The sequence below is a fragment of the Shewanella chilikensis genome (assembly GCF_037953065.1).
GTDB lineage: Bacteria > Pseudomonadota > Gammaproteobacteria > Enterobacterales > Shewanellaceae > Shewanella > Shewanella chilikensis.
Map to the genome: position 1 here is coordinate 3,904,413 of NZ_CP149966.1, position 57,343 is coordinate 3,961,755.

Annotated in this window: 50 protein-coding genes, 1 tRNA gene and 4 pseudogenes (2 of these 55 only partly in view); 25 read left to right on the top strand and 30 right to left on the bottom strand. The window is 52.4% G+C overall.

What is annotated here, in order from left to right; genetic code table 11:
• A protein-coding gene (locus WKR14_RS17670) for a hypothetical protein (RefSeq protein WP_224868113.1) crosses the window boundary here: on the bottom strand, window positions 1-2,138 show its 5' portion. 22 nt of this gene lie to the left of the window's left edge; 2,138 of the gene's 2,160 nt are visible here — the first part of the coding sequence; its start codon is at window positions 2,136-2,138; its stop codon lies off the left edge, out of view.
• Window positions 2,139-2,432: 294 nt separating this feature from the next.
• On the opposite strand from WKR14_RS17670, the gene WKR14_RS17675 reads away from it, so the two are divergent.
• From WKR14_RS17675 to WKR14_RS17685, 3 genes are all read left to right on the top strand, one after another.
• On the top strand, window positions 2,433-2,690 hold the full coding sequence (locus WKR14_RS17675) for a DUF2999 family protein (protein ID WP_101056625.1): 258 nt from the start codon (window positions 2,433-2,435) through the stop codon (window positions 2,688-2,690).
• Window positions 2,691-3,624: 934 nt separating this feature from the next.
• Window positions 3,625-4,230, top strand: coding sequence for a hypothetical protein (locus WKR14_RS17680; protein ID WP_101056607.1), 606 nt, complete (start codon window positions 3,625-3,627; stop codon window positions 4,228-4,230).
• Window positions 4,230-6,755 carry a hypothetical protein gene (locus WKR14_RS17685; RefSeq protein WP_339087064.1) on the top strand — a complete coding sequence of 842 codons (2,526 nt, stop codon included), beginning with the start codon at window positions 4,230-4,232 and terminating at the stop codon, window positions 6,753-6,755. Before WKR14_RS17680 ends, WKR14_RS17685 begins: the two co-directional genes overlap by 1 nt.
• A gap of 252 nt (window positions 6,756-7,007) precedes the next feature.
• On the opposite strand, the gene WKR14_RS17690 is transcribed toward WKR14_RS17685, so the two are convergent.
• Window positions 7,008-7,094 (bottom strand) — tRNA-Leu (locus tag WKR14_RS17690).
• A 130-nt stretch (window positions 7,095-7,224) separates the two neighbouring features.
• Complete coding sequence (locus WKR14_RS17695) at window positions 7,225-8,814, bottom strand: bacteriohemerythrin (protein ID WP_101056609.1); 1,590 nt, start codon at window positions 8,812-8,814, stop codon at window positions 7,225-7,227.
• A gap of 270 nt (window positions 8,815-9,084) precedes the next feature.
• Here WKR14_RS17695 and WKR14_RS17700 point away from each other — a divergent pair, with 270 nt between their 5' ends.
• Window positions 9,085-9,213, top strand: coding sequence for a DUF3149 domain-containing protein (locus WKR14_RS17700; RefSeq protein ID WP_071237139.1), 129 nt, complete (start codon window positions 9,085-9,087; stop codon window positions 9,211-9,213).
• An 85-nt stretch (window positions 9,214-9,298) separates the two neighbouring features.
• On the opposite strand, the gene WKR14_RS17705 is transcribed toward WKR14_RS17700, so the two are convergent.
• Window positions 9,299-9,910 (bottom strand): superinfection exclusion B family protein, encoded by a 612-nt coding sequence (locus tag WKR14_RS17705; RefSeq protein ID WP_165565658.1) that lies wholly within the window; start codon window positions 9,908-9,910, stop codon window positions 9,299-9,301.
• Between the two features lie 167 nt (window positions 9,911-10,077).
• Here WKR14_RS17705 and WKR14_RS17710 point away from each other — a divergent pair, with 167 nt between their 5' ends.
• Window positions 10,078-11,709, top strand: a complete 1,632-nt coding sequence (locus tag WKR14_RS17710) for a sensor histidine kinase (protein ID WP_339087065.1) — start codon at window positions 10,078-10,080, stop codon at window positions 11,707-11,709.
• A gap of 1 nt (window position 11,710) precedes the next feature.
• On the opposite strand, the gene pepT is transcribed toward WKR14_RS17710, so the two are convergent.
• Window positions 11,711-12,940 carry a peptidase T gene (gene pepT, locus WKR14_RS17715; protein WP_339087066.1) on the bottom strand — a complete coding sequence of 410 codons (1,230 nt, stop codon included), beginning with the start codon at window positions 12,938-12,940 and terminating at the stop codon, window positions 11,711-11,713.
• An 86-nt stretch (window positions 12,941-13,026) separates the two neighbouring features.
• Window positions 13,027-13,872, bottom strand: coding sequence for a tRNA cyclic N6-threonylcarbamoyladenosine(37) synthase TcdA (gene tcdA, locus WKR14_RS17720; protein WP_101056611.1), 846 nt, complete (start codon window positions 13,870-13,872; stop codon window positions 13,027-13,029).
• A 568-nt stretch (window positions 13,873-14,440) separates the two neighbouring features.
• Here tcdA and WKR14_RS17725 point away from each other — a divergent pair.
• Complete coding sequence (locus WKR14_RS17725; protein ID WP_339087067.1) at window positions 14,441-15,523, top strand: porin; 1,083 nt, start codon at window positions 14,441-14,443, stop codon at window positions 15,521-15,523.
• 117 nt (window positions 15,524-15,640) lie between these two features.
• Here WKR14_RS17725 and WKR14_RS17730 read toward each other — a convergent pair whose 3' ends face one another.
• Window positions 15,641-16,297 carry a thiopurine S-methyltransferase gene (locus WKR14_RS17730; RefSeq protein WP_165565663.1) on the bottom strand — a complete coding sequence of 219 codons (657 nt, stop codon included), beginning with the start codon at window positions 16,295-16,297 and terminating at the stop codon, window positions 15,641-15,643.
• Window positions 16,298-16,731: 434 nt separating this feature from the next.
• Between WKR14_RS17730 and rarD the strand changes: the two genes are divergently transcribed.
• Window positions 16,732-17,625: an EamA family transporter RarD gene (gene rarD / locus WKR14_RS17735; protein ID WP_339087068.1), complete on the top strand. Its 894-nt coding sequence runs from the start codon at window positions 16,732-16,734 to the stop codon at window positions 17,623-17,625.
• On the opposite strand, the gene mnmD is transcribed toward rarD, so the two are convergent.
• The 5 genes from mnmD to WKR14_RS17760 form a co-directional block, all read right to left on the bottom strand.
• Window positions 17,611-18,321 (bottom strand): tRNA (5-methylaminomethyl-2-thiouridine)(34)-methyltransferase MnmD, encoded by a 711-nt coding sequence (mnmD, locus tag WKR14_RS17740; protein WP_226564970.1) that lies wholly within the window; start codon window positions 18,319-18,321, stop codon window positions 17,611-17,613. The two genes, rarD and mnmD, sit on opposite strands and share 15 nt — an antisense overlap.
• Before the next feature lie 92 nt (window positions 18,322-18,413).
• A complete protein-coding gene (locus WKR14_RS17745; protein ID WP_165565665.1) occupies window positions 18,414-19,151 on the bottom strand; it encodes a DsbA family protein in 738 nt (245 codons plus the stop codon).
• A gap of 11 nt (window positions 19,152-19,162) precedes the next feature.
• Window positions 19,163-19,690, bottom strand: coding sequence for a protein disulfide oxidoreductase (locus WKR14_RS17750; protein ID WP_339087069.1), 528 nt, complete (start codon window positions 19,688-19,690; stop codon window positions 19,163-19,165).
• On the bottom strand, window positions 19,687-21,732 hold the full coding sequence (locus WKR14_RS17755) for a protein-disulfide reductase DsbD family protein (RefSeq protein ID WP_339087070.1): 2,046 nt from the start codon (window positions 21,730-21,732) through the stop codon (window positions 19,687-19,689). The genes WKR14_RS17750 and WKR14_RS17755 overlap by 4 nt, the downstream gene beginning before the upstream one ends.
• A gap of 104 nt (window positions 21,733-21,836) precedes the next feature.
• Complete coding sequence (locus tag WKR14_RS17760; RefSeq protein WP_101056618.1) at window positions 21,837-22,241, bottom strand: hypothetical protein; 405 nt, start codon at window positions 22,239-22,241, stop codon at window positions 21,837-21,839.
• 156 nt (window positions 22,242-22,397) lie between these two features.
• Between WKR14_RS17760 and WKR14_RS17765 the strand changes: the two genes are divergently transcribed.
• Window positions 22,398-23,081, top strand: coding sequence for a Crp/Fnr family transcriptional regulator (locus WKR14_RS17765; RefSeq protein ID WP_101056619.1), 684 nt, complete (start codon window positions 22,398-22,400; stop codon window positions 23,079-23,081).
• Window positions 23,082-23,111: 30 nt separating this feature from the next.
• Here WKR14_RS17765 and tsgA read toward each other — a convergent pair whose 3' ends face one another.
• The 3 genes from tsgA to WKR14_RS17780 form a co-directional block, all read right to left on the bottom strand.
• Window positions 23,112-24,284 (bottom strand): MFS transporter TsgA, encoded by a 1,173-nt coding sequence (gene tsgA / locus WKR14_RS17770; protein ID WP_248952160.1) that lies wholly within the window; start codon window positions 24,282-24,284, stop codon window positions 23,112-23,114.
• Window positions 24,285-24,587: 303 nt separating this feature from the next.
• Complete coding sequence (gene deoD, locus WKR14_RS17775; RefSeq protein WP_101056621.1) at window positions 24,588-25,286, bottom strand: purine-nucleoside phosphorylase; 699 nt, start codon at window positions 25,284-25,286, stop codon at window positions 24,588-24,590.
• Window positions 25,287-25,444: 158 nt separating this feature from the next.
• On the bottom strand, window positions 25,445-26,617 hold the full coding sequence (locus WKR14_RS17780; protein ID WP_411911887.1) for a winged helix-turn-helix domain-containing protein: 1,173 nt from the start codon (window positions 26,615-26,617) through the stop codon (window positions 25,445-25,447).
• 237 nt (window positions 26,618-26,854) lie between these two features.
• Between WKR14_RS17780 and WKR14_RS17785 the strand changes: the two genes are divergently transcribed.
• The 3 genes from WKR14_RS17785 (at window position 26,855) to WKR14_RS17795 (ending at window position 32,004) form a co-directional block, all read left to right on the top strand.
• Entirely contained in the window at window positions 26,855-28,414 is a 1,560-nt protein-coding gene (locus tag WKR14_RS17785) for an oligopeptide:H+ symporter (protein WP_101056623.1), read from the top strand.
• A 1,831-nt stretch (window positions 28,415-30,245) separates the two neighbouring features.
• The gene (locus WKR14_RS17790) at window positions 30,246-31,349 is read left to right on the top strand and encodes a phosphoribosylaminoimidazolesuccinocarboxamide synthase (protein ID WP_219014411.1); all 1,104 of its coding nucleotides are present in this window, start codon (window positions 30,246-30,248) and stop codon (window positions 31,347-31,349) included.
• A gap of 196 nt (window positions 31,350-31,545) precedes the next feature.
• Complete coding sequence (locus WKR14_RS17795; RefSeq protein WP_144133927.1) at window positions 31,546-32,004, top strand: universal stress protein; 459 nt, start codon at window positions 31,546-31,548, stop codon at window positions 32,002-32,004.
• Between the two features lie 10 nt (window positions 32,005-32,014).
• Here WKR14_RS17795 and WKR14_RS17800 read toward each other — a convergent pair whose 3' ends face one another.
• The 9 genes from WKR14_RS17800 to WKR14_RS17840 all read right to left on the bottom strand — a co-directional run bounded on the left by WKR14_RS17800 (window position 32,015) and on the right by WKR14_RS17840 (window position 41,084).
• On the bottom strand, window positions 32,015-33,295 hold the full coding sequence (locus WKR14_RS17800; RefSeq protein WP_101057561.1) for a winged helix-turn-helix domain-containing protein: 1,281 nt from the start codon (window positions 33,293-33,295) through the stop codon (window positions 32,015-32,017).
• A gap of 172 nt (window positions 33,296-33,467) precedes the next feature.
• Entirely contained in the window at window positions 33,468-34,307 is an 840-nt protein-coding gene (locus tag WKR14_RS17805) for an ABC transporter permease subunit (protein WP_101057559.1), read from the bottom strand.
• Window positions 34,307-35,218 (bottom strand): ATP-binding cassette domain-containing protein, encoded by a 912-nt coding sequence (locus WKR14_RS17810; protein ID WP_101057557.1) that lies wholly within the window; start codon window positions 35,216-35,218, stop codon window positions 34,307-34,309. The genes WKR14_RS17805 and WKR14_RS17810 overlap by 1 nt, the downstream gene beginning before the upstream one ends.
• On the bottom strand, window positions 35,205-36,509 hold the full coding sequence (gene nosD, locus WKR14_RS17815; protein ID WP_248952202.1) for a nitrous oxide reductase family maturation protein NosD: 1,305 nt from the start codon (window positions 36,507-36,509) through the stop codon (window positions 35,205-35,207). Before nosD ends, WKR14_RS17810 begins: the two co-directional genes overlap by 14 nt.
• A gap of 5 nt (window positions 36,510-36,514) precedes the next feature.
• The gene (locus WKR14_RS17820) at window positions 36,515-37,015 is read right to left on the bottom strand and encodes a nitrous oxide reductase accessory protein NosL (RefSeq protein WP_101057553.1); all 501 of its coding nucleotides are present in this window, start codon (window positions 37,013-37,015) and stop codon (window positions 36,515-36,517) included.
• A gap of 77 nt (window positions 37,016-37,092) precedes the next feature.
• Window positions 37,093-37,746, bottom strand: a complete 654-nt coding sequence (locus tag WKR14_RS17825; protein ID WP_101057551.1) for a nitrite reductase — start codon at window positions 37,744-37,746, stop codon at window positions 37,093-37,095.
• A gap of 11 nt (window positions 37,747-37,757) precedes the next feature.
• Window positions 37,758-38,510 (bottom strand): FKBP-type peptidyl-prolyl cis-trans isomerase, encoded by a 753-nt coding sequence (locus WKR14_RS17830; protein WP_101057549.1) that lies wholly within the window; start codon window positions 38,508-38,510, stop codon window positions 37,758-37,760.
• Between the two features lie 38 nt (window positions 38,511-38,548).
• A complete protein-coding gene (locus WKR14_RS17835) occupies window positions 38,549-38,935 on the bottom strand; it encodes a rhodanese-like domain-containing protein (protein ID WP_224868116.1) in 387 nt (128 codons plus the stop codon).
• A gap of 112 nt (window positions 38,936-39,047) precedes the next feature.
• Window positions 39,048-41,084: a multiheme c-type cytochrome gene (locus tag WKR14_RS17840; protein ID WP_165565674.1), complete on the bottom strand. Its 2,037-nt coding sequence runs from the start codon at window positions 41,082-41,084 to the stop codon at window positions 39,048-39,050.
• Between the two features lie 389 nt (window positions 41,085-41,473).
• Between WKR14_RS17840 and WKR14_RS17845 the strand changes: the two genes are divergently transcribed.
• The 3 genes from WKR14_RS17845 to WKR14_RS17855 are packed head-to-tail and all read left to right on the top strand — an operon-like array spanning window position 41,474 to window position 44,389.
• Entirely contained in the window at window positions 41,474-43,402 is a 1,929-nt protein-coding gene (locus WKR14_RS17845) for a heme lyase CcmF/NrfE family subunit (RefSeq protein ID WP_101057543.1), read from the top strand.
• Window positions 43,395-43,793 carry a cytochrome c-type biogenesis protein gene (locus WKR14_RS17850; RefSeq protein WP_071475497.1) on the top strand — a complete coding sequence of 133 codons (399 nt, stop codon included), beginning with the start codon at window positions 43,395-43,397 and terminating at the stop codon, window positions 43,791-43,793. Before WKR14_RS17845 ends, WKR14_RS17850 begins: the two co-directional genes overlap by 8 nt.
• Entirely contained in the window at window positions 43,790-44,389 is a 600-nt protein-coding gene (locus tag WKR14_RS17855; RefSeq protein ID WP_226564961.1) for a TlpA family protein disulfide reductase, read from the top strand. Before WKR14_RS17850 ends, WKR14_RS17855 begins: the two co-directional genes overlap by 4 nt.
• Before the next feature lie 294 nt (window positions 44,390-44,683).
• Here WKR14_RS17855 and WKR14_RS17860 read toward each other — a convergent pair.
• Window positions 44,684-45,124: pseudogene (locus tag WKR14_RS17860) on the bottom strand (transposase); the annotation flags it as partial.
• 193 nt (window positions 45,125-45,317) lie between these two features.
• Between WKR14_RS17860 and WKR14_RS17865 the strand changes: the two are divergent.
• From WKR14_RS17865 to WKR14_RS17890, 7 genes and pseudogenes are all read left to right on the top strand, one after another.
• On the top strand, window positions 45,318-46,229 hold the full coding sequence (locus WKR14_RS17865) for an IS30 family transposase (RefSeq protein WP_286997746.1): 912 nt from the start codon (window positions 45,318-45,320) through the stop codon (window positions 46,227-46,229).
• A gap of 182 nt (window positions 46,230-46,411) precedes the next feature.
• A complete protein-coding gene (locus WKR14_RS17870) occupies window positions 46,412-46,576 on the top strand; it encodes a class IIb bacteriocin, lactobin A/cerein 7B family (RefSeq protein WP_165565680.1) in 165 nt (54 codons plus the stop codon).
• Between the two features lie 11 nt (window positions 46,577-46,587).
• Complete coding sequence (locus WKR14_RS17875; RefSeq protein ID WP_165565681.1) at window positions 46,588-46,731, top strand: class IIb bacteriocin, lactobin A/cerein 7B family; 144 nt, start codon at window positions 46,588-46,590, stop codon at window positions 46,729-46,731.
• A 13-nt stretch (window positions 46,732-46,744) separates the two neighbouring features.
• Complete coding sequence (locus tag WKR14_RS17880) at window positions 46,745-46,891, top strand: hypothetical protein (protein ID WP_157822693.1); 147 nt, start codon at window positions 46,745-46,747, stop codon at window positions 46,889-46,891.
• A gap of 43 nt (window positions 46,892-46,934) precedes the next feature.
• Window positions 46,935-47,186 carry a hypothetical protein gene (locus WKR14_RS17885; protein WP_165565682.1) on the top strand — a complete coding sequence of 84 codons (252 nt, stop codon included), beginning with the start codon at window positions 46,935-46,937 and terminating at the stop codon, window positions 47,184-47,186.
• A 141-nt stretch (window positions 47,187-47,327) separates the two neighbouring features.
• Window positions 47,328-47,663: a transposase gene (locus WKR14_RS21410; RefSeq protein WP_082014390.1), complete on the top strand. Its 336-nt coding sequence runs from the start codon at window positions 47,328-47,330 to the stop codon at window positions 47,661-47,663.
• 108 nt (window positions 47,664-47,771) lie between these two features.
• Window positions 47,772-48,532, top strand: a pseudogene (locus WKR14_RS17890) (IS630 family transposase); the annotation flags it as partial.
• 32 nt (window positions 48,533-48,564) lie between these two features.
• Here WKR14_RS17890 and WKR14_RS17895 read toward each other — a convergent pair.
• Window positions 48,565-49,770 (bottom strand): IS256 family transposase, encoded by a 1,206-nt coding sequence (locus tag WKR14_RS17895; protein WP_117199825.1) that lies wholly within the window; start codon window positions 49,768-49,770, stop codon window positions 48,565-48,567.
• A 56-nt stretch (window positions 49,771-49,826) separates the two neighbouring features.
• Between WKR14_RS17895 and WKR14_RS17900 the strand changes: the two are divergent.
• Window positions 49,827-50,111, top strand: a pseudogene (locus WKR14_RS17900) (transposase); the annotation flags it as partial.
• 27 nt (window positions 50,112-50,138) lie between these two features.
• On the opposite strand, the pseudogene WKR14_RS17905 reads toward WKR14_RS17900, so the two are convergent.
• The 4 genes and pseudogenes from WKR14_RS17905 to WKR14_RS17920 form a co-directional block, all read right to left on the bottom strand.
• Window positions 50,139-50,249 (bottom strand): annotated as a pseudogene (locus WKR14_RS17905) (IS5/IS1182 family transposase); the annotation flags it as partial.
• A 53-nt stretch (window positions 50,250-50,302) separates the two neighbouring features.
• The gene (locus tag WKR14_RS17910) at window positions 50,303-51,259 is read right to left on the bottom strand and encodes a pseudouridine synthase (RefSeq protein WP_234555247.1); all 957 of its coding nucleotides are present in this window, start codon (window positions 51,257-51,259) and stop codon (window positions 50,303-50,305) included.
• A gap of 82 nt (window positions 51,260-51,341) precedes the next feature.
• Window positions 51,342-51,929: an LON peptidase substrate-binding domain-containing protein gene (locus WKR14_RS17915; protein WP_025009287.1), complete on the bottom strand. Its 588-nt coding sequence runs from the start codon at window positions 51,927-51,929 to the stop codon at window positions 51,342-51,344.
• A 168-nt stretch (window positions 51,930-52,097) separates the two neighbouring features.
• On the bottom strand, window positions 52,098-53,153 hold the full coding sequence (locus WKR14_RS17920; protein ID WP_335922197.1) for an alpha/beta hydrolase: 1,056 nt from the start codon (window positions 53,151-53,153) through the stop codon (window positions 52,098-52,100).
• A 439-nt stretch (window positions 53,154-53,592) separates the two neighbouring features.
• On the opposite strand from WKR14_RS17920, the gene WKR14_RS17925 reads away from it, so the two are divergent.
• The 3 genes from WKR14_RS17925 to WKR14_RS17935 form a co-directional block, all read left to right on the top strand.
• On the top strand, window positions 53,593-55,986 hold the full coding sequence (locus tag WKR14_RS17925; protein ID WP_234555251.1) for a TonB-dependent receptor plug domain-containing protein: 2,394 nt from the start codon (window positions 53,593-53,595) through the stop codon (window positions 55,984-55,986).
• Window positions 55,987-56,199: 213 nt separating this feature from the next.
• The gene (locus WKR14_RS17930) at window positions 56,200-56,664 is read left to right on the top strand and encodes a YhcH/YjgK/YiaL family protein (protein WP_234555254.1); all 465 of its coding nucleotides are present in this window, start codon (window positions 56,200-56,202) and stop codon (window positions 56,662-56,664) included.
• Window positions 56,665-56,780: 116 nt separating this feature from the next.
• Window positions 56,781-57,343 carry the 5' portion of an IS4 family transposase gene (locus WKR14_RS17935; RefSeq protein ID WP_165564965.1) on the top strand. 775 nt of this gene lie beyond the right edge of the window, so 563 of the gene's 1,338 nt are visible here — the first part of the coding sequence; its start codon is at window positions 56,781-56,783; its stop codon lies off the right edge, out of view.

Sequence of the window (57,343 nt, forward strand, 5' to 3'; positions counted from 1 at the left end):
TTGACCCAGCGGATATCCAGGGGCTCGCCCTGGTACTCGAGTTTACCGATACGTTCCACACTATCGGCAACCCTTAGGTATTTGTCTTCCATGACGGCTTCGCTCAGCGGGATATCCTCTGAGCTCAGGTAGCGCGCCTGCTTGTCCAGCAACGGCAGTTGCACGTCATCGGCACTGTAGAGATGGTAACTCTGTAGGAATTGCTGCACAGATTGCTGCAGATCCAGCTCGCCAAACACTTCAAGGGGCACCAACCAGGCACGTTCACCCGGGGTATAGTCGACAGAGTGCCATACCGGGCGACCATCACAGTGCAGATGACTGGGTATTTCCAGACCATAGAAATAACGGCGAATGCCATCCTCGGTACTCAGTTGGTACTCGACTTGAGTCGTCATGCGCTCGTTAGGCTTTGCTTTCCAGACCAAAGCCGATGGCCCTTGTTTAAAATCGCCTTCAATTTGCAGCTGGCAGATACCGGCCCAGTCCCGCGGCAAAGTCAGCTTGGCACCCTGCGGCGTATCGGCCTGAGTCGCAAAGGTGGCCGGATCAAAATCGACCGCCTCTTCGCCGGTATCATTGTAATAAAGGTAATGCTTGCCCATGGGAGGCAGGGTGTAATCGGCGGCAAAGGCCTCACGGTTCACCCAGCGCACCTCGCGGCTGAAACCGGCTTGTTGCTGATCCAAGATGGCATGAAAGGTTACCTCTGCTGCTGGCTTGGTCAATTTCACCCGAAAGAGTTGTTGGCCGCTAAACAGCAAACTGCGATCCATGCTGTTGAGCCACTCGGGGCCACCTTGCGGTGTCTGATAGCGAAACTCGCCTTCAAGCCCATCGAAAAACGGCACCAGATAACCATCGGCGCCGCTGAAATGCAGCAGATACTCGTCCTCTTGCTGCGCTACCGGGGTAATAATGAGTGTGCCACCGGCCAACGCCAACTGCTGCTCCTGCCCCGACTGCCATTGGCTGGAAACCGATACCAACTCGAGTGGCCTATAGTCTGCCACGGCACTGAAGGAGGATATTTTTTCAAACTGGTTTCGCTGCTCCCATCCCAGGGGCACAATCGCGGTACTGGTGACTAACGCACCACTCTCCTGATAGGGGCCCAACTGGCTGAGTATGCTCCACTCCATTGCAATGGGTTTATCTTCGGCATCCAGCGCCTGCAGATCTCGGTAGCGGATTTCCCCCAACACTTCTCTATCGCCTTCAGTCAGCAAGAGCTCCAGTTGCAGATGTTCAGACTCGCCACGAAATGTGCCCTTACCATAGCGGAATAAGCTTTCGGCACTGAGCTCAAGCCCATCGGCAGGCTTGGGGGGCGATGCCATGATGGGGTTCCAGTTGTCCATATCATCGAAGGCGATTTGTTGCCTCAGATCGCCCACCTGATCGAGCAGATCTTTGCGCGACATCACTATCTGTATATGGTTGTTGCCTTGTTGGCCCATGGCGTCAATCTTGCTCTCAAGCACCAACACCATTTTCTGCAACCAGCCACTCTCACGCGCCAGGCGCATATGACCATACAGACGACTATCGCCGCTTTCGGCGGTCAACTCTGCGTCCACTATCTCAGGGGTCACCTTAGTGACCAATAGTTCCGTTTGCTGACCATTAAACCCCTCGAGTATCAGCTTACTGCCCTCTTTGGCGGGGATCTTTTGCAACACACCGGGAGTCTCCATCCCCTGAGTCAAATGCTCGATTAACTCAGGGCCCGAGCGTGCCAACATCTTTTGCCAGCTCTCTTCATCCTTGCCCTTAAATGCCAGTAATTTGCCGGAGTCTTTATCCAGGGTGATTTCAAAGCCGCGGGAAAACATCTGTTGCAACTCGGGCTCATCGTTTGCAGCGGTAAAACTACTGAAACTATTGCCGCCACCGGACATAGTCATAAACTTGGGCACCAGTTCCAGCTTGAGTGTCGGCGAGGTCTCAATCACCTTATAGTGCATCAAAGAGTTGCTGTGCTGAGTAAATACCCGTCCGCCAATATCTATGTTGGCTTTTGTCTGTACCCAGTAATCGACTCGATCGCCTTTTTTAGGGTCAAATTCAACATGGGAATTGGGGGTACACGCGGATAAGAGCCATAACAGGCCGAAGAGGGAAAGATACTGCTTCATTTCATTCCTTGAAGAAGAACGCTTAAAAATTAGCGCCACATTATGCCAAATCAGAAGTCACAATTCTCCTGCTATTCGACCATATACGCGGTATCGAACTGAACCCCAAGACTACGACTAAAAACAAAAAACAAGCCCCATGACTCTTGGCAGGTTTTCTCTCAGCCCAAGCTTGAATAGAGTCTTTAAAAATAACCCAAAACAGCTTAATTTTGCGATGCCCCAGTGAAGGTGCCAGGCGTTTCTTCTGTTAAAATCAACTCAATCTGAATGCTTGAAACCAATGAGGAACTTATGAACCCTATTATTGCCCTGCTGAAAGAGCACAATATCAGCGATGAACAAATAAGCAGCCTGTTCCAGAGCCTGACCGAAAATCCCCTGATGGCCATGGGTACTCTGGGGCAGTTGGGATTACCGCCGGAAAAGTTGCAGGGGTTGATGATGCAAGTGATGCAGAACCCGGCACTGATCAAAGAAGCCGTGGAAGAACTGGGACTGGATTTCTCCAAGGTTGAAGCCGCCAAAGCCCAAATGAACAAGTCTGTTTAATCCTGTGCGCCCTCAAGGCCTGACTCATTTGGCTTTGAGGGCCGATTTCATGTTCTGTCATGCATCCAGTATTAGGCTGATAAATTGGCTGTGCCATCAGCTCAGTTCACAGCAACGCTTAGGAAGGTGCGAATAGGTCCTCGTGGCACTCTGGCTTACACAGCAATTGGCGCTCAAGGCATCTGACTGAAGGCATGCCGGGGCATGTTGAAGTCGAATAACGCAGAGAGCCGGTTGCTGTGAAAGCCCCGAAGGGCGTGGCTTACAGATCTGTCTGCTGTGTTGTGCTTCTTGCAAAGGACTAGGGCCATTTGCTGCGAACCACGCCTTGCATCCAGGCCTGTAAGCCGACGCAGAGCACACATGGGACTTGTTCGCACCTTCCATTTTTGATAGTTCTCTGAAGCAATACCCGTATCAAGCGCCCGACAATTTCTGCAATAACTTTGATGCCCGTCCGGATTGGCCGCGGTCACACGTGCCGGCGTATTACCAAAATCAGCGGGATAGGGATGAAATATATGTTCCTCACCATGAGTCGCAGAACAGTTGGGACACGACTTAAACTTTCGGCCGCTTCCCGGCTCCTGCTTACGTAACATTCCGCTATTCAAACGCCCACCACAAAAGTTACAGCTCATCAGCTCTCTCCATGTTATTAACTGATATTCAGCATGGCAAACAGCTCACGCTGAACAAACAATAACCAAAGGCCTGTTGAAAGCCAATCTCTTATCTCTCCGTGATATTTTCCTAGCACAAGATTGAGACAAATCGTGTGCGTTTAACAAACACGCTACAAAACGCTACATCATTTGCCGTGCCACCCACTGAGTCGGCGTGCTTAAGTAGGTGCTCGGTCAATATTCGACCAAGGAAGTATGGGTCGATGATCGAAAGCTGAATTTATCCCAATCATACAGGAGGTATTCCAGTGACAAGATCCCAGTGGTTCAAGCGTCTGTCGGCGCTATGTCTCGTCTCAGCCAGTTTGCTGCTGACACCGGCAGCCGTGGCCCAAAAACATCTCAAACAAAATCTCAGTCAATTGACCAATCAAGCGTCCAGCATAGTCTCGGGCCAAGTGGTGTCTGTGACCGATGGCTTTGATGAGCGCAAACGCCCCTATACCCAGATAACCATTCGGGTAGGTATGGATGCCAAGAACAAACATAAAGCCGGCAGCGAATATACTTTCCGCCAGTTTGGTTTGCTCAAGCCCCGCTCCATGGGTAATGGCAAAGTCTACCTTGGCGTATCCCCCGAAGGGTTCGCCCGCTGGTCGGTTGGCGAGCAGGTAGTGGCCTTTATGAATCCGGATCTGGGTGCTGGCCTGACTTCTACCGTAGGGCTGGAACAAGGCAAATTCATTGTGCAAAACGGCAAAGTCAGCAATCAACTGGGCAACATAGGCCTGTTTGATGGCATGAACACCCAGTCGCTCAGCCCTGAAGAGCAGAGCCTTATCACCACGGCAGGTGCTGTGGATGCCGCCGCATTTATGTCTCTGGTTGGCAAACTGGTACAGGAGGCCAAATAATGAAGCTTTCAAGAATTGCCACGGCCTTACTGTTGGGCTCAGTCTCCTCTGCCGCGCTGGCCGGTGGCCCGCTGTATATTCACGAACCCACAATGCAGCCCTATAAGTGGGATACTTCCAAGGGGGCGATTCCCGTCTATACCGACGGTGGCCCTGTGATTAAAAACAAGGATGGGGTTGACGTACAAACCTTCACCATTCTGGAAAAGGGGCAGGTGTTCAATCTCGACATCACACTACCGGACGGCACTGTAATCCCGGCGGGTACTGTGCTGGACCGGGATTACACCTTCCTCAGCATAGCTCAAGCCAATGCCATTACCGCCAAGGCCGTGGGCGAATGGTCTGCGGTGGAAACCTCCACCTTTGAGATGTCGGTGCAGGGCACCATTGAACAGCAAACCGGCATCCAGGACGTCAATCAAACCAATGTCGATCAGATCTATTCCGCCGTAAACGGCTATGGTTTCTGGGTCAACTATGACACCGATGGCCAGATACTGGAACAGTATTTCGGCGTACCACGCAGCCAGGTGCTGGGGATAGCCTTCCCCGAGTGGGCCGATGAAGAAACCGGTGAAATCCTTGAGGCCACTGCCTTGATGAACGGCTGGTACGTGGGAATAGATGACACAGAAGGCGAAATGATTGCCGGGGTATTTACCCATGAATTCGGCCACGCCCTCAATATGTCGCACTCCCAGGCCAATGGCCATCTCAGCTATATGTCGGCCTCTTACAGCCCGCAATATGACGGGGTACCGGGTTGCGCCATCACCAATCAATACACCAGCGCCAGCCAGATAGCGCCGGACACTATTGAAACCATGTTCCCCTTCATCAATGTGTTGGGAATTCAGGGCGCCGAGCAATCAACGGTCAATGTGCGCGACGACATAGTCAACCTGTCAGATCTCTACCCTACAGCGGAATATCGTTCTGGCTACGGCTCGATTTCCGGTACCCTGTACACCAAGGAAGGAGTGGATTATTCGGGCATGAACATGGTGGCCCGCAACCTGGATAACCCACTGTACGATGTGGTCACTCAACAGTCCGGCAACCTGACTCAAGGGCTTATAGGCCCGGATGGCAAGTTCACCATCAATGGTCTGACACCCGGCGGCCGCTATGTGCTCTACATGGAGACCATCAAGGCCGGTGGTTATCCTACCCAACAAACCGCCCTCTTGTCAGAGGCCGAATACTGGAACAGCAATGAAAGTAGCAATCCGGCCAGCGATAGCGCCTGTGATTTCACTCCTATCATTGCCGAAGCCGGGGTGACCAAACAGGCCGATATCTATTTCAACGGCTACACAGATGGCATCCAATATACCCCGCTGGTAAGCGCCTTTGTGCTGGATCATGCCAAGAACGGCAAACGTGCCATGGGGATAACCGGCACTACGCCTTTCCTCTATGACAGCTCCAAGAAGGCCCTGTTCAAGCTGCACCCAGCCGGTAATGCCGTGGTTGCCGGACACGCCACCATGAACAAAAACGCTACCAAGGCCGGTGTCATGGCGGACTTCAGTGGCAACGGCATCAGCAATGCCGCCATCTGGGATCTGCGCAGCGACAAACTAACCTCGCTTGGGGATCTCAACGGTAACAGCTGCGGTGGCTCGGGGCAGTCAGGCACCAACTCCAGCTATGTCTGGGATATGGACGATAGCGGCGACACAGTTGTTGGCACAGCCTATCTGGATACTGACGGTAACGGTGCCTGCCAGAGTGCATTCAAGGACGAGATAGTGCCCTTTATCTGGACCAAGAAGGCCGGTATGCAGCAACTGCCTTACCAATTTGCCGAAAAGGTTCAATGGCTGCGTGCCGACAGGATAGCCGGCAACGGCAGTACCATTACCGGCACTTATGATGGCACCAGTCAGGTTGCCTGGGTCGATGGCCGCTTCCACGACACCTCGGCTGAGTTTGGCGCCCAGGACTCCTCGGTGATCTCCAACGACGGCAGCACGGTTGGCTTTGGCACTCGCACCGGAGTCACCCTGTGGCATACGGACTCGGGCCAACAGGAGAACATAGGTAGCCTGCGCTGGTGTGAGCAGGTACCTTTCAATCACTTCTTCCTGGGTAATCTGTGTGCCGAAGGTTGGGATCACGACAGCATCAGCGCCGAGTTTGGCGTACCGCGTATGCTGCTACTTGATGCCAGCGACGATCTGTCGATGATTACCGCTCGCTCCGGTAGCCTGTTTACCGGTTTCAGTGGTGGTATCTACCTGGAAGGTTTGGGCTGGATGAGCACCAGGGAGTTCTTCGCCAAGCAGGGCGTTACCGAAGCCAAGGCACTGACCATAGATAACCCATTTGCCATCAGTGCCAACGGCTCTGAAATGATGGGGGGTATTGCAGGCGCTGTCTTGTCTATCGATGTCGATCTGAACAAAGCCTTTGTCTGCCGGGATGGCCAGGATGTTCAGCTCAGCTTCCCTAAACAGGTTGTTGCTGCCGTTAAAGGCGGAGCCGAGTTTGGTCGCTGTGCCCACCTGAACGATTGATGCAAAGTTGAAGTAAACAACTGCCAACGGGAGCCTCAAGGCTCCCGTTTTTTCTATAAAACAAAAAAACCGACTCAATGTCGGTTTCTGTTCTCTCTAGGAGAGATGGTACCAGAGGTCGGAGCGACGGGGCTGGCCTTCCAGCCGACACGCGCGTGGCGCAATGACTTGCTCAGACCTGACTCGGAGCTGACTCGGAGCTGAAAACAAAAAAACCGACTCAATGTCGGTTTCTGTTCTCTCTAGGAGAGATGGTACCAGAGGTCGGACTCGAACCGACACGCTTTTAAGGGCGGGGGATTTTGAATCCCCTGTGTCTACCAATTTCACCACTCTGGCACATATAGATTGTTTCGCGACGAAGTCTCATCGGCGAGTGAACGGCATTATACCTGTGCTCACTTCAATGGCAAGCGCTTTACGAGCCTGTTTGCCAAAATCCTGTTCGGTTGGACAAAATTCGCTCTGACTACTGGGCTCCGCGGGCAATTAGGAAACCTGTGTACTCCTTGTCGCTACCCTGAATATGGTTGATAAGCCAGGATTTGAGGAAGGCCATCAATTCATCGGCAACATCTTCACCATTGGCCACTCGCTTCTGGAAATCCAGTACCTTAGCCACCAATTGTTGGTGCTTGAGCTTGTGCTGTTCGGTTTGCGGGTAACCGAAACGGGCAAATAACTCCTCTTCATAGGCGAAATGATTGGCAGTGTAATCCACCAGCCCCTGTACTATGCGTTTAATAGCTTCCAGGCCGTAAGCTTCTTCCAGAGTGCGGTGCAGTTCATTGATCAGGGATACCAGACGTTGGTGCTGACGATTGATCTCTTCCATGCCGAGATCCAATTGCGGCCCCCACTCAACAAAACGATGACGTTTCTCCAGCTGTTCCATCGCCCGTTTGTCGACATGGAAGCGACCAAGCAGGGAACTGATCTCCTGCGACATATTGAATACTTTCAGACTGGATAGGTTGGTACTGTGGGTTTCTTTGGCATTCTCGACCGCCACTTGCGCCATGGAGGAGATATTGCTGCTGATCTCTTCAGCAACTGTCTGCTGTTGTTCCGAAGCCGCCGCTATTTGATGCGACATGTCCGTGATGCTTTCAATCTGCGCCACAATTTGCCCCAATGCCTGCTGCGCCTGATGAGCCATCGCATGGCTGGCGCTGGCCTGCTCGACACTGGTTCGCATCACTTTCACGCCTTCATCGGCCCCTTGTTGCAACTGCAGTATCTGCTGCTGGATATCGACCGTAGCTGTGGATGTTCGCTGTGCCAGACTACGAACTTCATCGGCAACCACGGCAAAACCTCGGCCATGCTCGCCGGCGCGGGCACTCTCTATAGCGGCGTTGAGCGCCAGCAGATTGGTTTGCTCAGCCACTTGGGAAATGGTGTCTATAATGGTGCTTATGTTGTTGCTGTCTTCGGCCAGGCGGGCAATCACTTGTTGAGTTCGCTCAACCTGAGCCGACATATCATCTATCTGCCTTACCACCTCTTTGACGGTTTGGTCACCGCTGCGGGCTGCCTGCATGGCTTCCTCCGCAGCATTGGCAGCACAAGCTGCGTTACGACTGACTTCCTGCACGGTAGCAACCATCTGGTTCATAGCGGTCGCGGCCAATTCCGCTTGTTTTTCCTGCTCCTCCACTCCGGTATGGGCGGCATCGCTGATAGATTTGATATCCATGGCCACGCTCTTCATCGTATCGGCAGTATTGACCAAAGACAGAATCGTGCGGCCAACATCCTCTCCCATACGGTTGATGCCGTGAACCACAGAATGGAACATGCCGGCATCCTGCTCCGACAACTGATAGCTGAGATCGCCTTCTCCCAGGTGACGGGCAGCGTTTTCCAAACGCTTAAGATTGGACAGCTGTCTGGCACCAAGCCAAGTCAGCACTATCAAGGCAACCAATAGAGAGCCAAAGGCGAGATAACTGCCGCCGTGTAACAGGCTCCACAGGGGGTAAAGCAACAAGAGCAACAGCAGATAAAACTGCCACCGGCTTAATATCAATTTCGAAAGACCTTGGGATGTTTGCATCGCACGCTCCTTGCATGAACAATCTCAGCCCAAGCCACCCTACTCCTTTAGTGTGATAATGAATATTATCCTTTGCTCCTATTCCCTTCAGTGAAATAACGCCCTTGCTTCCCCCTCCGCTAATTTAAGCAAAACATGATACAGCTCATGTTTTAACAAGGCGATTTACCCAATTAACAACTCTGACAACATTTGTTGATCGAGATCAGCTTCAGTTTTAGCAAATTTGATTAGTTTAGCTTTGACTTTACAAGAAAGAGGACTTCAGTGATGGCATTCTGGTTAGATCTAATGTTCGGAAACCCCATAGGTTTACTGTCGATGATAGTTATCTTCAGTACTATCGGGATCATCTCCTACATTATGTGGATGTTTATTGTAAAGTCAGCAAAGCCTTAGCTTTGACTTCCATGTTCTTTTAAATGCAATGACATTTTTGAGTATTGCTTGGGCAGCCCTGTGGCTGCCCTCTTTTTTAGTGCGATTAAGCCGCGTGTTTCCGCACCTGGGCAATAGCATTGATAAATTGCGGTCTTGCCTTGATAAGGTATTGCAACTCCTCCTGACTCGGTTCTCCCGGAGGAAGGCGCAACACTCTTCGATTTAAATGCTTACGGGCTGCCATCGCTATCTTGTACTCGGCGGTGGGGCCTTGAATAGCGTAATGGCGTTCATTTCCCAGGCTCTCGAGTATATGCGCCTTGAGCAGCGCCTGTACAGGAGCCTCATTTTGCGGCAGGGTCAAAACACTGGCTCCCTGCAGGAAGAACTCTCGTAACAGGGCCCGCTCGGCCGGATCCAACAACCTCACCTTAGCTTCAATCATTTCGTTGATTCGGCGCTCACTCAAACGACTTATCGCTTCATCCAACAAAAAGTTGACAGCCAGCGCGCCGATATAGGCCAAAGCCAGTAGCAATGTCAGGCCAATATAGTGGGCATTGGTATCTACCCAGGATTCCAAATGCAACAGAGCCAACAAGGACTTTGGCATAAACAGCAGCAATGTGGTGATCAGCAGCACCCACAATGTCAGTTGCAATGCAGCGGCCTTGAACTTGCCCTCTTTCAATACCTCAAATTTCAGTCTCTTCATGGCTCTATCCAGCGTCAGAAAATTGTTCCAATCACTAATCAAGCAAAACCAATGCCAAATTCATTCAAAGTACCGCGGCTTAATATAACGACAAAAAAACCGCGAAAGTCAGATGCGAAGCTATGCTTAAAGCTATCCAAAGCAAGCACTTAAAATAGTTGATATTAATGCCAGATTTTATACAACAGCTCATCAGTAGTCCCATAGGCCGCAGGCTGACTCTGGCTATTATCCTGTTCAGCTCTCTGATCACTCTGGTGACCACAGGTTTGCAGTTGGTTTCTGATTACAAGGGGGACATTGGCCGAATCAACGATGAGTTTGCCAATATTGAAAAGGCTAACCTGGATGTGCTGGCGGCAAGTATCTGGGTGATAGATGAGAGACTTATCAAGACTCAACTCAACGGTCTCAATCAACTGCCGGATACCAGCTATGTGGTCATAAAAGATGACAGCGGTAAAGAATGGACAGCCGGCGAGTACAGAGACCAAGGTGTAATAGAGAAGCGCTTTCCTCTGGTGCACAAGACCAGCAGCCAGAACTTCAATGTCGGTGAGCTAAGAGTTCAAGCCGATCTCTCCAAAATCTACGACAGATTGGTGAACAAGGCCTTACTGATACTAGTGGCCAATGGTATCAAGACCTTTCTGGTGGCCGGTTTCATTCTCTATCTGGTTTGGGCCACTATTACCCGGCACCTGTTGCAACTGAGTGAGTACTGCTCACAGCTCGATTTGGAGCAGGATTATCAACCACTGCAGTTTAAGCGCCGGGATAAACAGGATGAATTTACCCAGGTTGCCCTGGCCATCAATTTGATGCAGCAACAGCTGCGCGCCTCCTTCACCCAGTTGAACCGCTCCCGCTACGAACTACAAGAAGCCCTGAGCGACAGGGAAAGACTACTGGAACTGGAACGCAGCTATAAAGATGAGTTGGCAAGGCAGGTCAAAGAGCAAACCAAAGAACTTGAACAGTCGCTGTTGGTGTTGGAACGGGCTCAACAGGTGATGGTCGAACAGCAGAAAATGGCCGCGCTCGGCGGTCTGGTATCCGGCATAGCCCATGAGATAAACACCCCGATAGGTATCTGCCTCACCGCTGCCAGTAGTCAGCTGCAGCATATCAATGAATTGGTTGAGCTGTTGCAAAACGATGGCGCTACACTGGAAGAGCTCAATACCATCCTCAACGAATATCAACAAAGCTGTGAACTGATCATCAGTAATATTACCCGCGCCAGTAACCTGATCCAGAAGTTCAAGGCGATTGCTGCCGAGCAAGGCAATGAGGTGCACGAACAGATGCTGCTACCCCAGGTATTGCAGGAATTTGCCGATGCTGTAGCGCTATCTTTCAAGCAATTACAGGTAGATGTGGAGATTCAGGTCGAGGCCGATCTTTGGCTTACCAGCAGCCACAGCCTGCTGAAACAGATAGTGACCAACATACTTTCCAACGCCTATGCTCACGCATTTGAGGGTAATTCCGACCATAAGATCCGCATCAGCGCACAACCACAGGGTCAAGAACTACAGCTGGATATCGAAGACAATGGCAAGGGAATCGCACCCGAGATTGCCGGCCAGATCTTTGAGCCTTTCTTTACCACCAGTAGACGAACCGGCGCCACCGGGCTTGGATTGGCGGCGGCCTTCAATGCCGTCACACTACTGAAGGGCAATATCACACTTGCCAATGACTCAAACCTCGGCGGCGCTCACTTTAGGGTTCGCTTCCCGGCTGTGATAGAGTCCCGCCCCGTTGATGACGACAGGGTGGAACTCTTTATTTAGATTACTCGGCGTATCTCTGAGTCGTTAACCTGGCGATATTGATGATCACCTCTACCGCCTTTTCCATTGACTCAAGGCAGACATACTCATGTTTGCCATGAAAATTGTGGCCGCCGGCAAAAAGATTGGGACAAGGCAGTCCCTTCCAGGACAATTGTGCACCGTCAGTGCCACCGCGGATAGGTTTGATATCCGGTGTGATGTTTGCCATCTCCATCGCCTGACAGGCAATATCTGTCACATGAGGCACAGGCAATATACAGTCCTTCATATTGTAATAGCTGTCGCTGATACTGATCTCCAGACTACCGGCCTGCAGCTCAGCATTGCATTTAGCCACAGATTCTTGCAGCCAGGTTTTACGTTGCTCAAACTGAGCGCGGTCAAAATCCCTTATCAGGTATACCAACCTGGCTTCTTCTGTCTGGCCTTCCATGGATAACAGGTGGAAAAAGCCCTGAAAACCTTGGCTGGTCTCTGGCGCATCATTGAGTGGCATTCTGGCATGGAACCTGGCAGCCATGGTCAAGGCATTGACCATCACCCCATAGGCACTGCCGGGATGACAATTATTGCCCCTGGCGGTTATCACCGCAGTGGCGGCATTGAAGTTTTCATATTGAAGTTCGCCAACTGCGCCACCATCGACGGTATAGGCCCAGTCTGCGCCGAAACGCTCGAGATCCAAACCATCAGTACCTCGGCCTATCTCCTCATCGGGTGTAAAACAGAGATTGATCTCACCATGGGGGATTTCAGGGTGCTGCAATAGATAGTGTAGTGCCGTGACAATTTCGGCGATACCAGCCTTGTCGTCAGCCCCCAATAGCGTAGTACCATCGGCAGTGATCAGTGTTTTATTGAGATAGTTCAGCAACGAAGGAAACTGCTCAGGACTAAGCTCTTCCCCCTGCTCCAGTTCAATAACTTGTCCTTGATAGTCAGCTATCACCCGAGGTTTGACCCCGGCACCGGAGTAATCCGCCGCCGTATCCATATGAGCCAGAAAGCCAATTGCCGGTACCTTGGCAGTATTCGCCGGTAACTTGGCATAAAGGCAGCATGATTCACTGAGGAAGACATCATCAAATCCCAGCTCGAGCAGTTCTTGTTGCAACTGACTGGCGAAGGCCACCTGGCCTTGAGAACTGGGAACAGATAGGGAATTCGGATCAGCTTGTGTATCCTGTTTGACATACCGCAGGAAACGATTGAGCAGCGCTTGTCGCATAAGCTTAATATCTGTAGCGAAAAAGTGTCTGGATTCTAACAACCCAGACACTTGCCACATTAGACTCAGATCATGTTTTGTGCTGTTTATTCAGCCTTGGTATTGCCGCCGGGAGTACTGGCTTCCTGCGCCAAGCGCGCCAAAACCCGACTTGCGGCCACAAAGCCAAAGCTGCCGGTCACCATGGTCACAGCACCAAACCCTGAGGAGCAATCCATTCTCATACTACCTTGGGCGCCAGCCTTAGTGGAACAAACACTGCCATCGGTCTGAGGATACTTGAGGTGTTCACTGGAAAACACGGCATCAACGGCAAAACGCCGCTGTGGATTCTTGCTGAAACCATATTCTTTGCGCAGCAAGTTACGTACCTTAGCCAGCAATGGGTCCTGAAAAGTCTTGGCCAGATCCGTTTGCTGGATCTGGGTTGGGTCTGTCTGACCACCGGCACCACCGATAGTCACCAACTTAATCTTATTGCGTTTGCACCAAGCGATTAAGGCCGCCTTGGGCTTTACCGAATCTATGCAGTCCACCACAAAGTCTATGCCCTTGTCCTGCGACAGATACTGGCTCAGATTATCTGCAGCAATAAAGTCTTCTATTTCATCCACCCGGCACAATGGATTAATCGCCTTAATCCGCTGCGCCATCACAGCAACCTTGGACTCTCCTATGGTGTCTGCCAGCGCATGGATCTGACGGTTGGTATTGGTGACACACACATCGTCAAGATCCATCAGGCTGATATGCCCTATTCCACTACGAGCCAAAGCTTCGGCGACCCATGTGCCGACGCCACCTATACCTATCACCATCACATGAGCCTTGGAAAAGGCCGCCAGTGCAGCAACACCATATAAACGGGCGATGCCGCCAAAACGCTGTTGATAGGCTTCCGCCTCCAACAGCTCTGAGTCTGTATCTTGCATAACTTGATTCCCAATTTTCTTCGGCGGCATTTTAGCCGAATACCCGACTATCCCCAAGCCAAGGGTGTAACAGGCTCAAAGTCTCTCTGTCATAAGGCATATTAACCGGCACTTGAAGAGATTTGCGTCGACTCTGTCAGGAGCTGATTTGGCGGTTCAAATGAGAACCAGTGCACATAAATGTCATTTTTGTGCTGAAAAATTTCACTTTTATTAAAACTTCATCTATCACTAATTTACAATTTGTTTTATTAAAAATAACCAACAGATACAGTCCTTCATACTGCAAAATTATCTTTTTATAGCGAAAAGATGATCATGCTGATTTTGTGAACAATAGCTTCTGGGTGGTTTTTGAACCAAATGGACATTTTTGTCACAGATTGACGCTTTTCCTGGCGAAATGGGGCAAAAAGTTTGATCTAGGCCACAATCTTGAAGAAACAAAACTGTAAGAATCAGCGCAGCTTTGCGACGGACAGGATGTCCGCTGCAAATCCAGGAACACTCGTTTGTTAAATAACCATAAATACATGGATTAGAACTCAGGTTCTAGGGAGCACAACACATGAAGAAGACCCTTATCTCTGCGTCAGTAGCAACAGTTCTGGCCGCAGCCTCTTTCGGTGCGCTGGCTGATGGCCCAACTCTGTATGGCCGTTTGGATCTGTCTGTAACCAACACTGACACAGGTGCCACTCTGCAAAAAGGTACCAACGATCTAGAATATGGTAAAAGAGGTACCTACATAGAGAACAACTTCTCAAACCTGGGCGTAAAAGGTTCCGAGAAGCTGACTGATGGTGTAGACATCATCTATCAGATGGAGTTCCAGGTAGAAAACACTTCAGGTACCGGCGATACTTTCAAAGCCCGTAACACTTACCTGGGTGCCAAGACCAATTTCGGTACATTCCTGGTCGGTCGTAACGACACAGTATTCAAGCAAGCTGAAGGCGGCGTTGACGCATTCGGTAACACCAACGCGGATATCGACCGTTTGGTTGGTGGCCAAGTTCGTAGCGGTGACGGTGTTTGGTACTACTCTCCAAAGATCGCTGACCTGATCACTCTGAACGCCACCTATCTGATGGAAGACAACCAGGACGCACCTGTTGTTGGCGGAGTCGAACTTGAAAAAGACGACATGTATGCTCTGAGCGCCACCATAGGTGACAAGAAGCTGAAGGCTCAGAACTACTATGCAGCCATCGCCTACAACAAAGGCATCGGCAACATCGACGCTTACCGCGCCGTAGGTCAAGTTAAGCTGGGCGACTTCAAAATCGGTGGTCTGTTCCAGAACTCCGAAAGCATTGCTGACGGTGCTGACGACGACAACACTTACTTCGTCAACGTAGTTTACAACCTGAACGGTGTAAACCTGAAGCTGCAATACGGCTATGACGAAGCTGGTTTCGGTAATTACTTCAAGAATGTTCCAGTTGACAACATCAATACTGTCAACAAAATCAAGAATGACGTTGAAGTGACCAACATCACTGTCGGTGCCGACTACCGTGTAGCCAAATCAACTCTGGTATATGGTCACTATGCTCACTATGAAGGTGAGTTCAAAGACTCTAGCGGTGCTAAGTTTGACCTGGAAGACGACAACGTATTCACCGTGGGTGTACGTTACGACTTCTAATCTCTGTTGAGATAGTGGTTATAGACACTAAAGGCGACCTCAGGGTCGCCTTTTTGTTTACCTAGCTTAAAACCAGGCGCTGTTCACGCCTTCAACTCTTATCTTCGTCAGAGAAACTTATTTACGTTTCAAAAGATAAGCACTCTCATTGAGCCAAGGCACCTCTTTGGCAATGAACCTGGGATTATCGGCCAACACATCGGCTTGCTCCAGTAAAGTAATCTCAAACCACTGGCTCATATGCTGCCGGATCCATTCCTGGGTCACGCTAAATGGCGGCCCTTTGAGCATATCCTGAGGGTATTCCAGAGTGACCAACAGGCCACAACAACCACTTGGCAACAAGGAAGCCAGCTTGGCGGCATATTGCAAACGCATCTCCTCAGGCCAGGCGATTAGCGCTGCCCTATCGTAGAAGGCACCTACCGACGCCAATTGCTGAGCCTGCAATGCAAAGAGATCTCCCTGTAGCAAGGTCATCTGCTCACTGGAAAACGCCTGCAGTTCGCCAAAGGCTTTCTGTTGATACGCAAGGCGATTCTCTTCAAAGAACTGCCTTACCGCCAACTCGCTCAGTTCACAGCCAAGCAGATCATGGCCCATCTCTGCCAAATAACACATATCCAAAGTCTTGCCACAAAGTGGGACAAAAACCTGCTCATTGCCCCTAAGCGCGAGTGTGGACCAGTATTTTACCAAGAAGGGGTTAATATCCTGCTGGTGAAAACCTATCTGCTGTTTGTGCCAGCGTTCATGCCAGAATCCGGGTTCCATCTATCCATCCTGTTCATCAGAAAATCTTGATACTCTAGCGACTCGCGTAACGGATGCAAAGTCCGACAGGTGTAAAATAATAGGCTCAGGTAAAAGAATAGGCTCACAGTTTCAGACTGAAGACGCACCAACGCTCAGCTTGAGTAAATCGATGATAAGCCGAATTGGCTGCCCACTTTCCCCGACTCACTCAAGCTGTTCGCCATCAGGAACGCCGCCCCCTCGCAAAATAACCAAGATCATTTTGAGAGCTCTGAGGCCAATCAAAAAAGGCGCAAATAGAGTTTAAAAGTCCGAGAATGAATTCTCTCGCAGCGGGCTGGGTTTAAAGAATGAAAAGATTTTTTAAACAGTGAGTTAATTCACTTCCCTTTTATAAAGGCCATGCCAGAATAGCCGCCATATCCGAGTATTGTGTTGTTTCGGTGAAAATCATGTCCAGCTCTCTCAAGGGAAACGCTCTGGCGGCCTTCTCTTTCGTGCTTTGGGGAATATTACCCCTCTACTATCAATTGCTGCCGGATGCGGCCATCTTCGAGTTGCTGGCCTTCAGGGTCATCTGGTCTGTGCCCTTTATGCTGCTGGCCTTTGTCCTGCTGAGACGGCCGTTACCTGCCTTTGGCGCGCTGTGGCGTGATAAACGCTCATTGCTGCTGTGCTTTGCCGCCGGGCTTATCATGTGTATCTCCTGGGTCAGCTTCACCTGGGCCCTGACCCATGATCAGGTACTGGCGGCCAGCCTGGGATTCTTTATCAATCCTCTGTTTGCCATCGCTCTGGGGGTACTGTTCCTCGGCGACAAGCTGAGCAAGGCGCAACTGGCCGCCGTGGTGCTGGCCATTGCCGGTATTGGCTGGCAGGTATATCAATATGGCAACCTGCCATGGTTGTCTCTGGTGATGGGCAGCTTTTTTGCCCTCTACGGGCTGCTGAAAAAGTTTATCCGCTTTGACTCCTTCACTTCGGTCACACTGGAGGCACTGCTGCTGACGCCCTTTGCTTTGGGCTACCTCTGTTATCTGCTGGCCACAGAGCAAAGCGCCGCACTGGCTGGCGGCAGCGAAGGCATTATGCTCTATATCGGTTCGGCGCCCGTGACGCTAGCGCCGCTGATCCTATTCAGCCTGGCGCTGAGATACACGAGTCTGTCCATGGTGGGTTTGCTGCAATACATTGAGCCCAGCCTGCAATTTTTGCTGGCGGTGGTCATCTTTGGAGAGGTGTTTGACGAGGTGAAACTGGTGAGTTTCTCCCTCATCTGGGCCGGGCTGCTGCTGTGCTCGCTGGAGGCCTTGCCCGGCCTACGTCGCAGCTTAAAGCGGGTCTAACTTCCAGGCGCGGGTCATCTCGCGCTTGCCAAGGGCGCCGGGGTAAGCTTTGACCTGAAAACCGGCGGCCTTGAGATCTCGCTTGAACTGGCCATTGGCGCAGTAAGACACCAACAAGCCGCCCTGCTCCAGCAACCCATAACACTTTTTGAAGTTATCCAGCGCCCATACATCCGGCTGCTTGCTGGGGGCGAAGGCATCGTAATACACCAAGTTAAAGGGTTCGCCCTGCCATTCGAGCTGCTCCAGCTTGCCCTTGACCTTACGCAGCACAAAACCCGGCATGATTTCCACATCCTGATCCCAGGGGGCGGCGTGCAAGGCATCGAACAGCGGCGCATACCAGTCGGGCAGCATGCCCTTGTAGTTCAGTCCTTCAATCAGCTCGGCGGACAAGGGATAAGGCTCTATGGTGACATAGCGCACCGGCAGCGGCGCCAAGCCACTCTGCTGACGCGCCTTTGCCAGCTCCAGCACCTTACCCAGGGTCATGAGGGCATTGAGCCCGGTGCCGAAGCCCACTTCCAGAATCGCCAGATGGTCCAAGTCCTGCAACACCTGCTCGAGCCCGGCGTGGATAAACACATAACGGGATTCGGCCAACGCCCCCTTGTGGGAGTGGTAGGTCTCATTGAGCTCGGCATTAAATAGAGTATGTGACCCGTCTTCGGTCAGCTGCAGGCTTACGTGTTTCATCTCGACTCTTAATCATCTGTGCGGGGAAAGCCGGGGCGCTCGCCCCGGCGACAGGCAATTATCCCAGAAAGGCGATAACTGCCGCAAGCCAATTACCCTTGGCGCTCCAGCACCTGCTGCACCACGGCCTTGAGGGTGGCATAGTCGATATAACCAGGGATCACCTCATCACCTATGAGCAGAGTCGGCGTGCCGCCAAAGCCCAATTCAGAGAAGACTCTCACATTGGTATGCATCAACTCGTCGGCGCGGCCGCTGGGCTTGAGGTATTGTTCTGTGCCCGTGGCCTTGGCGACCTGCTGCAGTGAATTCCCTGTATGCATGCCATTTTTGGCCATCAAGAGTTCATGTACCCGGGGGAAATCCTTACGATCCTGCCGCCAAACCTCGAGGGCAAAGCCGCCGGAAGAAAGCTCAGTGCCCTGGGCCTTTATCTGCCTCAATGGCACAAACACATTGACCACCTGCAAGTTTGGGAACTCCTTTAAAAGCTTGGCAAATTCCAGCTCCATCCGCTTGCAGTAAGGGCAGTTGTAGTCGGTAAACACCACCAGCTGCAACTCGGGCTTGCTGCTGCCCATAGTCGGCATCTGCGGGTTGTTGAACAGCCAGTCCTTGTGCTTGGCCAGCGCTTGCTGCTGCAACTGTCGCTGCTCCACATAAGACTCTATACTGCCGAGCACGCCGGGAATGATCTCCGGATGCTTGACCAAAATGCTGCGGATCTGCCCCAGTTGCTGTTCCTCTTGTTGGCTCAACTTCTGCTCTGCCGCCTGTAAACTGCCGCTGGCCGCCAGCAGCCAGGCACTCAATACTATCCAATACTTCATCTTGTTATTCCTCAAATTAAATTCATTTTTGTCAGCCAGAGTCGCAGCCAGATCCCCGGCCAACTGGTGACTCCTGTGGTGCTGCTGCGGATTTCGCCCTGATAGATAAACAAAAGCGTCGGTGTCGCCGACACGCCAAGGGATCGCGCCAAGGCGCCGCTGGGGTCATTGACCACTTCAAAGCCGTAGCCCTTGTTTTGCAGGTACTGCTTGACCTGAGTGTTATTGCCCGACTGCAGCGCCACAGTCACCACCTGCTCACTGTCACTGAAACCATCTACAGTGCCGGACACCAAGGGGCAGACGCCACACCAGCTGGCCCAGTAGTACAGAATGACCGGGCGCTCCATACTCATGGCGGCAATATCCAGCTGACTGCCGGCCAAGCTCTGAACCGTTTGCAGCGGCAGGGTTTCCGGCATCTCGCGGCTGCGAAAGGCATCGAGGGCAACACTCACCACCAGAATGAATAGCCCATAGCCAAGCAGGGTCTTGAGCCATTGAAGCGCCTTGTGGGCTGGTTTATTTTCCTGGGTCATTGTCTGCTCTCCGCTTCGGCCAAGGCCGCCAATACTCCATCGCTGCTGAGGATTACCGGTAATGGGTTACCGGCGGGGGTTCCCGGGCCATAGACCTGATTGAAAGGCACCCCAAAGCGGCCATTGGCCTTAAGATAGGCGGTAATTTCCTCGCTAGGCTTGGTCCAGTCACCACGCATCAGCAGCACTCTGTCATCGCCAAGGGCATCATAGACAGGGTTTTGCAGCAGCACCCCCACCTTGTTGGCCTGACAGGTAATGCACCAGTCGGCCGTGACATCGACAAACACTGTCTTGCCCTCATCGACTGCCTGTTTGAGCTGCACCAAATTCAGCGGTTGCCAATGGTGATCCGAAGGCAAAGGGCTGACCCAGGCATCCCGGGTCAGATAACCAACCCCCAGCGCCAAGCTGGCAAACAGAAAACTGCCGCCAATGGCATACACCATTACCTGAGTGCCGTAACGCTTGCCCAGCAGTCCCAGTGTCAGCAACAACATCAAGGCGCCCAGCCCCAAGATAGCCGCAACGGAGAAGAAGCTTTGCAGCAGACTCAGCAGCCAGAGACAGGTTGCCAGCATCATCAGCGCGAACACAGGCTTGACCCAACTCATCCAGCGCCCGGGCTTGGGTAAACGCTGCGCCAACGCCGGCCACAACGCCAACATCAGCCAGGGCAAGGCCATTCCCAGCCCCATGGCGCTGAAAAGGGCAAACAGCATGGGATAGTCGGCGCCGAGGGCGAAGGCCACCGCAGTACCGAGAAACGGCGCGGTACATGGCGTAGCCAGCAGCGTGGCCAGCATCCCCTGCAATAGGTGGCCGAGGCGCGAATCATCACCGGCACCGGCCAGGCGGGTTTGCCACTTGGAAGGCAGATTGATTTCAAACATCCCCAGCAGGTTGAGGCCGAAGCCCCAGGTCAGCAACACCATAAAACCGATAAACCAGGGCTGCTGGAACTGTATCCCCCAGCCCAGCGACTGACCGGACAACTTCAGCAAGCTAAGACCGGCGGCAATCAACCAGAAGGACAGCAAAATACCCAGTGCCGAAGCCATAAAATGGCCGCGAACCTGACTGCGACTGCCCTGGCTGCTCATCATGACCCCGTGCACCTTCATACCCAGCACAGGCAATACGCAAGGCATGATGTTGAGAATAAGGCCACCGGCCAGCGCCATCAGAAACAGGCTCCACAGCGGCAGGCTTGGCTGCGGCTTGGCAACATGGCCTGTGGCGATGGCACCGCTCAGTTCGGCCGAAAGGTGTGTGTCGGCCAGATTGATCAGCAGCGGCTTGCCCTCCAGATCCGGCGTCCCCAGCCAGTGTTTGACCCCGAAAGTGGCGGTCAGCCGTTTGCCATCTGTCTGGATCTGCGGCCGGGAGAAGATTAGCTCGCTGACTGTCTCATCCTCGCCGAACAGAAACAGATCTGCCTGTTGCCAGGGGCTTGCGGCTTCTATAGCCAGTTGCAGCAACTGCTGCTTTTCATCCCAGACAATCGACTGCAATACCGCGCCGCCATTGCCCTGTGGCACCTTGGCCATCGCCTCGCCCCACTGGTGCAAAAAGCCATCATCGGCCTTAAGCCCGGCGGCCTGAGCGCTCAGCTCCACAGGGTAATCGGTCAACACACAGACATTGGTGCAGGAAGACAGGGTCAGGGTGCCCTTGAGCCGAAATGGCTGCCCGGGATCCTTGAGGCGAATAGTCAGTGGAAACAAGGTATCGCCCTTGTAACCCAGGGTTTCTATGCCCTGCAACACATAGCGCTGCGGCAAGGGCCAGTGCCAGTCGACCGCGGCAATGTTCTCCGAGGCGGACCAGTCCAGGGTCGGCGGGATCCCGCCTTCCCCCGGCGCACGCCAGTAGGTTTTCCAGTCGCCGCTCAGGGCCACATCGAGCAGGGCGTTGAGCTCACCGACTTGGTCGGCATCAACATCGGCCAGCGTCAGTTGCACCTTAACCGGAGGATGATCCGGGTGCTTGAGCCAGCCACTGCTCAGCGGCTCTGCCAATGCAACTTTGCTGAGCAGCATCAGACATACCGCGAAGGCATGCCATATTCTTTTTAAATACATGAAATTAGCTCCAAAACAAAACATCAGAACCCGGTGTTAACCGGCAAGAGTTCAGGATGTTTTCATTCCAGATACACGCACAACACTGAGTGTCGCCTTCGTTTGGAGACTATGGGGTGGGAGAGATAAACACTGAAAGGTCGGGTACTGCCGAGCCAGTTGAGCAACAGCAGAAACAGCAACAGGGCAGTGAGTCCCAGTTGCAGTACCACAGGTTGCAGGTTCAGCATATGGGAAGACAGATGACAGGGCTCTTCATTGAGCTGCGCCTTGCTCGCATCATTGGCGTGAGTCGGCGCAGTATCAACACCAAGTTGCGTCAGCTGATGTTGGGCCTTGAGCGGGCAGGAACCAAACAGCGAAAGCTGCTGACCAAAACAGAGCAGGATCACCAGCAGACTGATGATCAATGACACCAGCGCCCTGTCTTTGAGGGAAAAGCGGTTAACACCGAGTGAAAACCCCATGCTGCACTTTGCTCTGTATGGCCCAAGAATGCCGATAGGGTTCCATGATTGACGACAAAGGTCAATCCTGAAACCGCTGCTGCAACCAATCCTTGCTTGCCATCTGCGCCATTGGCAGGATAATTCCCCCACCAAGCCACAGTTTGCGACCCCAAGATGCAGCTTAAACCTCTTACCCAAGGCAGATACTCCCAGGAATGGCAATCAGACTACCCTCTAGTGGAGCGGGTATTGCTAAGTTGCGTCAGCGAGCAGCGCCGCTTTGCGCCGGGAGAGGCCTTAATGCAGCAGGGGCAGAAGCTGAATCAACTGGTACTGGTGCCCAGTGGCAAAATCGCCATGAGCTACAGCGCCCGCAACGGCCGCAACTTTCAACTCGGCACCCTGAAATGTGACTCGCAGCTATTCGGTGAAATGGAGTTTTTCACCCAAAACCCCTGCCAGTTGGACATTCTGGCACAAACCACCCTGACCTGTGGCATTATTCCCGCCGACAAGCTGCAACAAGCCTTGGGTGAGCACCCCAGGCTAGCGCTGTTTTTCGCCAGTGCCATCGCCATAGATTATCAGGACACTGTGGACATCTTCACCCGGCGAATGCTCTACCCCATCAGCTACAACATTGCCTACGACCTCTATCACCAGCAGCTGGATGACCTGCCGGTATCTGGGTTCAATAAGGGCTATCTGGAGGCTGAGCGTTTCGGCACCACCGCCAGAGTTTATCGCCGGGCGATACAATCGCTGGAAGATGCCGGATTGGTTCGGCGCAGCAAGGGCAAGCTGGAAATAATGGATCTCAAGGCGCTGCAGGATTTTGTCGAGCAAGGGGAGCTTTAGCTCCCCTATTCGTTGAAAAGAGATTCAGACTCAGGCCGCAGCCGCCTCGGCCTGACGCTTAAAGCCCAAATTGGACACCAGCAGCATCAGCAAGATCACCCCGTAGAGCACAGGAATAGCATACATGACGGTCTGCAAGCCCACTATCTTTTCCGCCATTGAGCTAATCGCCGGGCTGAACATGGCACCGGCACTGCCGCTGATCAGAATGAAGGACACATTGCGGCTACTGGCTTGTTTCACAAAGGAAACCCCATAGGCGATAAAGGCGTTATACAGCGCGGCGCAGACAAAGCCGTAGCCATAGGTCAGATACCCCAGGGTTTCCAGATCGCCACAGCTGACAATCCAGCTGGTGAGCAGCAGTGCCAACGAGATGATCATCAACAGGAAGTGGCGGATCTGCATCCGGGTCACTATCAGGGTTGAGATCAAGGCGCCCACCAACGCCGCCGACCAGTACTGGGTGATGATATTGCCCGCCTCTTCAAACGGGATCTCAAACTTCTGCTTCACAAACATAGGCGCCCAAGTGAGGAAGGTATAGAGCGCCAACATGCCCAGAAACAGCCCCAGACCGCCGCTGATAATACCGAAGTTCCACTCGGAGCGCTGAGCGGACTGCGCCTGTTCACCCTGGCCCTGCACCCGGCTAAATGAGGTGAAGGCCGCCAGTGCCAGGGTCAGCAAGGCCACCAGGCCTACTGCCAGATAGCTGTAACTCCAGGCCAGTGAGTGTGTCAGCGCATAAGTGGTGATCAGCGGAAACACCACCCCGGCCACGTTAAAGGTGGCATCCTGCACCACCAGCATGGTGGACTGGATTCGCTCCTGCCACAGGGACACCACCAGAGTACCGGCGATACACAAGCCGATGCCGCCGCACAAACCCACCAGCGTCATGGCCACCATGACCACTGTCAATGAGGAACCCAAATGCAGCGCCAGCGCCGACAGGAAGATAACGGCATAGCTCAGCAGTGTCATCGGCTTGATACCGACCTTTTCAATCAACAAAAAGGCCACAACAGTACCCGCCAGGGCGCCGCCGTTCAGCAGTGAGAAGATTGAAGCCACATCGTTGACATCGGCCCCGAAGCGGGTGGCTATCGGCTCTATCAACATACCAAACTGAGAGGCGAAACCCGCCATGATAAAGTTGGCCAGAAAACTGATGGCCGTCAGTGTGATTTTATTATTCATTTTTTATCATCCATCAACGTATTAGGGAAGGTGCGAATAAGTCCTCGTGGCCTTCTCTTTTGTAGAGAGTGGCTTGCACAGCAATTGGCGTTCAAGGCATCTGACTGAAGGCATGCCGGGGCATGTCGAAGTCAGATAACGCAGAGAGCCGGTTGCTGTGAAAGCCCCGAAGGGCGTGGCTTACAAGCCTGCCTGCTGTGTTGTGTTTCTTGCAAAGGACTAGGGCCATTTGCTGCGAACCACGCCTTACATCCAGGCCCGTAAGCCGACGCAGAGCACACATGGGACTTGTTTGCACCTTCCTTAGGCCACGGCCAGCGCCAGCGAGATCATCTGGTTAAATGACAGCTGGCGCTCTTCGGCACTGGTTTCTTCACCTGTGAGGCAGTGATCCGATACAGTCAGAATCGCCAAGGCCTCGATGCCGAACTGCTGCGCCAGGCCATAGAGACCAGCCACTTCCATATCTATCCCCAGAATGCCGAAGCGCTCCAGCGCCGGGATCAGATCTTCATCCGGGTCATAGTAGAGATCGCCGCTGAACACATTGCCCACTCTGACATTCAGCCCCTGGGCCTTGGCTTGTTCCCAGGCCTTGAGCAGCAGCGGGAAGCAGGCCGAAGTCGGCATATGATAACCTGCGCTGCGCTTGGCGTTGGTGACTGAATCTGTCCCCGCCGCCTGAGCCAGGATCACATCACGCATCTGCACCTGACGCTGGGTCGCCCCCAGGCTGCCCACCCGAATGATACGCTCAACCCCGAAGTCGTTGATCAGCTCATGACCATAAAGCACCATAGAGGGGATCCCCATGCCGTGGCCCATTACGGAAACCGGTTTACCCTGCCAACTGCCGGTATAACCCAGCATATTGCGCACCGAAGTCACCTCTCGGGCATCATCGAGAAAGTGCTCGGCAATGTATTTGGCCCGCAAAGGATCGCCGGGCATGATAACTGTCTTGGCAAAATCGCCTTTGGCGGCGTTGATATGTGCTGTCATAAGCTGTTCCTCGGATAAAAACTGGTCCGAGTCTACCGGCGAAGCCAAAAAAGCCTTGAGGACAAAAGTCCGCTTGCGGGGATTTGTTTACCAAAATGCCACACTCCTCTCAGCCAACTAAACGGCTATTTTAAGGCAGGCACAGAGCCGAGCCGGCACTATAAACTTTGCAAACGGCGCCAGCGCTGCTTTAGCTCCTTGTGATTACTGCGCACCAACTTCCAACGCTCACAAGCATTGAAACGGGCATAGTCGGCAATGGCCCTGGTAAGTTCGGCCAGCAATCGATCATCCAAAGGCCGATTGGCATACTCGGGCTCCAACACCAGGTTTTGCAACAGCAGGCATTGGCGCGGCCGGTCGGCCTTGACATCGACCCGGCCGATAAACTGCTGGCACCAGAGGATGGCCAGGCTGAAATAGCCGTAAACTCGCTTTTCCTGCGGCAGGTACACTTCCAGTTGATAGTCAAAGCCAAACCATTGCTTTAAGCGGTTACGTTGAATAACCAGGTTATCGAAGGGATTGAGCAGCCAGACCCGCTCCGGGATCATGGGCGCCGCACTCAGTTCTGCCGGGCAGAAATACTGCTGACCATCGACCTTAAATTGCTGCAGTTCACCGGCCTCCAGCCCCTGGGCCAACACCCGCTTGATAACCGGCCGCATGCCTTTACGCAGATAGGCAAACTGGACCTCTGAGCCAAAACCGTTGGCATTGAGAAAGCGGTTCACCAGATACCGGCCAAACTCCTCATCGTCGGGCACCCGGGTATCTATGCCCGGCGGGAGTACTCGCTCGGCCAAATCATAAACCTTTTGAAACTGCTCGCGCCGCAGCACCATTAACTCGCCGCGCATAAACAGCTGTTCCAGCGCCTTCTTGGCCGGTTTCCAGTCCCACCAACTGCCACGCTGATCACTTGGGTGTTCAAAATCACTCGCCTTGAGCGGCCCCTCGGCGCGCACTCTGGCAAGCACTTCCCGCATCAGGGGCTCGTCCGGTTCAAACCAGTGTTTATCCCCCTGGCGCAGTTGCTGTTTGCGCTGCAGGCTGTATCTGTAGTCACTCATAGGCAGGTAGGCCGCGGCGTGAGCCCAGTACTCGAACACCTCTTTAGCGGCCATAGCCTGTTGCAGCTGCTCGGGGTGATAACCGGGCAACCGATTGTGCAGCACATGGTGATGGGCCCGCTCGACCACATTGATGGAATCTATCTGCACATAACCCAGCTGACGGATCACGGCCGCCGCCGAGTTCGCCTGTTGCAACAAGCCCTGGCGCTGCAGGTTAAGCCTGAGCCATTCATCGATGGTCAATGGTCCATACAAGGGTGTATCCATGGTGCCTGGCTCCCGATAGCCTTGGTTTAGCGTGGCGCTATGATGACAGCTCAATGCCGCTGCCAATGCGAGTAATCAGTTTGCCCTTTTCATGACTTTCGATGCAAATTTGTACTCAAGCTCACAAAAAATACGCTTTTGCCAGGCACCAGAGTTGAATGGAAAGCCGGATTATGCGCATATAGCTGCAACCTTTATTAGAATCGACAATAACCAAGGTAAATTATGAGCTCACCTTCCTCTGCGCGTTGGCCGCGACAGATCCCTTTTATCATTGCCAGTGAAGCCTGCGAGCGTTTCAGTTTTTACGGTATGCGCAACATTCTGACCCCCTTCCTAATGACGGCTTTGCTGCTGTCGGTGCCGGAAGAACTGCGTCAGGGTGAAGCCAAAGATGTGTTCCACTCCTTTGTGATCGGGGTGTACTTCTTCCCTCTCTTGGGGGGCTGGTTGGCCGACCGTTTCTTCGGCAAATACCACACCATTTTATGGCTCAGCATAGTCTATGTGATTGGCCATGCCTTCCTGGCGATTTTCGAAACCAGCAAAACCGGCTTCTACTCGGGCCTGTTCCTGATAGCCCTGGGCTCGGGCGGCATCAAGCCGCTGGTGTCCTCTTTCATGGGCGATCAGTTCGATCAGAGCAATAAATCGTTGGCGCAAAAAGCCTTCGACATGTTCTATTTCACCATCAACTTCGGCTCCTTCTTCGCCTCGCTGTCGATGCCGCTGCTGCTGAAATTCTTCGGCCCTTCAGTGGCCTTCGGTATTCCTGGGGTACTGATGTTTATCGCCACGGTATTCTTCTGGGGTGGCCGTAAACGTTATGTCCACCAGCAACCCGAGCCCAAAGATCCACACGGCTTCCTGCCGGTGCTCAAGAGCGCCATCTTCACTCCTGTGCCCGGCAAGGCCAATACAGGTTTGCTGCTGAGTGCCATAGGCATACTGCTGGCGCTGTTTTCTCTCACCCAATACGACAGCCTGGGAGTGGTGACCGCCTTGTGTCTGGCAATGGTGCTCTTGATGGGCTTTGTCGGCATAGGCGCCTCCATGCAGCTGGAACGGGCCCGCAATCAACATCCACTAGAGGCGGTGGACGGTGTGCGCGCCGTATTCCGCATCTTAATCCTGTTTGCCTTGGTCACTCCCTTCTGGTCACTGTTCGATCAAAAGGCTTCCACCTGGATTTTACAGGCCAACGACATGGTCAAGCCGGATTGGTTTGAGCCGGCCATGATGCAAGCGCTTAACCCTCTGCTGGTTATGCTGCTGATCCCCTTCAATAACTTTGTGCTCTACCCCATGCTGGAGCGCAACGGCGTGCGTCTCAATGCCCTGCGTAAAATGGGCGCCGGTATCGCCTTCTCCGGCCTGTCTTGGATAGTAATAGGCAGCATTCAGCTGATGATGGATGGCGGCACCCCCATGTCCATCACCTGGCAAGTGCTACCTTATGCGCTGCTGACTTTCGGTGAAGTACTGGTTTCTGCCACCGGATTGGAGTTTGCCTACAGCCAGGCACCCAAGTCGATGAAAGGCAGCATCATGAGCTTCTGGACACTGTCGGTCACTGTGGGCAACCTCTGGGTGCTATTGGCCAACGCCAGCGTCAAGAGCGATGCCGTGACCAATCAGATTGCCGAAACCGGCCTGAGTGTCACCGCCTTCCAGATGTTCTTCTTCGCCGGCTTCGCCCTGCTGGCCGCCTTGGTGTTTGCGCTCTACGCCCGCTCTTACACCATGCAAGATCATTATCGGGCAGTGGAACCTCAACAGGCTTAAGGCGTTTGCCGCCAACCTGAGCGGCAAAACCTCGTTGATTCCCCCCCAAAGACCCAACGTGAGTTGGGTCTTTTTCATTGCTGATGAAAAAACCGGCGGAAACCAAGTTATTCCCTCCCCCGATAGCGGCGCCGCCAAGAACAACTTTTTACACAGACAATCCTGTGCCTGGGAAATAGGCGTACATCTGCAGCTAAATACGACACCGTTGGAGGAAGAATTGCACCGACTTCCCCCTCGGTGTCGCCGAAAGCCGTTGGCGCAAATAACGTGGCTGAGGCATGGATGCCGAAGCAGCGACAGTCGAATCAGGGATGAGCGTCTGAAGCGGTAGTGATTTGCGCCATTAGGCCGAGGGGCTTTCGACACCGTGCGGGGCGGCAGGGGAGATCCAAGAGGGGATTGCTGTTGATCCCCGCTTGGTCGGGTGTGGGACGGCGAGTGTCGCGTAGCGACATGCTTACGAGCGAGAGCCAGGGATGGCGAGCTGGCCGTTATGCATGGATGCATTTGCTCCACGACTTTAGGCCGCTGGCACAGCGGCTATCATGGCTTTAAGCCAAAACTCACCAATGAACTTGGTCTTAGCTGCCAACTAAGTTGCAGCCCATCACCTGCGGTGCGCTCTCGCACAGGCGATCCTGTGACACGGCGAGAGTTGCGCAGCAACGTGCTTTCGAGCGCGAGTCATGGATGACGAGCTGGCCGTTAAACAGGGAAGTTATTCGAGTACATCCTTGTAAGCTCTGCCTCGCCATCCCTGGCTCGGAAGGTCACAGTTCCGCCTGTGCCTGGAATTAGGCGTATGCCTGTGGGTCTATCTGCAATTTCAAGCAACGCTATCATTACAGAATTGCACCGCTACCCCTCCGGAGCCGCCGCGGGCGTTGTTGCAAATTGGCGTAGCCGAGACAGGGATGTCGAGGCTCGAAGGTCGAGCAGGGCGAATGTTGCTAGGCAACAAGTTTATGAGCGCGAGCCAAGGAAGGCGAGCTGGCCGTTATGCATGGATGCATTTGGCGAGTCCTGAGTGTAGCCAATTTGCTTTATAAGCCAGCGGGGATTTCGGCTACGTCGGGGTGTCCTTGGGGATGCAAGGGGCTTTGGACAAGCAAAGCCCCTTGCCCGGAGTGGTTTGGCGAGAGTTGCGTAGCAACGTGCTTTCGAGCGAGAGCCAAGGATGGCGAACTGGCCCTTATGCATGGAGGCATTTACACCGCGACTTTAGGCCGCTGGCACAGCGGCTATCATAGCTTCCAGCTAAAAGTTACTAATTAGTATTGGCAGGGCCTCCGGCGACGGATGTTTCTCATTGCCTGCCGCAGGCTTATGCACAGGCGATCCTGTGACTCGCTGCGAGAACATCCCTGGCTCAGAAGGTCACAGTTCCACCTGTGCCTGGGAAATAGGCGTATGTCTGTAGGTATATAAACAATTTCAAGCAGCGCTATGATTGCAGAATTACACCTACTTCCCCCTCGGTGTCGCCGAAAGCCGTTGGCGCAAATAACGTGACCGAAACATGAATGCCGAATCAGCGCCCAAGCTCCCTGGGTACAACCTCATTAGTCTCTATCGCGAACAGAGTTTTGCTCCAGTAAACAAAGCCTCCCCGTGGCAAAAGGTTGTGACTGAGGTAAAATAGCTCATCTTTTGTCGGCGGCATCTCATACTTGTATGACTCCACAGCGGATCTACCTCTTAAGCACAGCCTTTTTTGCTGCTTGCTGCTGCCCCGCCGCCGGCTCGCATTCTCCCGGAAACAGGCAGATAACAATAACCCCGCCTGCCGGACTTAGCCTTAAACCCTACACCCAGAGGAATACTCGTCATGAGTCTTGCTGATTCCGTTCTAGCCATAAACAATGATCTGCCTATCCGCACCGACAAGCCGGTTCACAGCGGAAAAGTGCGCAGTGTCTACTGGTTGACCGAGGCCGACAGCGCCAGATTGATCCGCGAAAAGGGCTATGATGTGCCCGCCGATACTCCGCTGGCGATCATGGTGATCTCGGATCGTATCTCCGCCTTCGATTGCATCTTCCACGGCGAAGAGGGCCTCAAAGGGATCCCGGGCAAAGGGGCGGCACTCAACGCCATCTCCAACCACTGGTTCAGCCTGTTCAAGGAAAAGGGGCTGGCCGACAGCCATATTCTCGACATTCCCCATCCTTTTGTTTGGATAGTGCAAAAGGCTCGCCCGATAAAGGTGGAAGCCATTATTCGCCGCTATATTACCGGCTCCATGTGGCGCGCCTATCAAAAGGGTGAGCGGGTATTTTGCGGCATCACGCTGCCGGAAGGATTACAAAAGGATCAGCAGTTACCCGAGTTACTGATCACCCCATCGACCAAGGGGATACTCAAGGGGATCCCAGGGGTACCGGAGCAGGATGATGTCAACATCAGCCGCGCAGATATCGAAGCTAACTTCGAGGCCTTCGGCTTTGAAAAGCCTGAAGATATCGATCTGTACGAAAAGCTGCTCAAACAGGGATTCGAAGTCATTTCCGAGGCGCTGGCACAGCAAGATCAGATCTTTGTCGATACCAAGTTCGAATTTGGCTATGTCACTGACAAACAAGGCCAATCCAAGCTTATCTATATGGATGAAGTGGGAACCCCAGACTCTTCACGTATTTGGGATGGCAGCGCCTACCGTGACGGCAAGATCCTCGAGAACTCCAAAGAAGGTTTCCGTCAGTTCCTGCTCAACCACTTCCCGGATCCGGATATCCTGTTGAACAAGGACAGAATGCCGGAACGTGAAGCCCTGGCCCGCGACAACGACCTGCCACTGGAGGCCATGATGAATGTCTCGCGTACCTACACAGGTATTGCCGAGAAAGTCACCGGAGCCAAGATTACTCTCTCGGATAATCCCAAGGCAGAAATTATCCGGGTACTCAAGGAACAATACGACCTGGTGAACTAAGGCATTCTGCCGCGGCTGCGACTCAGGCCTAATCCCATTAAGCATAAAGCCCCGACAGGGGCTTTATTTGTTCAATGATTGGAATTTTAGCCGAATCGGCTCCCGCGAATATCTCCCCTGAACGCCAAATTTGTACCTGGCCAAGACTGGCTTAAACTTAAAGAAGTGGCCAAGGCCGAGTAAAAGGAGATGCATCATGCGTACCCGACAAATCCTCTGTCCGGTCGACTTCTCTGAAGAATCCGAACACGCCCTGGAATATGCCATAGAGTTGGCGGCGCTCTATAAAGTAAAACTGAGGCTGCTGCATGTGATAAGCAAAGCCTATGGCGAAGACATTACCACTCTCCCCCATCACGAAGAGAACTTCGGCATAGTGGCCTTGACCCAAGCGCAGCTGCAACAACATATGCAGGCCTATGCTTCGGAAAAAATCCAAGCTCTGTTGCAACAGTTGCATCCAAAGCAGCAGCTCGAGGTGCTTATCCGCCGCGGCAGCGCTGCCGGCCAAGTCCTCGAAGAGGCCGAGAGCACCAATGTCGGCATGATAGTGATCGGCTGCCATCAACGCACTGCGCTGGCCCATTGGCTGCTGCCCAGTGTCGCCGAGGAGATTATCAACAAGGCCAAGTGCCCTGTGATGGTAGTGAAGTAGTCTTATCGGCTCAGAGCTTCACTTCACTGTAGGTAGTCCAGGCCAGTAAATTACCCATCTGCGGCACTATCCAAACCGCTGTTTTGTGATCCTGATAGACCCGGAAGTAGTAGATCTCCTCATCACGGATATCGTCTTTACGGATCTCGCGGTAGAAGTGCATCGCTGAGTCACTGACATTGTCCGGCTTGATGAGCTCTTTCTGGTTCACTTTCACCTGGAACACATCCACCAAGGTGCCGGAGATCTCGGTGCGGTACTGGTGAAAATGGCCCCGTAGTTGATACTTTATCGGTGTGGTGATGCAATCCTGATCGGTAACACAGGCCGATGAATAAAACTGCCCCGAGTCTTTACTGTCGTAAACCAGCGATAGGCTGAGATCGGTACGCACCAAGAGTTCACCGGCAACCGGGAAATAGATATCCGCATGGTAGTTGTGCTCCACCAACTCGGCATTGTCTACCGCTGGCGGCAGAATAATACGATTGTAGCGGATCCGTCGCTCCATCTCCTTACTCAGGGGCACAAACTCCTTCATGCTGAGACCGGCAGGTTTGGGATCTATGGCGGTGATATTGATGATACCATCGCCGTCACAGCCGGTTTCATCAGCGCTGGGACAGATGGCAAAAGAATAATTACGGCCATCCGAGGCGGCATAAGCGCTGAAATGCTTCAATCCGGGGATAAGATTTCCCTCAGGCGCCAGATGCTTTTGCCACATGGAAGGATGCAGTTGCTTGGCCTCATCACTGTAAAACAACTGCGCCGAGGCCAGCGTGCCCCCTACATTCAAGGGCAACTGCTTGTCGGCCCGCCAATGGCTCACCTGCTTGACCATCTGATGATAATCGCTGTAATACCAGAAGAAGCCCACCAGCCCCAACAGCAATAAAATCCCCAGGAGTTTTATTTTCAGAGACACACTCACCAAGGCAGTGCGGATGGCTTCACCATCTGAGATAGCCAGCATATGCACATGGGACTGCTCGGAAATATTTAGCTGATAGCCACGGCGAGCAACCGTCTTGAGTTGAATTTCGGGATAGGGTTCCAGCTTCTTTCTAAGAATACTAATGCACTGAGTCAGTGAGGTCAGCGCCACCACCCGCTCCGGCCACCCTACGGAAAGCAATTCTTCTTTTCCGAATACGGTTCCCGGGGCCGACAACAGGTGAGACAATACCTGAGCCTCAGAAAACGACAGGACGATTTCTGAACCATCGCGTTGATCCAGCAAGTGTTTTGCCTTGGTATCCAACGCCAAATAGGGAGTCAGCTGTTGCATTGTCACTCCGAAAAGTCACTCCATAAAATTTGACAGCTCCCGTTAATGGAAGCTTTAGGATAGACTATGAGTTTAACCTGAGTGCAACAGATAGAATGTGACAGCTATATCAATTAACAATTTGTTTTTGTTAAACAAAAAATATCTAATACAGCAGACTCCAATAGCAAATTTACAGTGGCCGACGTTGAAAACTGTAGCGGCACAGCCAAGATAACAACAACAGCCAGCCAAAGAGTATTCCCAGCAACCAAGGCCAGGTCGGTCCCCCTATGACCAAGCCCAAAAAACTTTGATTGAGCAAGCGAAACACACTGGCCGGATTCAGCAGCATCAGCCATTGCAGGCTCTCCTGACCAAGGTTATCGGCCGCCACCACAGCCAATACCAGCAAAGCCAAATCATAGAGCAGCACCAACAGCAACCAAAGCAGCATCAGCAGCGCCAGCGCCTGAGCCTTCTGCTTAACCTGCATACTGATCCAATAGCCTAAAAGCATAAACACCAACCCCAGTAACCAAGCGCTGGCCAGTAAGAGGGCAAGGGCCGCGGGCAACTCTACGGTACGGTATTCCTGAGCCAGCAGCGGCAGCAGCCCCAGAGGCAAGCCAAACCCCAGCAGCAAAGCCAGCAACAGGGCGCCGCCCTGTCCCATCAGCTTGCCGGCCAGCCACTGACTACGGCTCAAAGGGTAAGTCAGCAGTAATAACAGGGTGCCTGCTTCGGCCTCCCCCACCACGGCATCGAAACTCAATAGCAGCGCCAGCAGTGGCACCAGAAAGACACTCAAGGTTAAAAGAGAGTTGAACAACTGCGGCAACGCCTGCCAACGAAATTCACCGCCTAAGGCCCCGGCACCGAAAATAACCGCAGCCGCCAACAGGGCAAACAAACAGCAAGCCGTTTGCAACCAGCGACTCCGCAGACAATCTTTGAACTCTTTGGCGGCAACGATAAATAACGGGTTGGAGCGCTTGAACTTGAGCGCTTCATTTTCTCTGACCAATTGCATCAGGCGGCCTCCCCGAATCTTTTAGGCGCGACATTCCGACGATTTGAGTCAGACGGTGCCATAAAATGATGAAACAGTTCACCGAGCGAGGCCGGAGGCAACTGAAAGTCAAAGCAGCGGTATTGCTCCGTCAGTACGGCTATCGCCTCCGGCACGCTGGCCTTAGCCAGTTTCAACCGGCCAGCGGAAAAACTCGGCCCCAGCACAGGATCGCCACTGAGTTCCAGCCGAGATGGCAACAGGATCTCCTGTGGTAAGTCAGCCTCTTGCCTCAGGTTATCCAGGCTTCCCAGCGCCCGCATCCGGCCATTTGCCAGCATGAGCGCCAAGTCAAGATGCGGCTCAACCAAAGCCAGTTCATGGGTGCAAACCACTATGGTGCAGCCCCGCTGTTTCAGCGCCGCCAATTGGGCATACATAAGCGCCGAGGCCGAGGGGTCCAGACCCACTGTCGGTTCATCGAGCAACAGTAATCTGGGGCGGCTCAGTAGCGCCTGCGCCAACCCAAGTCGCTGTCTCTGGCCCTTGGAACACTGTCCTAACCTGCGTTTCACCAAACCATCCAGTTCAAACTCGACCAACAGCTCTTTGACTCTGTCTGCTCCTATGCCTTTGAGCCCGGCGAAATAATTCAGCAGTTCGCCCAAGGGCATATTGTCATAGAAACTGACGTTCTCCGGCAGATACCCCACCTGCATTGGGCTTTCACCGGCAGCCTTACCGAGAATCTTCAGCTCGCCACCGGCGGGTTTCAGTAGCCCCAGCAGCAGTTTGATCAGGGTCGATTTGCCGGCACCATTGTGACCCAGCAGCGCCAGCAACTTGCCCTGGGGCAGCTGCAAACTGATATTCTCCAGCACAGGCCTGTCGCCACGGACATAGGCCAATTGCCGACAATCAATGCTGGGCATAGCGCTTCTCCTCATCACTCAGTTGCGAATTGGTTGTTATTTCTTGCTTCGTCTGAATATCAATGGGCTGCAGCAAAGGAAAACTGTCACGAATGCCGATATCCTCGGCCAATGCCAACTGGCGCTGCAGCCAGCGCAGCAAGAGCACCACAGGGCTGTCCATCAACCATCTGGCCTCTGGGTAGATCCAAAACAGCCTGTCCAGGGCATCGTTGGGCAGATAGGGAGTATCACCTATGCCATCACCATCGAGATCCCAGCCCTGATAGCTGCTCCAATAGTTGCCCTGTCCCTGAAGACTCCACTCCTGCGATTTACTGCCGACATAACGTACCTGAGTCAGATTGTTTTCTATGTTGTTGCGCCACAGGCTATTACCTTCACCGCCCAGCGCGACACTAATGCCGGTATCGCTGTCACTGAAATAGTTATGACTGATACGGTTGTCGGCGGCGCCATAGATAAACAGCCCCTTGCCTTCACTGGCGATGGAGGGGTCGCCTTTGGGGTTGTGAATAGTCGTCACCCGGTTATGATGCACCTCACTCTGCTGGGTCACATTGAGCAAGATACCAAAATCGATTGCGGCGCTGACTTGATTATGTTCCAGGGTGATCCCCTTGGAACTCATCAACGCATAACCTCCCAGTAACCATTTGGCACTGTTATTCCAGGCGCTGTCATTGCGGGTATACATATAGTGAATACCATATTGCTGGCGGCTGAATTGATTGTGGCTGACCCGGCTGGCGTCGACGTTTTCCAGATAGATACCGTCGCGCACCGACGCTATCTGATTGTGGTGCAGTTCCGGGGCCTCAACATACTTGAGAAAGATGCCGTCACCTCTGTCCAGCATATAACGCTTGTCGTCTCCATTTATGCGGCAGTTTTCCACTACCGGGTGTTTAAGCTGCTCGCCATGAATGCCAAAACCAGGCCCCGACAGTTCAAGCTGCAGCAAGAGGACATCATCGGCGCCCGGCAACAGACGCACCCCGGAATCATGTTCATAGAGATCGCTGCCCCAGTTACGTATTTCAAGCCCCTGCAAGCGCACACCTGCAGCCTTGATGGTCACGGCGCTGCCTTTACCACCGGCATCAATTATGGTGCCGGGCTCGCCGACAATAGCGATCGCCTTATCGATTATCAGCGGCCCCTGATATTCAGCGGCAGAGAGAGTCAGTACCTCGCCTTCACTCAGTGCATCTACACGTGCCTGCAGCGGGTTTTGGCTGCCAAGGCAGCCAAACGAGAGCAACATTAGGGCCAGCAGGGTGCGTAACATCAACCTCAGTTGGCTCCTTCCAGCAGTTCCAGGGTGATCTCCTCATAGGCCAGTACCCTACCCCCCCAGGCCTCGGCAAAGGCCTGCGCCGCTTCCTTGGTTGAAAATGGTGCAACCGCCGGTCCCATCACTCCCTTCTTGCTGGTGCCATAGACATACCAAGCTGTGGTGGCATCGATAAAGGCGTTGTCATCCGGCTGTTCCCAGTCGGTAGTGCCCATGTCATGGACAAACATAGCCTTGATTCGGCGCTGGTTTTCCGGTTGCAACGCAAAGCTGAACATGTCACGGCTGGAGCAGAACTTGGGCACGGCATCACTGTCTTTGAGCATAAGTTGCCCCTTGGGCCCAGGGTATTTGGTGATCATCATGCCGCACATATGGCACTTGTCATGCTGTTCCAGATGCTGTGCGTGAATGTCCTGATTGTGGCTCTGCGCCGGAGAGCATCCGGACAGCCCCATTAACAGGATGGGAATAGCGATAGCCAAAAGTGTCTTTTTCATCTTTCTCTCCAATCAATAGATTCAACACCTCGCCGGGGCCTTGCAGGGACAACCCATTAAGCGAGGGTTGAAAAAAATCATTCGAGTCGGCTGCGGGCGTTGGCAATGGCATATTGCAACGCCTCACGATCCAACTGCTGATTATTACTGTCGAGCAGCAGCTGCCAATGGCCTATAGCCTCGGCATATCTTTGGTTAAGGAAGGCATCATTGGCCAGCAACAGCCGGGTGCCAGGATCGGCGTTATCCAGCGCCAGGGCCTGTTCGACCCATTCTTGAGATTCCGGTAGCCACTGGCGTTGATCTCGGTAATAGGCGGCTTCGGCCAACTGCCCCAGTAAGGCGGCGCTCTTGCCCTGAAGCTGCAACTGCTGCTTCAAGGTGGCCACCGCATCCAGATACATGCCACCGCGCACATAGGCCTGGGCCAGCTGTTGTATCAGGTCGCTGTCTTGTGGCGCATCGGCACTGGCGCGTCTGAGCCGGACAATCTCGGCGGCCAGCAGATAGTCTATGCTGTCGTCGGCCTCGGCCAACTGCCAATCCTGGTAACGGCCGGTATAGGAGTAAGTCCCAAGACTCAGACCTATGATCAGCAGCGGCAGCAAGCTCCAGTGCCATAGAGCCGGTACGACCCTGTCTCCGCGGCAGGTTTGCCACTGATAAAGGGCAAACAGACTCATAAATGCCAGACTCAGCAGGGCCAGTCCCAACCAGAGCGGGTTAGCCATAACGCCTCCTGTCAACCGTGTCCAGGCATTGGGTGCTTACTGTCTTTACCCGGCTTTTCGACCTTGACCAACTCGACTTCAAACACCAGAGTGGCCTGCGGCGGGATCACCCCGGGTGCCTGCTCGCCATAGGCCAGCTTGGCAGGGATAACGAAGCGGAACTTGGAGCCTTCAGGCATTAGTCTCAGGCCCTCTTCCCAGCCAGGGATCACTGTCATCAGCGCAAAACGGCCTGCGGCCTTATTGGTACTGCTGTCCTCAAATACTGTGCCGTCGATAAGCTTGCCGACATAGTTGACTGTCACCACATCTTCAGGATTGGGCTTCTTGCCCTTGCCCATGCTCAGCACTTCGTACTGCAGGCCACTGTCGGTAACCTTAACGCCGGACTTTTTCTTGTTCTCGGCCAGGAAAGCTTCGCCGGCCTTGAGGTTGTCCTCAGCCAGTTTATCGAAACGGGCCTCTCTTTCTTCATTGAGGGCGATGGCTCTTTGGTTGAGCAGATCCAGTATCTGTTCATCTGTCAGTTGCTGCTTGTCTTTAAGAGCATCGGTAAAGCCGGTAATCAGCAGCTCCATATTGACTTCGGCGCCCAGCTCCAACTGTTGGTAAACCTGGCCCGAAATATAGTTGCCCACTGAGGCACCCAGAGCGTAGGAGGTCTTGTCTGTCTCTGTCTTCAAGTCGGCCGCCAGCGCGGGCAAGCTCAGACAAAGAGAGAGGGAAATCGTAGTAGCAAGTTTTTGTAATTTCATGGTTTTCATCCTGCAATTTCTAAATTCAATGCCCAAATAATTTATTCTCAAGGACGCTCTATCGGTCGTCCCGAGATACGCCAGCCATAGATACCATCCGGCATCTGCCTGACATCGGTATAACCCAGTTTCATCACCTCTCTGGCGGCCACATTACTGGCAGTACAGAGGCGGTTGGCACAGTAAAACACCATGGTGGTGTCCTTGTTTTCCGGCAACAAAGTTTTCCAGTTATTGACGTTGAAGTAGATGGCGCCGGGAATGAAACCATCACCCCATATCTCCAGGGTGTTGACGTCATAGAAGATCACCCCTGGCTGGCTGAGCAGCATCTCGGCCTCACGCATGGAGATCTGGTTGAGTACCTCTTCGTGGTAGGGAGCCGGAACCAGATCTCCGCCACCGCCGGCCAGCACAGTCGGTGCCGCAACCATAAATGCCAGTGGCAGCAGGGACTGTTTCAGCACCTGTTTCAATGAGAGTCGAACTCGCATCTTTATCCTCCATTAAGGGCTCCGGACAAGCGCCCGGAGCCACTATTACCCGTTACAGCGAAGCTGTCTTGGTGCCCTTGCCATCGGCAATGGCTTCAGCCTGAGTCACGTAAGTAACTGCTGCATCCATACGTTTGCGGGCGTAGCGAGGAGCGTGAACGCCCCAGGAACCATCTTTACGTACGAATTCAACAATGTCGCGAGCCTTGTCGGTCAGCAGCAGAACTTGTGTCTTGTCTTCGATAGACAGCTTGTTCTTGGCAACTTTGCGATCGATTCGCTTGAGCGCATCTTCCACTTTAGCCAGGCTGTCTTTGACAGGAGTCTGCCACTTCATGACCTTGCCATAGATCTCTTTCTGATCCTTGAAGTGCAGGCCCTTGCTCAGCTCGGACTGGAACTGGCTGTGGCAACCCTTACGCTCAACCACATCGTGGTCAGAGATAGAGGTACGGGCACAGGTCCACATCAGGTCGAGATAGCCATGACCATTCTCATCCTGAGCCACGGTCCAACCTTTGGTGGTAGACTTACGAGGTTGACCTTCAGGTGGATTCAACGTCTTGCGATCCGGGCTGACATCAATCTTCCACAGGTGAGACTTACGCACTGCGTCGAAACCGGCCATATCCGGGTATTGAATCGCGGTGAAGTTTTCACAGCTACCCATGTTCGGCATGTGACAGCTGGTACAGCTGTTCTTGGCGTGAGTGCTGGTGTTGGCAGCCATTTCGGCCTGAACCTGGTGACAATCAACACAATCTTTCTTGATTGCAGGCTTGGTATAACCGGATTTCCAGTCGTTACCTGTTACTTCGTGTGGATCGTGACAGGTAGAACAGCGCATGCCCTTGTCATAGTGAGAAGACATGAACATCTGTGAACCTTCGGTACCACAAGATGGACAAGAAGACTTCATCTTGACGTTGAAAGCATATTCCAGCTTTTCTTTGCCTTTTTCAGTCTCGGCCAGCTCGTCGATATAGTTGAAACGCTGGTGACAACGTTCACAGTTGGAAGGCATGCCGCCGCCGTTACCACCGTCCAGGTGACCACCGGCGCCGTGACACTCTTCACAAGCAATACCGCGGCTGATGGTGTGTTCCTGCAGCTTCTTGGGATCGCCAAGAGCATCCAGGTATTCCTGCTTGTTCTTGAAGTCAAACTTGAAGCTGTGGCAAACCTCGCAGTAAGAACTGGCAGGCTGGAACAGGAACTCTTTCTTGTACTTGGCACCGTAGGAGGTCATGCCCCACTGGTGAGAACCACTGGCGCCGAAGTCTTCCATCTTGGTGGGGAAGTCAGGGATAACCTTTTGGATCTTCTTGGCCATTTCCGGAGTCAACCATTCGGCCCAACCACGGGAAAACTGGTTACCACCGGCAACCATGGTACCTGTACCGTCTTTCAGCAGACCGCCTTCAATATGGTAGGAACCACGCACCAGGAAGCTATCGATATAGCCATACTTGGTTCTCGGCGTACCCACAGTGGCGTAGATAGCATCCGGAGTGATACCGTCCGGTAATATGGAAGCATCAGAACCATAAAGCTTTTTCTTTAAGTCATTATCCACTTCCGGATGTTCACCGGGGAAACGTATGGTCTTGGCGTGACGGGAGCGCTGCCACTTCTCATACTGCACCGCGTGACACTCACCGCACTTCTCAGGGCCAACAAACTTATTGGGGAAGTCGAGAATAGACTTGGCCGCCAAACGATATTGCACCGCAGAGGGACGTCCCACCCGCTTGCTGTACTTCTGGCCATTACCTTGATCCATGTATTCTTCACCGCGGTCACTGACCTTATACATACCAATGAGGCGGCCTTCTTCCTGATACTTGAACACAGGGTGATTCTGGAACAGATAATCGAACAGTTCTTTTTCCTGAACGATATAATCCTGCAGTGTCTTGACGCCGTTTACCTTTTCCATGCCGTTGGGATTAGCGATCACTTTTTGTGCCGACTCTCCCATCTGCTTATTGCCGTGACCTGGTTTATCTGCCGCGAGCGCACCAGCCCCGCTGACGGCAGTTAAACAAAACAACATACTGAGTGTTGTCCTTTGTTGCCATCGTCTCATCATATACTCCTGAATTTGTCGTCGGTTATTTCACAAACGAACTTGTTATTGCCGGCTTGACCGGTCACGACTCATTCTTCATATGTGCAAGGACAAAAATCTGCGCCAGAGCACAGCCCGCCCCAGCTTGAGAACTCAAGAAAGCAACACCTTATATTTTCCTTTTAAAACAGTAGCTTTAATATTTAACAGTAAAATTATTCAGTTCTTTTTTTGAGCGTTTTATTTCTCAAAAAACCTCAAAACCCCTGCTGAAAATTGAAAAATGCCGCGCTGGCAAATACAGGCAAATAAAGGCGTGACAGATCACAGAGCCAAAGGAGTAATAACCCTAGTCTCAGTGCCATAGATCCATTTCCGGGAAATCCCGGCATAACAAGAGAGCGGCCATGTTTTCCATCACCATGTTGCCCGAACTGGGACACTTCCTGCTGATCCTGAGCGGCAGTTGTGCCTTGTTTGGCACCTTGCTTGCGCTGCTCAAGTATCGCGATCCTCGGCTAGAATGGCCGCTGCAACCGCTGCTGCTGGGGCAAGCGTTAGGGCTGACCGGCGCCGTACTCATGCTGGCACTGGCGTTTATCCTCAACGACTTCTCTGTGGCTTATGTGGCCAACAACTCCAACTCGGCCCTGCCGCTGTTTTATAAAGTGGCCGCGGTTTGGGGTAGCCATGAAGGGTCTTTGCTGTTTTGGATGACAGTAATGGCATTATGGGCCTGGCTGGGACTACAGAGGCGCTCGCAAGATCACAACTATCTGTTGATGCTGCACGGCAGTTGTTCGGCGATTCTCAGCGGCTTTATCTTCTTTATGTTGCTGTATGCCAACCCCTTTGCCCGCCTGCTACCGGAAGTGCCGATAGAGGGACGCGATCTCAGCCCCATGCTGCAGGACATAGGCCTTATCCTGCACCCGCCGCTGCTGTTTCTTGGCTATGCAGGCCTTGGGATCTGTTTTTGTATCGCGCTGGCATTGCTTGTCAGCCAAAAGTTCAGCGCCGCCCGCCTTGACAGGCTCAAGCGCCATCTGCTGTTAACCTGGGTGTTTCTCACTGCAGGTAACGCCCTGGGCTCCTGGTGGGCCTATAACGAATTGGGCTGGGGCGGTTGGTGGTTCTGGGATCCGGTGGAAAATGCTGCCTTTATTCCCTGGCTGGTGACCACAGGCGCGCTGCACTGCCTGCAGATCAAAAACCACAATCCCTTGGCCCAGCTCTCAGCCCTTGCGCTGGTGCTGCTGGGCTTCAGCCTGTGTCTGCTGGGCACCTTTATTGTCCGCTCCGGCATTATTCAGTCTGTACATGCCTTTGCTGCCGATCCCGAGCGTGGGATGATCATTCTGTTGCTGTTGCTGCTCTACGGTGGCGCCGGTTTCAGCCTGTTTGGCCTCAGATGTCGCCATCACTGGCAGCCGGGCAAGCTGACACCACTTGGCCGGGACGGTCAGCTGTTGCTAGGTAGCCTGATCTTGCTGACCATGGCGCTGACTACCCTGCTGGGCACCCTTTACCCGCTTTTCTATCAGGCACTTGGCCTAGGAAGCCTGTCGGTAGGGGCGCCCTACTTCAACACCCTGTTCGTGCCCATGTTGGCACTGCTGCTCTTACCCATGGCAATAAGCACCCTGCCCCATATGGCGCCGGGGCGCCTAGCTCTGTTGGCCCTGATCACTATAGCTGCGACCGCACTGGCACTATTTTTCAAAGGCAGGCTCACCCCCTGGATGCTGGCGGGCGGTGCCATGAGCCTGTTTCTGCTCTGCACTCTGCTGCTTTATCTGTTGCCACTGGGTGACACTGCCGGCAAACGCCGCAATATTCCCATGCTGCTGGCTCACACCGGCCTTCTTGTCAGCATCATAGGCGCAACCGGAGTCAGCTGTTTTGAGCAGCACTCGCTGCTGCGTATGGGGCCGGGCCAAGGCAGTATTCTGGGTGACTACACCTTTATCTATGAGCAAACCCGCTTGCTGGACAAGCCAGCCTATCGCGGAGAGCAGGCGGTAATTCGGGTTGAGCACAATGAGCAACTGCTTACTTACCTCTATCCGGAGCGGCAGGAATTCAACTCCAACGGCATGTCGCTGTCCCAGGCGGCCATCTACCGTGGGGCCTTTGGCGATCTCTATGTCTCCATGGGCACCCAACTGAGCGACGAAGAATTTTTGGTGCGCCTCAGCATCAAGCCACTGGTGAGTTGGATCTGGCTCGGCGGTGCCTTGATGGCCATTGGTGGCCTACTGGCCCTAGGTAGCCGACGTCAACGCCTGCCGAAAACCGATTTATTAACCGCCTCAGGGAGACTTCAACATGATTAAGCTAATGCTGCTTGGATTATGGCTCAGCTTTGCTTGCGCCGAAGCCCAGGCGACCGACATGGATATCGCCCGCCTCAGCATAGATATTTCCAAGGAGTTGCGCTGCCCCATGGCCACCAACCAAAACCTGTTTGAGTCGGAAACCGCCATTGCCAGTGAGCTCAAGGCACAGATCTACTTGATGCTGCAGCAGGGCAAGAGCCGGGAGCAGATACTCGACTTTATGGTGGAACGCTATGGCGAGCAGATCCGTTATCAACCCTCGCTGAACGCAGGCACAGCACTGCTATGGCTGGGACCTGTCATCTTGTTACTGGTATTGCCCGGCATGCTGCTGTTTTTCGGCCGCAGCAACAATCCATCCCCACACGATCAGGAGAATCCATCTTGAGATCTTACTTGCTTCTATGTCTCGCCCTGTTGCTGCCGCTATCGGCCCAAGGGGGCATAATGCAGCACAAGGCTTATCACACAGGGGAACCTGTACCAAACAAGCCTATGATTATGCGTGAATTTGTTGAAATGCAGCACGCCAGAAAGGTAGCAAAGGTGACCTTTGCCGATCTACAGGGTAATCCCAAAACCTTGGCTGAATATCAAGGACGTTTGGTGCTGCTGAATCTCTGGGCCAGCTGGTGCCCGCCCTGCCTGCGTGAGATGCCGGCACTGGCCAAGCTGCGCAGTAAACTGCAGGGCAGCAGTATTCAGATAGTGCCGCTGTCGATAGATGAAGATCCGGCTGCGGTAACCCCTTTTCTGGCCAAGCATGAGCTCAAGCTGGATGACAGCTGGATAGACAGCAAGAAAGAGATAGAGAAGATCATGCCGGCCAATGTGGTTCCGGCGACTTATATTTTTGATCCCAATGGTAACTTAGTCGGTTTTATCCGCGGCTATCTGGACTGGGATGACCCGGATATCGCCGACTATCTGTTGCGCTTTGCCGCCAAGTATCAAACGCTGGCCCAAAGTAAAGCGCTGCAGTAAATAGTGCAACCGTCCCGGAGCATCTCCCCAAGTCACTCCGGGCCGCCTTAGGCAAATCTCTCCGCCATACTTTTTGCCCGCTTTCCCGTCACGCACGCCTCTTTTGTCGGGAAAGCCTTTTTCTCAGAAATGATCGAAACTCACTTCCACCGGAACCCCCTCAATCGCCAAAGGCAGATGCTGATGCAAAGCAAGCGTAACCTTGAGTGCCGGTTTGTCCCCATCAAAAGGACCGGACAGCTGCTTGGGCACCTTGCCCACTAACTGAGTCGGCTCTTTGATTTCGGCGCGGATTAGTAACGCTGGAAGTACTTCATTATCTGCTACAGTTTCAAGGCTGGTTTGCGCACCGATAATTTCATGTGTAGTGGCATCGACGACAACATGCGCTACCGCACCTCTTGAGGGATTGCGGTACTTGACGTTCACCGTCTTGGCGCGTTTACTGATACAGCTGTAGTCTGGGGCAATTAACGGTATTTTCATCAGCTGAAACAGGGAGTTGATGAACCCTTCGGTCGCACGTAATGACAGCTTAAAAATCCCTTTGAGCATCAAGGCTGTTTCGATGGCGGTGTCGCTGAATTGAAAGCCACGGCCACGACCGCCGTGATGCTTTGTGCAATGCCAAGCGTTAACCGCTGCCTCGTCCAGCCAGAAGGTAACCGAACCACGGTTTACTAATGCCTGATTGTATTGCTTCCAATTGGTGATATTACGTTCTGACTTACCCATGAAACTGACCGAAGACCTGTTATGCAAGATCAGATCATGGAAAGCGAAACCCGAATTCAGATAATAAGTGCACCACTCATGGTTAAACGGTGAGGAGAGATCAACTGCCTGTTGGTGATACTCTGTAGTCGCCAAACAAACATGAGTAGTTACCATGAATTACAAGCAGTTGATCGAGGGACAATGATACCAGATTGAGGCCTATTTACGCGAGGGTTTCAGTTATCGGGAGATAGGAAAACGTCTGAAAGTCAGTCACAGCACAATCAGCCGGGAAGTAAATCGCAATCGAATTCGGGATAACCATTACTTGCCGGAAGTCGCTCAGGCGAAGGCACTAAAACGCCGTTGTCAGTCCGCGAAGTCTAGAATATCTGGACTGACCATCACCTTTGTTGAGTTCGGTCTCAATGAGAAATGGAGTCCGGAACAAATAGCCGGTGTCGGTAAAATCATCGGATATAACGTCAGTCACGAGTGGATTTATGGCTATGTCCAGCGTGATAAATTATGCGGCGGCAAGTTGTACAAACAGCTCCGCCAGAGTCACCGAAGATACCGTAAAGGTAACCGTGCGAAGCGTGTGATTATCCCGAATCGCGTAGGCATAGAGCATCGTCCCGCTATCGTGAACAAGAAAAAGCGGTTCGGAGACTGGGAAGCTGACACGGTTCTGGGCAAGCAAGGTACGGGCGCGATTGTCAGCCTGGTTGAGCGAAAAAGTAAGCTGTACCTGATACGCAAAGTGCCAGCGAAAAGCGCAGCCGATGTGGCCCGGGCCATGGTTGGTATGCTGTGGAAATATCGAGGTTATGTTCGAACTATCACTGCGGACAACGGCAGCGAGTTCTGTGACCACGAACAGGTCGCAGAAAAGCTTAAAACGGATGTCTACTTCGCTAACCCTTATTCGTCCTGGGAACGCGGACTGAATGAAAACTTCAACGGTTTGCTGCGGCAATACATACGGAAAGGCACCGATTTGCGGACGGTAACAGATAGGCAAATTAGTGAGATTGAACGGGCATTAAATGCCAGACCGAGAAAGTGCCTCGGCTTCAGGCAACCTGTTGCGGTATTCAATGAATTACGCAAGGCAGCCTAATTTAGCGAGTGGTGCACTTCGGAGTTGAATTCGCGGCTATTTCAAAAGTTAAAAACAAGGGCGCGGCAACTTTAGCCAGAAACCGCACCCTTGGTCAGTCGCTTAAAGCCAAATAAACCTAAAGGGTTCGTTTGAGCGCTTAGGCAAACATAACGTTAAGAGTTTAAATTAAGGAAGATATTATGCAAGTATCAAAAATTGAAGAGCTAACAATGAGTGAGATTGAGCAAGTGAATGGTGGTGCGGTACCCGTAATAGCCTGGGCTATTCTCGAAGGTGCTGCGGGTCTGGCTGGAATTTTTGGCGGTGGATGGGCTTTGGGGCACTATTTGTATAGTGATAAATAAGGAAGAATTTTATGACTGAATTAAACAAAAGTGAAATAATTAAAGTATCAGGTGGTTTTGCACCGGTGGTTGTCGCCGCAATGTGGTTAGGTCGCGCAGGAGCTGTGGCAGGTCTGGCTGCTTTTGGATACTATTTTTATAATCGAGAAAATTAAATAGGAAAATAATATGCAAGAGTTAACTGCTAATGAGAAACTAGAAATTTCTGGTGGCATGGCATTCTTTGTTTACTTTGCAGCAGCTTATTTAGGAACATTTGCTGGTGCTGCTGGATTCGCTTACGGCGCTGTAGATGCAATGTCTGAGCAAAAGTAGTAATTATGCGGTCGTAGGCCCGCATCTTAAAAGGAGGTCTGCCATGATTAGCCGATTTTTTTTTGTTGTTGGTTTAATTTTAGCTTTCATGTGGTTTTTAGGGGTTAGTTCAAACTTTAAAAGTGAAGGTTATTTTATTTCAGACTCAGTTAGTACTGGTGGGAATATTTTGTTTTTTATTGCACCGGTATTGTCTTTTTTTTGTATCGCAAGACATTTTAAATATGGAGTCAAGGTGGTAGATATCTTTCTCTTGGTTATCTGTATTGTTGCAATCACTTATATTTTCATATAAGAGTTAAGAACGTGGTGGTTTTTATATTCTTTAATTGCAACCATTCAGCACAATAAAAATATCATACCTTTCACAATTTTCACAATTTTCACAATTGAACTAAACTGTATATATAAACAGTGCTATTTAGTGAGAATTGTGATGAAAACTTCAGAAATTAGCTTTTTAGAATGGCAAAAACTATTTCAAACTGACGAAGATTGCTTGAATTACTTAAAAAATCAACGCTGGCCGAATGGCTTTGTTTGCCCCCACTGTGGGCATCACAAAGGGTGCCAACTAAAGTGTAGAGAGCACATTCAGTGCAACAACTGTAGAAAGCAAGTATCGGTTACATCTGGCACGTTATTCCATAGTACTAACTTGCCGTTATCTAAATGGTTTTTAGCTATTTACTTTGTTGGCTCCGACAAAGGTAGCATTTCAACATTGAGACTAAGCAAGCTAATAGATGTCAATTGTAAGACGGCTAAATAGCTTCCTAAATGTAGATCACTGCGTTTCGAAAATAGAAGGAACTCGGCTCGATTCAAGCGATCTGATCAATCGCCAAACCAACCAACTCACACAAACCGAGCCGAGATCATGATTCTAACATTACCAACCCGCTCTGAAAGACGTCGAATACAAAAAAGATGCATAAAACCAGAAATAAAGACGAGTGCAGTCGCCTGAATGCCATTCTCTTGTTGGCATCTGGACGTACTGTTACTGAAGTATCAGGCTTGATAGCTGCGGCGCGTTCTTCAATCAACAGATGGGTCAGTTGGTACACTGAATGTGGCATTGAGGGGCTGGAGTATTCAACCAGAGGCCGTTCCTGTGTGCTTCCTTTCCAACAAATAACGAGTGTAATCAAACTACTGCTTCAATTGCCCCCCCAAGAGCTTGGATACCAACGTTCCCGCTGGAGTACTGAATTAATAGCTCTTGAGATTAACCGCTTATTTTCGCTGCAGGTTTATTCCTCAACGATTCGGCAGTGGTTACCTAAACTTGGCGTTGTTTGGCGTAGAGCCGCTCCCACCTTGCATATCAAAGATCCTCATAAAGATGAGAAGCTTGCGGAAATTAAGGCAGCTTTGAAACGCTGCAATATAAACCATCCCGTATTTTATGAAGATGAAGTTGATATCCATCTCAATCCAAAAATCGGCGCAGATTGGATGCATAAAGGCCATCAAAAACGAGTGACAACGCCGGGACAGAATAGCAAACGATACTTGGCAGGTGCGCTACACACAGGAACGGGGAAAGTCAGTTATGTCGCCAGTTCTAGCAAAGATTCTATGCTATTTCTTTCAATGCTGAAATTACTCAAAAGACGGTACAGACGAGCCCAAACGAGGGTGTTCAAAATTCTGTGTCACGTTAAAAATCACAGATCGATGTGAGCATCCAGTCGTCCTTCAAAATGGATGGACAGCTGAGATAGCGTTAAATTCCAGTTTTGAATCGGGTGTGACCACCGCTCCTGAGCCTTCAATATACCGGCGTAGAGCAGTTTGAGTAAACTGTTCTCGTTGGCAAAACCACCCTTGGTTTTCGTCAGTTTACGAAACTGACGATGTACGGCCTCAACCGCGTTCGTGGTGTAGATAGCCTTACGCACGTATTCCGGGTACTTAAAATAGGTCGATAACAGCGCCCACTTGTTGCGCCAGGACTTGATGACCACAGGATATTTGTCGCCCCATTTGGCTTCTAGCTCGTCCAGCGCCATCTCAGCTGCATTGAGGGTTGTGGCTTTATAGACACACTTTAAATCAGCCATAAACGCCTTCTGGTTTTTAGACGCTACGTATTTCATTGAGTTACGAATTTGATGAATGATGCATGACTGCACCTCTGTATGTGGGTAAATGGTTTCAATGGCTTCAGGGAAGCCTTTAAGGCCATCGACACAGGCAATCAGGATGTCTTTAATACCGCGACTATGAAGATCGGTTAGTATACTTAGCCACTGATGTGCACCTTCAGTGTCTGAGATATACAAGCCCAACAGCTCCTTTTTTCCTTCTACATTGAGCGCCAGAATGGTGTACACAGCTTTGCTGACAAAGCGGCCATTCTCTTTGATTTTATAGTGAATAGCATCAAGCCAGAGGATGGGATACAGGGCTTCTAAATCACGTTCACGCCAAGCCTGAAGCTCAGGTAGCAGTTTATCAGTAATGGCGCTGATGGTGCCATTGGGGACTTCAATGCCGTAGATATCGGCGATATGGGCACGAATATCCTGATAACTTGTGCCCAGTGAAAATAGCGCAATGATTTTCCGCTCCATCTCATCGGTCAGGTATGTCTGGTTCTTTTTTACAACCTGAGGCTCGAAGGTGCCATCTCGGTCACGCGGAGTATGCAGCTCAAAGCTACCGGTAGCGGTCTTCAGTGTCTTACTGGTCTTGCCATTTCTGCGATTACCAGGCTGCTTATCTTCAAGATGTTGGTCGAGCTCAACATTGAGGGCCGCTTCAGTAAGCTGTTTAATGAGTGGGGTGAGAATACCATCTTTGCCGGTCAGGTCTTTACCTGCACGCAGAGCTTCAATGGCGGCTTCCATGTCGAATGTAGGTTTGGTCATTTGAATATCCTTTTGGGTGTATATTACTCAAATGACACAGATTTATGAACACTACCGCCCAAACGATTACGCTCATTATCGATAACTACATCATCCACAAGAGTAAAAAGACTCAAGCTTGGCTCAAGCAAAACCCAAAGTTTATCTTGTTATTTCAGCCGGTTTACTCACCTTGGGTCAACAAAATGGAGCAGTTGTGGCACGCACTACATGAAACCGTTACCCGAAACCATCAGTGCAAAAACATCTGGAAGTTGATGGAGCGGATTAAGTACTTTATGGACCATGCTTCACCATTCCCTGGTGGCGGGCATGGTCTCATGAAAGTGGAGCACAATTAGGAACACTTATTTAGAAGGGTGTTGATTGTACCAGTACTTGATAACAGCATCGTCCATCCAAAAGGTTAACGAACCTCTTTGAGTTAACGCTTGATTGTATTGCTTCCAGTTGGTGATTTTGCCCTTGGCTTTGCCCATGATGCGACCTGATGGTAAGGTTTCACGATCAGATCACAGATGAGCAAAATGGTTCAATTTGATTTAGGCAACAATGCCACTGTATCGACCAATTCAGTTTCAAAACCATCCACTTTTATATCCTGTTGTTTGCCACTGATGGGATCAATAAAGCGCAACCGACAAGCCATAAGTTTGAGGGGCTTATTGAAATTGTCTTCGCTCCTGGGCTGAAGCTCGGGGTAAAACCTGTCGTTCAGCAGTGGCATTCCAAGACTCTGCATATGCAGCCTGAGTTGGTGAGTCTTGCCGGTAATTGGACTCAGATTGAACAGCCCCATATCGCCATTAACGGCGATGAGACTGATTTCCGAGTGACTGTTGGCCTCCCCCTCGGCCAAGCGCATGATAAAACTGGGCTCGCCCTTGATGAGGCGATTTTTCACTGTCCAGTGCAGCGGCAGGCTAAGTTCACCAGTTGCCAATCCCGCCTGAAGCTCTGGCGTCAGCCGCGCCAGCGCCTGGTAGTCCTTGCGTATCTGGCCTTCACGGAACAGCGCATGATAGGCATGCCGGGTTTCGGGATCGGCGGACATCAGCATGACTCCGGCCGTTTCTCTGTCCAGCCTGTGCGCCGGCGCTATGGTTTCTATTCCGGTGCGGCGCCTTAACCTGTGCACCAGGCACTCGTTGACATAGTTGCCGCTGGGAGTCACAGGCAAAAAGTGCGGTTTGAACACCAGAATGCTGTGTTCGTCCTGAAACAAGATCCGCTCTTCAAAAGGGATCCGGGTTTCTTTGGGGACTTCACGGTAATAGTAGACCCTGGCGGTAGGCCGATAAGGAGTATCAGCCTGGATAGGCTCGCCATTTTGCCAGTGTACCTTGCCGGTTGCGACCCGCTCACGCCAGACATCGGCATCGATGCGGCTGAAATGGTCGATAAGAAAGGCCAATACAGTGGGCTTATCGGTCACATCCCTTGGCAAGACAACATAGGAGGGCTGTGCGGCTCTGTCTGTTTGGCTCATAACTCTTCCGGCAAAATAAAAAATGGCGACTCGGGGCCGCCATTCTACTCTATCTGCCTCAGATTATTCGAGGCGAGTACACTCAAAGCTGCTGCTGAACATGGGACTTAATCAACTTGAGCACAAAGTCCATGGTCTTGTGGCAATCAGGTTGATTCAACAGCAGCTGTTTGTCCTTGTTGTATAAGGGCAAAACTTCCAACCAACGCTGACTCACCCAAGCGGCATCATCCAGATGCACTTCTGATGAGTAGAGCCCGCGCAAGTCCGGGTTGACCTCATAAAACTGCTCCAGCGCCGCGCTGATAAGGGTGAACTCGCCCCGAATAGGCTCCTCGGCCCAGTTGGGACAATCCATTACCTCGGCCAGCCAGCGGCCATCTTTTTCCTGTTTGGCGGACAGGACTTTGACCCTTTGCTTGCCTTCCAGGGTGATACTCAGCGAGTCATCTTCCAGCTGATTGAAGTCGATGAGCTCGCAGCGAGTGGCAATGGGGAAACTGGGCGGCATGGCAACGCTGTTACGCATTCCGAAAGCCAGCGGATATTTCCCCTTCAGGACATCGGCCACCATGCTCAGGGTAATGGGGTCAAGGATCCTGATCTCAAGCCGTCCACCTGGCAACAACAAGGCATCATAGGTCAGTAACGCCATTTCCTGTGTATGCATAGCAACCTCCTTCCCCTCGGGGAGTGAGCAACCGAAAGCGAACCTGAGGTTCAACATTCGTTTTAAAGTCTAGCAGTTGCTGAAATTTCATCCATTGGCAATTTAGGCTAGTCCTTAGGTCTGCTAATGAGTTAGACAGACATTGAGTGGGTTTTGTTGCAAGCGTATTTACAGAAGCTCCAACCTTTGGGCTATTTTGCCGCCGAGAAATACCTCGGCAAATTCATCAGCCAATCTGGTACTCATATCGGCGGCGCGGCGCCAATATTGAATTCGACTGGCACTATCCAAGGTTTCAAAGTCCTTGCGATCTGGAATTTTGCCATAGGGTAACGAAGCGACAAACTCCTCAGTGGGCGCCAACAGCAAGGCATTGTGATAACGGCGCTTGGCCCGGCGCCATGGCAAGGATTTATCGAACCATCCCGGCGCCATATGGGGATAAAAATGCGGATACAGGGTCAACCCCGGCGCCTGTGACAGCGGCAGGTCGAAATGGTAATCGGTGATGCCGCCATCATAGAAGTGCCCGCTGGTCACACCGCTGATTTCGGTTACCGGTGACAGCAGCAGTGGAATAGAACCTGTAGCCAGCAATACGGCTTCGATATTGTCACTGCTGAGCAAGGCGCTGTCTCCCGGGAGATCTTTCAACTGAGCGAAGGGAGAACCCTCTATGGCAGAGGCAAATACCAGACGCTCAAAGTGCCACCCCAAGGTGCGGCGACTGACAAGGTTGGTCATGGCAGTAATGCCCAGGCCTGCCGCCAGCGCCAACTTGCTGCCGGCCCGGTTCAAGTGACGGGCGCGGCACACCACTATGTGACTGCGAATATGCGGATGTTTGAGGATCTCTTCGGTGCCGCTTGAGCCTAAAATTCCGCTGACTATACCGCGGACCTGGCGACTGACCTCTTCCCGGCTCGGGCGGGTTTCATAGCGCTGGCCTATGTAGAGTTGTTCCAACCTTTGATAAGCCGCCAGCGGATCTGCCTGAGCCAGACAGGCCAAACGCCAGGCGCCGGATGAAGCGCCAAGAGTATAGAGCGGTGTCTGCCTCTGTTTGAAAAACTCACCAAACAGGTATTTGTCGAGCCCGGCAATCCCCAGCCATTTGGGACCACCGGACGCCGCCAATAGTTGAGTAAAACTCTCAGGCTTTAATCCCTGTTCCATCAATGTCTGATAGGCATCTGTACCGGCAAGAAATCGCAAGTTAGCCAAAAAGTCACTCCCTGAGCCGCAAAAGTCACAGGCAAGATACCGCAGCCTTGCACGGCAGCCAAGTTTGACTCAGTATTTCCCCTCCTCCCGACGGCTCCGAAAACGGCCGGGACGACTCAAGTTCAAACACCCAAGAAAACGCTCATAAGGCAGCTTTGAAAGTCGAGATAGTCATAAATAGGCTGTTAACTCAAAAACCACTGTAGAAATAAAAGTAAAACAGCCAATTAAACCCCAAACAAACCCAATATTTCCCTTATATAACCCAAACAGCCAAAACCCCGGATAGCCAAGGTCAGGGAAAGGTTTCTATCCAAAAAACCAAATGTTTCTAGAACGCTGCGCTCTGAGTTATCACTTTTACGTCTAAACGCATCAATTGTAACAATGCTAATATCCGCGCAATAAAAATGCAGTTTTGAATCATTCAAGAGGTCGTATGCGCTTAGCTCTTATTTCACTGGCAGTAGCGAGTCAACTGACTGTTCCTGCCGTCTTTGCTGCCGAAGAGCAGCCCAGTATCGAAACCATCTCCGTCATAGGTTCACGTATCGCCCTGCGGACCGCCACCGACAGCGTGGCACCGGTCGATATCATTACGGCCGAACAACTTGAAGCCACTGGCATGACGGAAACCGCCAAGGCGCTGCAGTTTGCCGCACCCAGCTACAGCTTCCCCTTCTCCTCGGTCACCGATGGCTCAGATGCCGTGCGTCCCGCCAGTCTGCGCGGCCTATCACCGGACCATACCCTGGTGCTGGTTAACGGCAAACGCCGTCATGGCTCGGCACTGGTCCACCTCTCAGGGACTGTGGGCAAGGGCTCGTCCAACGTCGACTTGAACGCCATCCCTATGACGGCCATCAAACGCATCGAAATTCTCCGTGATGGCGCTTCGGCCCAGTATGGCTCTGACGCCATCGCCGGGGTGATCAACGTAGTGCTCAAAGACAACAGTGAAGGTGGCATGGTATCGGCCCAAGCCGGTCAAACCTATCAGGGTGATGGCGAGCAGTGGCGTGTCGGCCTCAACCACGGCCTCAGCATAGGTGACACTGGCTTTGTGAATCTGTCGCTGGAAGCGCATCACAAAAACAGCACCAATCGCGCCGGTTTGGATCCGCGCCAGCAATATCCATTGCTGGCCGATGGCAGCCCGGATCCCCGCGAAGAAACCGTTAACCGCAAGAATCACCATGTGGGTGACGCCGAATATGACAACCTGGGGTTGTTTCTCAATGCCGCTCAGGAGTTTGCCAATGACAGCAAACTGTACGCCTTCGGTGGCTTGAGCCAGCGCGAGACCCGCTCAGGCGCCTTCTTCCGCCGTCCACTGGATAGCCGCAATGTTGCCGAAATCTATCCCGATGGTTTCCTGCCGCAGATAACGCCCAAGATCACAGATCAGTCTCTGCTGCTGGGTTATGAATTTAACCTGGACGAGTGGCAGTTGGATGCCTCGGCCGGATACGGCAAGAACCGCTTTAAGTACCGGGTTGAGAACACACTCAACGCCTCTTTGGGCCCCGGCAGCCAAACCGAATTCGACGCAGGTACCCTGTCCACCGAAGAGTGGAACCTGACTCTGGATGCCTCACGTTACTTCGACTTTTACAATGACTCAGAGCTCCTGGTCGCTGTAGGCACAGCCTGGCGCCAGAACGCTTATCAGGTGGAAGCCGGAGAGCAAGCCTCTTATGTCAATGGCGGTTATCAGGACAAGGCCGGCGGCAGCCAAGGCTTTGGCGGCTTTACCCCAGAATCGGCGGTAGATGAGGATAGAGACAACATAGGTGTCTATCTCGAGGTGGAAAACCAACTGACCGACAACTTCTACTGGGCCGCCGCGGTGCGCTATGAAGACTATTCCGACTTTGGTGACAACACCAGTTGGAAGCTGGCGGCCAGATACGATCTGACCGACAACCTGGCACTCAGAGCCACTGCCAACACAGGCTTTCGCGCACCCAGCGTGCAGCAGTTGTACTTCACCAATATCTCGACCCTGTTCAACCCGGATCCCGTGACAGGCCAGCTGGTACCGACCGAGTCGGGCACCTTCAACAACCTGTCTTCCGTGACCCAGGCGCTGCAGGTAGGCAAGCTGCAACCCGAGTTGTCAGAGTCCTTCAGCCTGGGATTGGTGTACACCAATGATTCCGGTCTGGCGGTGACTCTGGATGCCTATCAGATCAGCATAGATGACAGAATCGTGCTCTCCAGCTCACTGACACCGGCCGACTCCCAGGTGGTGGCAGATGCACTGGCCGGTACCAACGCCGAGTCGGCACGCTTCTTTATCAATGCCGTAGATAGCCGCACCCGAGGTGTGGATCTGGTGGTGACCCAGGACTTTGATCTCGGCAGCTACGGCGATCTGCGCGCGAGCCTGGCCTATGCCTATAACGACACGGAAATCCGCGATATCCATCTGCCAAACCTTCTGGATGGCCTGGAAGATCAGCTGTTTGACCGTATAGAGCAGACCCGGATGACCAAGGCCAATCCGAAGAACACAGGTAACTTGGGGCTGACCCACAGCCTGGGCGACTTCAAGACCAACCTGCGCCTGAGTTACTTTGGCCCCTACACCATAGGTTACTCCCGTGAAGACGTGGAGTACGACGGTAAGTTCACCGTGGATCTGTCGCTGACCTATGCGGCCACAGATAACCTGAGCTTCACCGCCGGGGTGCAGAACCTGTTCGATACCTATCCGGAAAAACGCCCGGACGACAACAACTTCAACGGGATCTTCGTCTATCCATTGACCAACACACCTTTTGGTTTCAACGGCGGTTACTACTTCCTCGAAGCCAGATACAGCTACTGATTTACCGGGAAACACATTTGCAGGGAAACATATTTGCAGGGAAACATGGGGGCCGGCGATATCGCTGGCCTTTGTGCTTTTTGGCGCTGATGCCCCCTGATATCGGCCGCTTGGCAGCTCAGCCTGTCAGGCGCCTGCAGCTTCTCAAAGAGATCAAACTTCCAGCAGGAATGCTATTATACTGAGCCAACCCCTTTCCCCAGAAGATACAAAATGATAGTGGATACTCTGGCCAACCGTGGCCATTACCGAGTGCTGGGCCCGCGTATTCAGGCTGCCCTGGATTATCTGGCCGCAACAGACTTCAGCCAACTGGCCCCCGGCAGCTATGAACTGGATGGTAAAAAGCTGTTTGCCATAATCAACGATTACCACACCAAGCCCAGAGAAACCGAGCCATTCGAGGTACATAGACGCTATCTGGACGTGCAGTATGTGGTCAGTGGTGAAGAGGAGTTTGGCTACCTGCCGCTGGGAACCCAAACGCCCAGTCGCCCCTATCATGAGGCGCACGACTATGCCGAGTTTGATTATCAATCCAACCGCGAAGCCGCGGCATTTATCCCTTTGAAGGCCGGCATGTTTGCCATCTTCTTCCCCGGAGACATGCATATGCCGGGTACGCTGGCCAAAGCCGTTGCTGTCCGCAAGGTAGTCGTAAAAGTACTGTTGGATTAGAAGGCCACTTGCAGTAAAACGCCCGCGATTGCGCAATGTAGATCAGATAAGGATCGGTTGACCGATCCTTCTGATGAGAGACAATCGGAAACCTGTTTGTAGGTTTCCGATTTTTTATGTCTATTCAAAACTGCTTTGCCGACTTTCTTGAAGAGAGTCCTGTTGATGTCGCTCAGCTAACCACCTTCTCCGAGCATATTCCTGACGAGTGGATTGCTAAAGCGGTAACACTTTCCGATAAAGCGACGATTCGTCGACGTCGCTTACCGAGTGATATGGTTCTTTGGCTTATTGTTGGAATGGCGTTTTTCCGCAACGAACCGATTGCCGAAGTCGCACGGCGAATGAATGTCTGTGCCGAGGGGTTGGCTAATGAGGAGCTGTTAGCAAAAAGTGCTTTAACGCAAGCAAGGCAACGCCTTGGCAAAGCAGCCCCAGAATGGTTGTTTAGGCAATGCAGCCATAGGTGGGGGTTAGAGCGTTACCCTGAGGATACATGGCAAGGTTTGCAAGTCTTTGCTGTGGATGGCGCGCTTTTTCGAACCGCTGACACACCGGAACTAAGAGACCATTTTGGGTCAGGTAATACATCCAGCGACAGACAGACGCCTCATCCAGTATTAAGGGTGGTGACCATGATGAATGTTCGCTCTCATGTCATTGTCGATGCCGCTATAAG

What these genes read in the sequence shown, in the direction of transcription:
- WKR14_RS17675 (WP_101056625.1), top strand. Translation starts at nt 2,433, where the DNA reads ATGAACCCTATTATTGCCCTGCTGAAAGAGCACAATATCAGCGATGAA.
- WKR14_RS17685 (WP_339087064.1), top strand. Translation starts at nt 4,230, where the DNA reads ATGAAGCTTTCAAGAATTGCCACGGCCTTACTGTTGGGCTCAGTCTCC.
- WKR14_RS17695 (WP_101056609.1), bottom strand. Translation starts at nt 8,814, where the DNA reads ATGCAAACATCCCAAGGTCTTTCGAAATTGATATTAAGCCGGTGGCAG.
- WKR14_RS17700 (WP_071237139.1), top strand. Translation starts at nt 9,085, where the DNA reads ATGGCATTCTGGTTAGATCTAATGTTCGGAAACCCCATAGGTTTACTG.
- WKR14_RS17705 (WP_165565658.1), bottom strand. Translation starts at nt 9,910, where the DNA reads ATGAAGAGACTGAAATTTGAGGTATTGAAAGAGGGCAAGTTCAAGGCC.
- WKR14_RS17710 (WP_339087065.1), top strand. Translation starts at nt 10,078, where the DNA reads ATGCCAGATTTTATACAACAGCTCATCAGTAGTCCCATAGGCCGCAGG.
- pepT (WP_339087066.1), bottom strand. Translation starts at nt 12,940, where the DNA reads ATGCGACAAGCGCTGCTCAATCGTTTCCTGCGGTATGTCAAACAGGAT.
- tcdA (WP_101056611.1), bottom strand. Translation starts at nt 13,872, where the DNA reads ATGCAAGATACAGACTCAGAGCTGTTGGAGGCGGAAGCCTATCAACAG.
- WKR14_RS17725 (WP_339087067.1), top strand. Translation starts at nt 14,441, where the DNA reads ATGAAGAAGACCCTTATCTCTGCGTCAGTAGCAACAGTTCTGGCCGCA.
- WKR14_RS17730 (WP_165565663.1), bottom strand. Translation starts at nt 16,297, where the DNA reads ATGGAACCCGGATTCTGGCATGAACGCTGGCACAAACAGCAGATAGGT.
- rarD (WP_339087068.1), top strand. Translation starts at nt 16,732, where the DNA reads ATGTCCAGCTCTCTCAAGGGAAACGCTCTGGCGGCCTTCTCTTTCGTG.
- mnmD (WP_226564970.1), bottom strand. Translation starts at nt 18,321, where the DNA reads ATGAAACACGTAAGCCTGCAGCTGACCGAAGACGGGTCACATACTCTA.
- WKR14_RS17745 (WP_165565665.1), bottom strand. Translation starts at nt 19,151, where the DNA reads ATGAAGTATTGGATAGTATTGAGTGCCTGGCTGCTGGCGGCCAGCGGC.
- WKR14_RS17750 (WP_339087069.1), bottom strand. Translation starts at nt 19,690, where the DNA reads ATGACCCAGGAAAATAAACCAGCCCACAAGGCGCTTCAATGGCTCAAG.
- WKR14_RS17755 (WP_339087070.1), bottom strand. Translation starts at nt 21,732, where the DNA reads ATGCTGCTCAGCAAAGTTGCATTGGCAGAGCCGCTGAGCAGTGGCTGG.
- WKR14_RS17760 (WP_101056618.1), bottom strand. Translation starts at nt 22,241, where the DNA reads ATGGGGTTTTCACTCGGTGTTAACCGCTTTTCCCTCAAAGACAGGGCG.
- WKR14_RS17765 (WP_101056619.1), top strand. Translation starts at nt 22,398, where the DNA reads ATGCAGCTTAAACCTCTTACCCAAGGCAGATACTCCCAGGAATGGCAA.
- tsgA (WP_248952160.1), bottom strand. Translation starts at nt 24,284, where the DNA reads ATGAATAATAAAATCACACTGACGGCCATCAGTTTTCTGGCCAACTTT.
- deoD (WP_101056621.1), bottom strand. Translation starts at nt 25,286, where the DNA reads ATGACAGCACATATCAACGCCGCCAAAGGCGATTTTGCCAAGACAGTT.
- WKR14_RS17785 (WP_101056623.1), top strand. Translation starts at nt 26,855, where the DNA reads ATGAGCTCACCTTCCTCTGCGCGTTGGCCGCGACAGATCCCTTTTATC.
- WKR14_RS17790 (WP_219014411.1), top strand. Translation starts at nt 30,246, where the DNA reads ATGAGTCTTGCTGATTCCGTTCTAGCCATAAACAATGATCTGCCTATC.
- WKR14_RS17795 (WP_144133927.1), top strand. Translation starts at nt 31,546, where the DNA reads ATGCGTACCCGACAAATCCTCTGTCCGGTCGACTTCTCTGAAGAATCC.
- WKR14_RS17800 (WP_101057561.1), bottom strand. Translation starts at nt 33,295, where the DNA reads ATGCAACAGCTGACTCCCTATTTGGCGTTGGATACCAAGGCAAAACAC.
- WKR14_RS17805 (WP_101057559.1), bottom strand. Translation starts at nt 34,307, where the DNA reads ATGCAATTGGTCAGAGAAAATGAAGCGCTCAAGTTCAAGCGCTCCAAC.
- WKR14_RS17810 (WP_101057557.1), bottom strand. Translation starts at nt 35,218, where the DNA reads ATGCCCAGCATTGATTGTCGGCAATTGGCCTATGTCCGTGGCGACAGG.
- nosD (WP_248952202.1), bottom strand. Translation starts at nt 36,509, where the DNA reads ATGTTACGCACCCTGCTGGCCCTAATGTTGCTCTCGTTTGGCTGCCTT.
- WKR14_RS17820 (WP_101057553.1), bottom strand. Translation starts at nt 37,015, where the DNA reads ATGAAAAAGACACTTTTGGCTATCGCTATTCCCATCCTGTTAATGGGG.
- WKR14_RS17825 (WP_101057551.1), bottom strand. Translation starts at nt 37,746, where the DNA reads ATGGCTAACCCGCTCTGGTTGGGACTGGCCCTGCTGAGTCTGGCATTT.
- WKR14_RS17830 (WP_101057549.1), bottom strand. Translation starts at nt 38,510, where the DNA reads ATGAAAACCATGAAATTACAAAAACTTGCTACTACGATTTCCCTCTCT.
- WKR14_RS17835 (WP_224868116.1), bottom strand. Translation starts at nt 38,935, where the DNA reads ATGGTTGCGGCACCGACTGTGCTGGCCGGCGGTGGCGGAGATCTGGTT.
- WKR14_RS17840 (WP_165565674.1), bottom strand. Translation starts at nt 41,084, where the DNA reads ATGAGACGATGGCAACAAAGGACAACACTCAGTATGTTGTTTTGTTTA.
- WKR14_RS17845 (WP_101057543.1), top strand. Translation starts at nt 41,474, where the DNA reads ATGTTTTCCATCACCATGTTGCCCGAACTGGGACACTTCCTGCTGATC.
- WKR14_RS17850 (WP_071475497.1), top strand. Translation starts at nt 43,395, where the DNA reads ATGATTAAGCTAATGCTGCTTGGATTATGGCTCAGCTTTGCTTGCGCC.
- WKR14_RS17870 (WP_165565680.1), top strand. Translation starts at nt 46,412, where the DNA reads ATGCAAGTATCAAAAATTGAAGAGCTAACAATGAGTGAGATTGAGCAA.
- WKR14_RS17875 (WP_165565681.1), top strand. Translation starts at nt 46,588, where the DNA reads ATGACTGAATTAAACAAAAGTGAAATAATTAAAGTATCAGGTGGTTTT.
- WKR14_RS17880 (WP_157822693.1), top strand. Translation starts at nt 46,745, where the DNA reads ATGCAAGAGTTAACTGCTAATGAGAAACTAGAAATTTCTGGTGGCATG.
- WKR14_RS17885 (WP_165565682.1), top strand. Translation starts at nt 46,935, where the DNA reads ATGATTAGCCGATTTTTTTTTGTTGTTGGTTTAATTTTAGCTTTCATG.
- WKR14_RS21410 (WP_082014390.1), top strand. Translation starts at nt 47,328, where the DNA reads ATGAAAACTTCAGAAATTAGCTTTTTAGAATGGCAAAAACTATTTCAA.
- WKR14_RS17895 (WP_117199825.1), bottom strand. Translation starts at nt 49,770, where the DNA reads ATGACCAAACCTACATTCGACATGGAAGCCGCCATTGAAGCTCTGCGT.
- WKR14_RS17910 (WP_234555247.1), bottom strand. Translation starts at nt 51,259, where the DNA reads ATGAGCCAAACAGACAGAGCCGCACAGCCCTCCTATGTTGTCTTGCCA.
- WKR14_RS17915 (WP_025009287.1), bottom strand. Translation starts at nt 51,929, where the DNA reads ATGCATACACAGGAAATGGCGTTACTGACCTATGATGCCTTGTTGTTG.
- WKR14_RS17925 (WP_234555251.1), top strand. Translation starts at nt 53,593, where the DNA reads ATGCGCTTAGCTCTTATTTCACTGGCAGTAGCGAGTCAACTGACTGTT.
- WKR14_RS17930 (WP_234555254.1), top strand. Translation starts at nt 56,200, where the DNA reads ATGATAGTGGATACTCTGGCCAACCGTGGCCATTACCGAGTGCTGGGC.